At 62.2% G+C, this 57,671-nt stretch carries 46 protein-coding genes, 1 tRNA gene and 3 pseudogenes (1 of these 50 running past the window's edge); 22 read left to right on the forward strand and 28 right to left on the reverse strand.

What is annotated here, in order from left to right; genetic code table 11:
- The 5 genes from E3374_RS17215 to E3374_RS12850 all read left to right on the forward strand — a co-directional run.
- On the forward strand, positions 1-943 hold a 943-nt coding region (locus tag E3374_RS17215), incomplete at its 5' end, for a hypothetical protein (RefSeq protein ID WP_169051845.1).
- Between the two features lie 4 nt (positions 944-947).
- Positions 948-1,457: a hypothetical protein gene (locus tag E3374_RS12835; protein ID WP_136689363.1), complete on the forward strand. Its 510-nt coding sequence runs from the start codon at positions 948-950 to the stop codon at positions 1,455-1,457.
- Positions 1,454-1,675, forward strand: a complete 222-nt coding sequence (locus tag E3374_RS12840; RefSeq protein WP_136689364.1) for a hypothetical protein — start codon at positions 1,454-1,456, stop codon at positions 1,673-1,675. The genes E3374_RS12835 and E3374_RS12840 overlap by 4 nt, the downstream gene beginning before the upstream one ends.
- A 1-nt stretch (position 1,676) precedes the next feature.
- Positions 1,677-2,015, forward strand: coding sequence for a hypothetical protein (locus tag E3374_RS12845; RefSeq protein ID WP_136689365.1), 339 nt, complete (start codon positions 1,677-1,679; stop codon positions 2,013-2,015).
- Positions 2,012-2,347 (forward strand): hypothetical protein, encoded by a 336-nt coding sequence (locus E3374_RS12850; protein ID WP_136689366.1) that lies wholly within the window; start codon positions 2,012-2,014, stop codon positions 2,345-2,347. Before E3374_RS12845 ends, E3374_RS12850 begins: the two co-directional genes overlap by 4 nt.
- Before the next feature lie 40 nt (positions 2,348-2,387).
- Here E3374_RS12850 and E3374_RS12855 read toward each other — a convergent pair whose 3' ends face one another.
- From E3374_RS12855 to E3374_RS12870, 4 genes are all read right to left on the reverse strand, one after another.
- Positions 2,388-2,879, reverse strand: a complete 492-nt coding sequence (locus E3374_RS12855; protein ID WP_136689367.1) for a hypothetical protein — start codon at positions 2,877-2,879, stop codon at positions 2,388-2,390.
- Positions 2,876-3,208 (reverse strand): hypothetical protein, encoded by a 333-nt coding sequence (locus E3374_RS12860; protein ID WP_136689368.1) that lies wholly within the window; start codon positions 3,206-3,208, stop codon positions 2,876-2,878. The genes E3374_RS12855 and E3374_RS12860 overlap by 4 nt, the downstream gene beginning before the upstream one ends.
- Before the next feature lie 151 nt (positions 3,209-3,359).
- A complete protein-coding gene (locus E3374_RS12865) occupies positions 3,360-3,929 on the reverse strand; it encodes an RNA polymerase sigma factor sigma-70 region 4 domain-containing protein (RefSeq protein WP_211194971.1) in 570 nt (189 codons plus the stop codon).
- A gap of 177 nt (positions 3,930-4,106) precedes the next feature.
- A tRNA-Pro gene (locus E3374_RS12870) sits at positions 4,107-4,179 on the reverse strand.
- A 121-nt stretch (positions 4,180-4,300) separates the two neighbouring features.
- Between E3374_RS12870 and E3374_RS12875 the strand changes: the two genes are divergently transcribed.
- Positions 4,301-4,579: an amphi-Trp domain-containing protein gene (locus E3374_RS12875; protein WP_136689369.1), complete on the forward strand. Its 279-nt coding sequence runs from the start codon at positions 4,301-4,303 to the stop codon at positions 4,577-4,579.
- Positions 4,580-4,597: 18 nt separating this feature from the next.
- Here E3374_RS12875 and trmY read toward each other — a convergent pair whose 3' ends face one another.
- The 6 genes from trmY to E3374_RS12905 all read right to left on the reverse strand — a co-directional run bounded on the left by trmY (position 4,598) and on the right by E3374_RS12905 (position 9,371).
- Positions 4,598-5,194, reverse strand: a complete 597-nt coding sequence (gene trmY / locus E3374_RS12880) for a tRNA (pseudouridine(54)-N(1))-methyltransferase TrmY (RefSeq protein WP_136689370.1) — start codon at positions 5,192-5,194, stop codon at positions 4,598-4,600.
- Between the two features lie 77 nt (positions 5,195-5,271).
- Positions 5,272-5,694, reverse strand: a complete 423-nt coding sequence (locus E3374_RS12885; protein WP_136689371.1) for an SHOCT domain-containing protein — start codon at positions 5,692-5,694, stop codon at positions 5,272-5,274.
- Entirely contained in the window at positions 5,688-6,125 is a 438-nt protein-coding gene (locus E3374_RS12890) for a hypothetical protein (protein ID WP_136689372.1), read from the reverse strand. The genes E3374_RS12885 and E3374_RS12890 overlap by 7 nt, the downstream gene beginning before the upstream one ends.
- 165 nt (positions 6,126-6,290) lie before the next feature.
- On the reverse strand, positions 6,291-6,923 hold the full coding sequence (locus E3374_RS12895; protein WP_136689373.1) for a helix-turn-helix transcriptional regulator: 633 nt from the start codon (positions 6,921-6,923) through the stop codon (positions 6,291-6,293).
- A 108-nt stretch (positions 6,924-7,031) separates the two neighbouring features.
- A complete protein-coding gene (aroC, locus tag E3374_RS12900; protein ID WP_136689374.1) occupies positions 7,032-8,339 on the reverse strand; it encodes a chorismate synthase in 1,308 nt (435 codons plus the stop codon).
- Between the two features lie 108 nt (positions 8,340-8,447).
- Positions 8,448-9,371: a TIGR03560 family F420-dependent LLM class oxidoreductase gene (locus tag E3374_RS12905; RefSeq protein WP_136689375.1), complete on the reverse strand. Its 924-nt coding sequence runs from the start codon at positions 9,369-9,371 to the stop codon at positions 8,448-8,450.
- A gap of 86 nt (positions 9,372-9,457) precedes the next feature.
- On the opposite strand from E3374_RS12905, the gene nreA reads away from it, so the two are divergent.
- From nreA to E3374_RS12930, 5 genes are all read left to right on the forward strand, one after another.
- Complete coding sequence (gene nreA, locus E3374_RS12910; RefSeq protein WP_136689376.1) at positions 9,458-10,738, forward strand: DNA repair protein NreA; 1,281 nt, start codon at positions 9,458-9,460, stop codon at positions 10,736-10,738.
- A gap of 529 nt (positions 10,739-11,267) precedes the next feature.
- The gene (locus E3374_RS12915) at positions 11,268-11,864 is read left to right on the forward strand and encodes an AAA family ATPase (protein WP_136689377.1); all 597 of its coding nucleotides are present in this window, start codon (positions 11,268-11,270) and stop codon (positions 11,862-11,864) included.
- Between the two features lie 26 nt (positions 11,865-11,890).
- Positions 11,891-12,316 carry an RNA-binding domain-containing protein gene (locus E3374_RS12920; protein ID WP_136689378.1) on the forward strand — a complete coding sequence of 142 codons (426 nt, stop codon included), beginning with the start codon at positions 11,891-11,893 and terminating at the stop codon, positions 12,314-12,316.
- Positions 12,317-12,320: 4 nt separating this feature from the next.
- On the forward strand, positions 12,321-12,935 hold the full coding sequence (locus E3374_RS12925) for an HAD family hydrolase (RefSeq protein ID WP_136689379.1): 615 nt from the start codon (positions 12,321-12,323) through the stop codon (positions 12,933-12,935).
- A gap of 69 nt (positions 12,936-13,004) precedes the next feature.
- Positions 13,005-14,990 carry an alpha/beta hydrolase family protein gene (locus tag E3374_RS12930; RefSeq protein WP_136689380.1) on the forward strand — a complete coding sequence of 662 codons (1,986 nt, stop codon included), beginning with the start codon at positions 13,005-13,007 and terminating at the stop codon, positions 14,988-14,990.
- A 48-nt stretch (positions 14,991-15,038) separates the two neighbouring features.
- On the opposite strand, the pseudogene E3374_RS12935 reads toward E3374_RS12930, so the two are convergent.
- The 3 genes and pseudogenes from E3374_RS12935 to E3374_RS12945 all read right to left on the reverse strand — a co-directional run bounded on the left by E3374_RS12935 (position 15,039) and on the right by E3374_RS12945 (position 17,739).
- Positions 15,039-16,405: pseudogene (locus E3374_RS12935) on the reverse strand (RNA-guided endonuclease InsQ/TnpB family protein).
- A 195-nt stretch (positions 16,406-16,600) separates the two neighbouring features.
- Positions 16,601-17,161 (reverse strand): magnesium transporter, encoded by a 561-nt coding sequence (locus E3374_RS12940; RefSeq protein WP_136689381.1) that lies wholly within the window; start codon positions 17,159-17,161, stop codon positions 16,601-16,603.
- Between the two features lie 2 nt (positions 17,162-17,163).
- Entirely contained in the window at positions 17,164-17,739 is a 576-nt protein-coding gene (locus E3374_RS12945) for a magnesium transporter (RefSeq protein WP_136689382.1), read from the reverse strand.
- 163 nt (positions 17,740-17,902) lie between these two features.
- On the opposite strand from E3374_RS12945, the gene E3374_RS12950 reads away from it, so the two are divergent.
- From E3374_RS12950 to E3374_RS12965, 4 genes are read left to right on the forward strand one after another with little or no spacing between them, the layout of a single operon-like run.
- Positions 17,903-18,304 carry a hypothetical protein gene (locus E3374_RS12950; RefSeq protein ID WP_136689383.1) on the forward strand — a complete coding sequence of 134 codons (402 nt, stop codon included), beginning with the start codon at positions 17,903-17,905 and terminating at the stop codon, positions 18,302-18,304.
- Between the two features lie 10 nt (positions 18,305-18,314).
- Complete coding sequence (locus tag E3374_RS12955) at positions 18,315-18,554, forward strand: sulfurtransferase TusA family protein (RefSeq protein ID WP_136689384.1); 240 nt, start codon at positions 18,315-18,317, stop codon at positions 18,552-18,554.
- Positions 18,551-19,690 (forward strand): NAD(P)/FAD-dependent oxidoreductase, encoded by a 1,140-nt coding sequence (locus E3374_RS12960; RefSeq protein WP_136689385.1) that lies wholly within the window; start codon positions 18,551-18,553, stop codon positions 19,688-19,690. Before E3374_RS12955 ends, E3374_RS12960 begins: the two co-directional genes overlap by 4 nt.
- Before the next feature lie 10 nt (positions 19,691-19,700).
- Positions 19,701-20,348: a DUF1641 domain-containing protein gene (locus tag E3374_RS12965; protein WP_248299487.1), complete on the forward strand. Its 648-nt coding sequence runs from the start codon at positions 19,701-19,703 to the stop codon at positions 20,346-20,348.
- A gap of 118 nt (positions 20,349-20,466) precedes the next feature.
- Here the strand turns inward: E3374_RS12965 and E3374_RS12970 are convergent, their stop codons facing one another.
- Together E3374_RS12970 and E3374_RS12975 are read right to left on the reverse strand one after the other, a co-directional pair.
- Positions 20,467-27,492 (reverse strand): GLUG motif-containing protein, encoded by a 7,026-nt coding sequence (locus E3374_RS12970; RefSeq protein ID WP_136689387.1) that lies wholly within the window; start codon positions 27,490-27,492, stop codon positions 20,467-20,469.
- Between the two features lie 538 nt (positions 27,493-28,030).
- Positions 28,031-29,989: a response regulator gene (locus E3374_RS12975; protein ID WP_136689388.1), complete on the reverse strand. Its 1,959-nt coding sequence runs from the start codon at positions 29,987-29,989 to the stop codon at positions 28,031-28,033.
- A 224-nt stretch (positions 29,990-30,213) separates the two neighbouring features.
- Between E3374_RS12975 and E3374_RS12980 the strand changes: the two genes are divergently transcribed.
- From E3374_RS12980 to E3374_RS12995, 4 genes and pseudogenes are all read left to right on the forward strand, one after another.
- On the forward strand, positions 30,214-31,743 hold the full coding sequence (locus tag E3374_RS12980) for a PAS domain-containing sensor histidine kinase (RefSeq protein ID WP_136689389.1): 1,530 nt from the start codon (positions 30,214-30,216) through the stop codon (positions 31,741-31,743).
- A gap of 39 nt (positions 31,744-31,782) precedes the next feature.
- Positions 31,783-32,424, forward strand: a pseudogene (locus tag E3374_RS12985) (RNA-guided endonuclease TnpB family protein); the annotation flags it as partial.
- Between the two features lie 1,022 nt (positions 32,425-33,446).
- On the forward strand, positions 33,447-34,634 hold the full coding sequence (locus E3374_RS12990; RefSeq protein ID WP_136689390.1) for an AGE family epimerase/isomerase: 1,188 nt from the start codon (positions 33,447-33,449) through the stop codon (positions 34,632-34,634).
- 168 nt (positions 34,635-34,802) lie between these two features.
- Positions 34,803-35,729 (forward strand): annotated as a pseudogene (locus E3374_RS12995) (carbohydrate kinase family protein).
- Positions 35,730-35,776: 47 nt separating this feature from the next.
- On the opposite strand, the gene E3374_RS13000 reads toward E3374_RS12995, so the two are convergent.
- The 6 genes from E3374_RS13000 to E3374_RS13025 all read right to left on the reverse strand — a co-directional run bounded on the left by E3374_RS13000 (position 35,777) and on the right by E3374_RS13025 (position 44,785).
- A complete protein-coding gene (locus E3374_RS13000; protein WP_136689391.1) occupies positions 35,777-38,299 on the reverse strand; it encodes a beta-mannosidase in 2,523 nt (840 codons plus the stop codon).
- A gap of 225 nt (positions 38,300-38,524) precedes the next feature.
- A complete protein-coding gene (locus E3374_RS13005; RefSeq protein WP_136689392.1) occupies positions 38,525-39,583 on the reverse strand; it encodes an ABC transporter ATP-binding protein in 1,059 nt (352 codons plus the stop codon).
- On the reverse strand, positions 39,576-40,667 hold the full coding sequence (locus E3374_RS13010; protein ID WP_136689393.1) for an ABC transporter ATP-binding protein: 1,092 nt from the start codon (positions 40,665-40,667) through the stop codon (positions 39,576-39,578). Before E3374_RS13010 ends, E3374_RS13005 begins: the two co-directional genes overlap by 8 nt.
- On the reverse strand, positions 40,667-41,707 hold the full coding sequence (locus E3374_RS13015; RefSeq protein ID WP_136689394.1) for an ABC transporter permease subunit: 1,041 nt from the start codon (positions 41,705-41,707) through the stop codon (positions 40,667-40,669). Before E3374_RS13015 ends, E3374_RS13010 begins: the two co-directional genes overlap by 1 nt.
- Positions 41,694-42,698, reverse strand: coding sequence for an ABC transporter permease (locus E3374_RS13020; RefSeq protein ID WP_136689395.1), 1,005 nt, complete (start codon positions 42,696-42,698; stop codon positions 41,694-41,696). The genes E3374_RS13015 and E3374_RS13020 overlap by 14 nt, the downstream gene beginning before the upstream one ends.
- A gap of 233 nt (positions 42,699-42,931) precedes the next feature.
- Entirely contained in the window at positions 42,932-44,785 is a 1,854-nt protein-coding gene (locus tag E3374_RS13025) for an ABC transporter substrate-binding protein (protein ID WP_211194972.1), read from the reverse strand.
- Positions 44,786-45,014: 229 nt separating this feature from the next.
- Between E3374_RS13025 and E3374_RS13030 the strand changes: the two genes are divergently transcribed.
- The gene (locus E3374_RS13030) at positions 45,015-45,932 is read left to right on the forward strand and encodes a HEAT repeat domain-containing protein (protein WP_136689396.1); all 918 of its coding nucleotides are present in this window, start codon (positions 45,015-45,017) and stop codon (positions 45,930-45,932) included.
- Positions 45,933-46,219: 287 nt separating this feature from the next.
- Here the strand turns inward: E3374_RS13030 and E3374_RS13035 are convergent, their stop codons facing one another.
- The 4 genes from E3374_RS13035 to E3374_RS13050 form a co-directional block, all read right to left on the reverse strand.
- On the reverse strand, positions 46,220-46,465 hold the full coding sequence (locus E3374_RS13035; protein WP_136689397.1) for a hypothetical protein: 246 nt from the start codon (positions 46,463-46,465) through the stop codon (positions 46,220-46,222).
- 60 nt (positions 46,466-46,525) lie between these two features.
- Complete coding sequence (locus E3374_RS13040; protein WP_136689398.1) at positions 46,526-48,250, reverse strand: glycoside hydrolase family 97 protein; 1,725 nt, start codon at positions 48,248-48,250, stop codon at positions 46,526-46,528.
- 419 nt (positions 48,251-48,669) lie between these two features.
- Entirely contained in the window at positions 48,670-49,458 is a 789-nt protein-coding gene (locus E3374_RS13045; RefSeq protein ID WP_136689399.1) for an IclR family transcriptional regulator, read from the reverse strand.
- A 113-nt stretch (positions 49,459-49,571) separates the two neighbouring features.
- Positions 49,572-50,657: a Gfo/Idh/MocA family protein gene (locus tag E3374_RS13050; protein ID WP_136689400.1), complete on the reverse strand. Its 1,086-nt coding sequence runs from the start codon at positions 50,655-50,657 to the stop codon at positions 49,572-49,574.
- Positions 50,658-50,993: 336 nt separating this feature from the next.
- Between E3374_RS13050 and E3374_RS13055 the strand changes: the two genes are divergently transcribed.
- A complete protein-coding gene (locus E3374_RS13055; protein WP_136689401.1) occupies positions 50,994-52,940 on the forward strand; it encodes an archaea-specific SMC-related protein in 1,947 nt (648 codons plus the stop codon).
- A 310-nt stretch (positions 52,941-53,250) separates the two neighbouring features.
- Positions 53,251-53,886, forward strand: coding sequence for a rod-determining factor RdfA (gene rdfA / locus E3374_RS13060; RefSeq protein ID WP_136689402.1), 636 nt, complete (start codon positions 53,251-53,253; stop codon positions 53,884-53,886).
- Between the two features lie 193 nt (positions 53,887-54,079).
- Here rdfA and E3374_RS13065 read toward each other — a convergent pair whose 3' ends face one another.
- The 3 genes from E3374_RS13065 to E3374_RS13075 all read right to left on the reverse strand — a co-directional run.
- Positions 54,080-55,477 carry a signal recognition particle protein Srp54 gene (locus tag E3374_RS13065; RefSeq protein ID WP_136689403.1) on the reverse strand — a complete coding sequence of 466 codons (1,398 nt, stop codon included), beginning with the start codon at positions 55,475-55,477 and terminating at the stop codon, positions 54,080-54,082.
- Between the two features lie 302 nt (positions 55,478-55,779).
- On the reverse strand, positions 55,780-56,964 hold the full coding sequence (locus tag E3374_RS13070) for a trans-sulfuration enzyme family protein (protein ID WP_136689404.1): 1,185 nt from the start codon (positions 56,962-56,964) through the stop codon (positions 55,780-55,782).
- Between the two features lie 130 nt (positions 56,965-57,094).
- A protein-coding gene (locus E3374_RS13075; RefSeq protein ID WP_136689405.1) for a threonine synthase crosses the window boundary here: on the reverse strand, positions 57,095-57,671 show its 3' portion. Its footprint extends 500 nt past the window's final position; only the last 577 of its 1,077 coding nucleotides appear in the window; its start codon lies beyond the right edge, outside the window; its stop codon occupies positions 57,095-57,097.

A 57,671-nucleotide genomic window follows, 5' to 3' on the forward strand; every position in this document is an offset into this window, starting at 1 on the left:
GGATTACACCGTCGAGCCGAGCGGATCCGATGATTCCGGCGATGACGATTTCTATATCTCTCCGACCGCTGATGGCTCGGACGATGATGATTCGGACTCCTCGGGATCCGACAGCGAGCCGATCAGCATGGACACCCCGACGACCAGTTGCCCGGACGGTATGAGCTACAGCGAGCGATACGGGTGTTACGACCCCGACCTCGTGGAGAGCGGCACTCCGGGCACGGGCTCGACGGATGACTCCTCTGAGGACTCAAGCACCGACTCCGCGAACGCCGGAGGGACTGGCTCGTTCGGCGATCGCGGCGACAGCGAGAGCGACACGTCGAGCGACACCGGGAGCGACAGTACCGACTCGACAACCAGCGATAGCGACACCGACAGCAATTCAGACACAACCATGGACACGCCTGACGGAGACACAATCGAGATCATCACGTACAACGACGGGGAGGCCGTCGATACGATCGACACCGGCGTCGAGCAGCCCGATGACGCCGGAGAGGAGTACGACAACCGCTACAACGCGGACCCGGACCTCGCCGAGTCGGGCGTCCCTGGAGGGGGCGACCTCGCCGTCGAGTTCATCTCGGCGATGGCCGGAGAGCCCGGCGAGGGTGACGATGGCGACGCCGTCGAGCAGAACGATGACGGGGACTGGCAGATCGATCCGAGCGAGACCACGCAGAACGTAGAGGACGAACTCGCAGAGGTTCGGGATTTCTTCAGCGACAGCGACGGCGAGAGCGACCAGAACGACGGTCAGGAACAGTCTGACGGCCCGCTCCCCGGTGGGATGACGATGCCGGAGATTCAGCTTCCGGCGCCCATGCAGTCGGGAAGCGGCGACCAGGGGGGCGTAACCCTCAGCACGGGCGCCATGATCGCCGGGGCGCTCGGGGTCGGCGCCGCGGCGTGGGCCTACTCGCGGCAGGAGGGGTGAGCCCATGCTCGTCGCACCGAGCTTGTGGCCGGTCGATGTCGGATCCGGCGACGAGAGCGACGGCGGCGACTCGTCGGACGGGAGCGACAGCGACGGCTCGGACCCGATCCCTGGCCCGGTCGACAACTGGATCGGCGCGGGCGTCGATACCGGGATCACCGTCATCCAAGACGGCGCCCGAGCCGGCGCCGACATCACCGGCGGGACGATCGACTTTGTCGGCGGCGGGACGGCCGACCTCGTCGGGGACGTCGCCGGTGGCGCGGCCGATACGGCCGCTACGGTGACGTGGGACGTGGGGGAGTTCATCGGCGAAGGCGCGACTGGCGCCAGCGATACGGCCGAGGACGTTGCCAGCGACGCCGGGGGTGCGGTCGGCGGGTTCTGGTCCGGGGCGCTCAACGCTCAGACCGTCATGCTCGCCGGGATCGTCCTGATCGCCGTGTACGTCCTGGCGAACAGCGAGGCCGGCGAGGCGGCCGGGACAGCGGCGACGGCGGGGGTGCCGGCATGATCGAGGTGATCGAGCCTTACGCGGTGACGGCGTCGGCGGCGATCACGGCGACGGCTGCAGTCGGGGCGTTCAACTCGCTCAGAGACTTCACCGATCGGCTTGACGAGACCGAACGGCGCTCGATCGCAAACCAGCGTCGGCAGATCGGCGAGCCCGACGAGCCCGAGACGCTCGACGAACCGATTCTCGACCGGGTCCGAGACTTGGAGGGGTCGTAACATGCCCACAGAGCGAGAGTTCGTGAAGGGGCTGGTCCGCCGGCTCCGGTCGACGTTCGGTGAGCGATCAAGCATCGAGACCGAGGTGACGACCGAGCCCTCCGGCGCCCGGTGCGACATCCTCCTCGACTCGCCGTCAGGCGCTCGCTACGCGATCGAGGCGACCGACGCCTTCGAGTGGCAAGAGACGGCACAGGCCCGGTTCTACGGCGACCTCCTCGACGCCCGGCCGGTGGTCGCGGTCCCGCCGGGCGGGGTGTCGCTCGATCGAGTGCTACCGCTCGCTACGGCCGGCAACGTAGCGATCCTGCCGATCGAGACGGACGGGAGGGAAGCATGATCGGGGAGTTCGTCACGTCGATCCTGAACCGGCTCACGGCGCCGACAGAGGCCGCCACTGAGAGCAACGGGTTCCTCTCGACCCGTCCGGAGTGGCACGCGACGGTGATCGGGACGGCGGTCGGCGTCGTGGTCGCGATGACCGGCTCCTGGGAGCTGGCCGGGCTGTTCGTCTTCGCGGCGCTCGGCGCCAAGCTCGGGAGCAAGCACCTCGGCGATCTCCGACGCGAGCCCTGGTATGGACTCGGCGCGTTCCTCGCCGCCGTCACGGTGACACGGTACGGGCCGATCGTCCTCGATCTCGTCACCGACATCGTCGCGAGACTGCTGTGAAAAGAAGAGACGTCTTAGTAGGCTGTCGTCGCTCGCGAACTCACTTCTCTTCCCGATACTTCCACTGCTGAGGGTCAGCACATGCCGGTTTGACGCGCCAGTGTCGCCAGCGATCGGCTCCCTCGCCAGTCAGCCCGACCGGCATCGGTCCACGGGCGATGAACCCCTTCTTTCGGAGCGGTTCCAGTGCGTCAGTGAGGTTGTCAGCTGTCACCTGCTGGGTTTTTTGGGCGATCGCGCTGGCGTGCCGGCGCTGGTAGATCATCAGGTCCTCGTCGGCGAACTTCAGACACGCCTCGTAAAGTTCGCGTTCGTGCGAGTCGGTCGGGTAGTACTCGTCAGTTCCGACGTCCACGACGACGTCGCCGTACTCCTCGACGAACTCCGCCATGGCGTCCTCGAAGACGTCGGTCATCGTGGTGTCGGCGTTCTCGCAGGCTTCTTTGAAATCTGTCTTCAGCGTCTCGGGAACGCGGGCCGAAACCTGCGTCTTCCCGGCGTTGCTGTACCCCTGAGCGCCCATGCGGCTCATTCGCACACCCCTCCCGGTGCTGTATACACAGATCCAGGGGTGATTTGACCCGCTGTGTAGATGCCGTAATACGCAGACGTGACGGGCGTAGACAGTTTAGCTACACACCCTCCCCTAGAGCGCTCTGAGGTGGCTTCGCCGGCGGGCGCGCTCGCGCGTTGGGGCTGGCGCTGCTGGCCGTCCTCGTCGAGCAGGGGGTTCGGGTCGGGATCGGGGTGCCCTTCGGCGAGCGCGTGGTTCCGGGCGGCCTCGTCGGCCTTCGCGATCGTGACGATCGCCTGGGGGAGCGTGCCGGCGATCGCGTCGACGCGGGCAAGCAGGCTACGCATCGCTCTCCTCCTGTGGCTCCACGTAGTAGCGAGCAACTCGACAGTCGGAGTTTCGGCAACGCCATGTATGATAGTCACCCTCGCTATCGGCAACGGGTATATCTGGATACCCTCGTTGGCGACAGTTCGGGCAGTGTTCAGCTCCGCTCATCTACCGAGTCACCCCACGACCGTCGACGACCTTCTCGCGGGCTCGCCGAAGCAGGTTCCCGACCGTCCCCGGCGACCGATCCGTGTGGCGGGCGTACTCCCGCACACCGACGTCGCCGAGTTGGCAGGTGAGATAGGCGTCGAGTTCCGCGCTCGTCAGCCCGTCGCCGACGTCGGTCTCGCCGTCGCCGTCGATCCGAAGCCAGGACGGCGGGTGATCGTACGCGTGACCCGTCTCCAGGTGCGTGACGGTGATCTCGCCGAGGGTCCACTGCCACCAGAGACTCGCGACGTGAGCACACCAGCCGTCGTGATACTCGTAGCCGGTACAGTCGCACTCAGCGACGAGTGTGTCCCCTTTCAGCGTCCACGTCACCCTGTGGTGGCCCTCACCGTCGCTGAGGGCGACCATGCGCTCGGCCCGGTTGATCGGGCCACCCTGGTCGCGCTCTTGCTGGGCGCGCCTCCAGGCGGTCGAGAGCGTCCACTTCGAGGGGAACGTCAGCGTCGGCGGGCCGCCCAGCTGCTTGAGCGCCCGTGGTGGGTCGCCGGCGTCGGTCTCGATGCTCATGGCCGGCACACCCCTTCTTCGAGTGCAGGGCACCGCTGGTGCGGATCGGTAATGTACTCCCCACAGAAATCGCAGATGGGCGGATACTGACGTTCAGACGGCTCAACAGCCACGTTGACCACCTCCGAAACCGGCCGCTAAGTGTCTAGGAACCCTGGAAAAACGGTATATACGTAGTGGGCCGGCGCGAATTCGAATCGCGGTTACGGCCACCCGAAGGCCGAAGGATACCAAGCTACCCCACCGGCCCGCATCAAATAGATAACCGAGGTTCGCCTTTAACTCTTGCGAGACTCGTCCAGTCGGGTGAATTCACCGGCCCGGATTGTTATCGCTACAACACTTATCCCCGTGGCGCACCTATATGGTATATGCCCGAAGAAGTGCTCTTCGAGACGGAACGCTCGCTTACTCGCGCCGAGATCGCGTCGTACCTTCGAACCGTTGCCGACAACCTCGAATCCGGTGACCATATCTCGCTGTCTGCCGGTGACCAGTCGGTCACGATGGAGCCTCCCGAACGCCCGACATTCGAGGTGAAGGCCGAACGTGAAGGACCGACCGACGCCCCCGGCGAACTCAGCGTCGAGTTCGAACTCGAGTGGGACGAGAACGCGGGCGACGACGGTGGCGACCTCCGGATCGAGTGACAGCCCCCGTCGGACCGATCAGTATCGTTCGAACCCGTCCGTATCGAGGTAGTTCTGTACGACAGTGATCGCGTGGTCGGCGTGTAGTGCCCGTGGACCGAGACGCACCCGTCGAGCACCCAGTTCGTCGAGAAGGATCGCTTCTTCCGCGGTGAAATCTCGGTGATCCGATAGCACGAACACCGGATCGGCCGGTGGGTCGCTCTCGGCGATCGGCTCCCCGTCCTCGTGAAGTTGGACGAGCGTGCCTTCCTCGGCCGCGTCCCGGAGTGTCGGTTCGACACCCTGCCGAGTCAGATAGATTCCAGGTGAGGTCTCGACCGACTGACGGCCGATGGCCTCGTCGCTCCGTTCGAGTGCACTTCTGATCCGGGCGGCCGTACTGCGTTCGTCCGGATGGAGGCCCCGCACTTTCTCGCCTTCCATCCGCAGGGTGAACGTGTCCCCGAGCACCAGGCGGAGACGCACGTCCTCGCGGATTCCATGAGAGAGAAACAGCGCGGCGTTGACACACCGACAGAGTACGTCGAGACGCCCGGCGACGCCCGGTAGATCGTCCAGCGGGAAGTCTGGCGTCGTCGGAGCTTCGTGACCGATCACGACGAACTGGCGCATGCCTGTGCGTCATCGCCGACCGACTTACACACGTCGACTCGGATCGATCCTTCGACCGTCACCCCCGGCCGCGTCGCTTATCGCGACCGTTCGAGTTCTGCGCGGCGCCGCTCGAATTCCTCGTCTTCGAGTTCCCCGCGAGCGTACCGTTCCCGGAGTGTCTCGAGTGCTCGATCCGTCGAGGGCGAGTCGTGTTCGGGCGAATTACGCACGTGGGCGACGAGAAGGACGATTCCGAGTCCGAGCAGCACCCAGAATACGAGTCCGAGTCCAGGAAACCCGAACGCGCCGTAGCGTCCGCCGCCCATCATCCCGCCGCTCCCGTGCTGGGCGCTCGCACCTCCAGTGGCTACGAGGAGTGCGACCGCGAACAGCCCCGGTCGGGCGAGCAGCGAGACCGTTTTTCGGACTCGATCGGGGCTGTCGTCGCTCCACCGGACGTGGTCGGATCCGAGCCGGCTTGTCCAGCCGTCTTTGGTGGGATCAGACGCTCTCAGCATCCGTGCCCCCCACCGTACATTCCGCCGTGATCACGTTCACCGTCGTCGTTTCTGTGTTCGTCGTCACTCTCTTCGACGTTGTCGTGGGACGTTTCGTGTTGATTGTGGCCGTTCCGAGCGTGACCCGCGTCGTTGTGGTGCCCACGGTCGATATCGTGGTCTGGGTGATGACCGTCGGCCATGCCGGAGGGCGTCGCCATACTGGTAGCGCGCCCGTCCGTCCATTCGGTCGCGTTCACTCTCCCGTGTGCCGTCGTGTGTTCGGCCATCCAGGCGATCTGCTCGTCGATGTCCTGATACGCACCATGGGGGACTGTTCCATTGTCCAGTACCGGCCCGTTGCCGTGGGCGCTGACCGCGGGCAGTACAATTAGGAACGCGAGTACTGCGAGCCCCACAACCAGCCAGATTCGGCCGTTCGTCTCGGTCATTGAGTTTCGCCTCAGGGGGGATAGGGGAGTACAGTAGTTGTTCTCCTGGGTGTGAACGCGGACTGGAGACCGTTCGAGACCGTGTTTAAACGGATCTAATCGTTTTTCTTCGCGGAGACCGTTCGTCGCGAACGGATTCGGCTACTTCAGGCTGATCCGGGCGTGCTAGGCCGCTCCGTTCCGTTCGAGATCCTCGCTCGGATAGATCCGGTAGGTCCGTCCTTGGCGTTCCCGGTAGAGCAAGCCCCGTTCTTCGAGGTCGCTCACCGTCTGACTCACTTTGCTCTTCGAGAACTCGGCTCTGTCCCTGAGTTCGATCTGCGTGATCCCCGGGGAGTCGAGGACGGGTTCGAGGATCCGCCGCTCGTCCTCGGGAAGCAGGTCCAGGACGCGCTCGGTCGGGTTCGCCTCCGGGTTGACTGATCGTCCGTCGGCAGTGTCGGATTCGGGATCGACCGGATCTGCCCGCGCTGGGTCCCGGTTCGTCGACTCACCGTCGTTCTGAGTCGTCGGAGCTGCGTCGATCGATCCCGGTCGATCCGGTCCGCCATCGCTCGTGAGTTCCGGCCGGAGGAGGATGTAGACCCCGCCGACGACCGTAGCGATAAGCAGCGTGCCGAAGACGAACCACAGCGGGTCCGGCCCATGCATCGTCTCCATCGAGGTGTCCATCATCGATCCCATCGACTCCTCAAAGGCACGACGTTGCCGGTACGCTTGCCAGGCCAGTGCACCGCCACTCAGGATGATCGCGCCGAGGAGCAGTCCCGCCGCGGCGTCGGCTCGCCGCCGTCTCATATGCTCACCTTCGATCGATCGGCTCGTCCGCTCATATCAGCCCTTCGGTCGCCAGGAATGAACCGATTGTGATGTGTCTGTTTTCACTCTATCGCTGGCTTCGTCGCGTCACTCGTCGTCGATCGTCTCGGCCTGCGTGGCGGCGTCGTCAGGGTCGTTGACGGGACTCGACGGATGGTAGTCGGTGTCGTATTCGCCGGGTCGGTCGTCCAATCGGTCCGGGTTGATCCGCCCGCTCAGGAGCATGAAGTCCAGCACGGTACAGTACAACAGTGCCTCGACGACGGGGACGGCGCGGGGCGGCAGCACGGGGTCGTGGCGACCGACGACCTGGATCTCCTTGCGCTCGCCCGTCTCCCAGTCGACTGTCTCCTGTTTCTTGGGGATCGAAACGGGCGGATGCCAGGTGATCTCGCCGTAGATCGGGTCACCGGTCGTGATCCCGCCCTGGATGCCGCCGTGGTCGTTGCCGACCGGCGTCGGATCACCTCTGTCTCGCGGGTCGGTTTCCTCCCCGTTGTCTCGCGGCTTTGCCGCTCGACTGTCCGCGGAACTCCGTTCCGCGCTACTCGACTGTTCCGAGTCGCTCCGCGACTCGCTCTCATCAAACTCCCAGTCTTCGTTGTACTCAGTGCCGGCCATCGTTCGGGCGTCACGGCCGACCCCATACTCGAAGTCGTTGACCGCCGGAATGGAGTAGATGAGCTGGCCCAGTCGCGAGGGAACGGAATCGAACCGCGGCGCGCCGAGTCCTCGCGGGACGCCTCGACACTCGAAGTACACTGAGCCGCCGATGGAGTCGCCCTCCTGCTGGTACTGCTCGGCGAGGTCGCGCATCTCCGCGGCCGTTTCGGGGTCGGCACAACGAACGTCGTTCTCTTCGGTGTGTTCGAGCATCTCCTCGAAGGAGACCTCCGGGGCTCGGACGTCGCCGATCTGGTTGACGTGGGCCTTGATCTGGACGTCGTACTCGCTCTGTGCCAAGACTTGCTTGGCGATGGCACCCGCGGCGACCCAGTTGACCGTTTCCCGGGCCGAGGAGCGACCGCCGCCGCCCCAGTTGCGCGTGCCGAACTTCGCCGAGTAAGTGAAGTCGCCGTGGGAGGGTCGCGGGGCCGTGACGAAGGGCTCGTACTTACCCGAGCGGGAGTCCTTGTTCTGGATAACCATTCCGATCGGCGTCCCCGTCGTGTAGCCGTCCTGCAGGCCGGACTTGATCGAGACGGCGTCGGGTTCGTCCCGCGAGGTGGTGATCATCGACTGGCCGGGCTTGCGCCGGTCGAGGTCGTGCTGGATGTCCTCCTCGTCCAATTCGACGCCGGCCGGGACCCCCGAGACCGTACAGCCCATCGCCTCGCCGTGACTCTCCCCGTAGGTGGTCACCTGAAACAGGCGGCCGAAGCTGTTGCCGTTCATTGCCCCGGTGTGGGGGGCGGGCACATTTAGATGTTGAGATGGGGCGGTCGGGAGTCGCGGAACGGTCCCGTCCACTCCAGTGTAGAGTTCGAACGGGAATCCACCGCTTCAGCGGTGGGTCGCTGACAGCGTCGCGTCGGCGAGGGCTGTGAGTCGATCGAAATCCTCCATGGCGAGCCACTGGAGCATCACTCGATCGGCGCCGGCATCTTCGATCGCGTCGAGCTGTTCACGGACCTCCCCGGGCGTCCCGACGACGTGTCCTTCTGCGCGGAGTTCGTCCGGATCTCGACCGTCCAGCACCGCCTTCAGTTCGTCCTCGTCACGTCCGAAGACGACGGGAACCATCAACGACCGCCGGACGTCGTCCGGATCGCGTCCCTCCTCCCGGAGCAGGTCGTCCAGTCGGTCGTTCAGCCGGCTGTATTCCTCGGGACGGAGCATGACGCCGTTCCACTCGTCGGCGTATTCGGCGACCAGCGCCAGCGTCCGGTTGGGGCCGTTCCCGCCGACGAGCAGTCGCGTCCCGCCGGGGCGTTCGGGCCGCGGGAGCAACGTCGCGCCGTCGAGCTCGAAGTACTCTCCGTCGAAGGAGACGGGCTCGTCCGCCCGCAATAGCGACGCGACGACGTGAACGCCTTCCTCGAAGCGGTCGAAGCGCTGTTCGACGGGAAGGAGGTCGAACCCGAAGGTGTCGTGTTCGTACTCCTGCCAGCCCGCGCCCACGCCCAAGACGAGTCGACCGTCCGCGAGGTTGTCGACATCCTTGCCCATCCGGGCGGTGAAGACCGGATGGCGAAAGGAGACGGGCGTCACGAGCGGGCCGAACTCGATGTCGTCGGTGTTGTCGGCCAGCCACGTCAGGGAGGTCCAGAGTTCCAGGGAATCGTCGGTCGTCCCGTCGGCGTCCGTGAAGTGATCAGAGCGAAACAGGCCGTCGAAGCCCAGATCCTCGACCGTTCGAGCGATGCGTTGCCAGCGGTCCCAGGTGAGACCCTGCTGGCCCTCGATCATGATTGCGATATCCGGCATGTGTCCGGCTTCGGGCGACTCCCTCTTGGGTGTATGCACCGACGATCCCCGTAGATTCATACTCCCCGTCGGCCTAGGGCCGGTAGATGCGCCTCGACGAGTACATCGAGGGCTTCGAACGCGACGAAGCGGCCGAAAAGCGCCGCCTCGCAGAGGAGAAGTCCTACGCGATCACCGACCACCTCGAAGATGTCGAGCGCCAGCTGGAGGATACCCTCTCCGGAGACGCCCTCTTTGGCTCGACCGCTCCCGAGATCTTTGTCGGGCGGTCGGGTTACCCAAACGTCTCCTCGGGCGTCCTCTCGCCAGTCACCGACGATCACGATCCGACGGAGTTCGCCACCAGCGGCGAGTGGTACGCCAACGGCCTGGGGATCGAGGACGTCCTCCAGCGCCGGACGGGCCTCCTGAACTCCCAACGCTCGACGAAGGTCGACGTCAACGACGTGTGGGACGGATTCGTCGGCACCCAGCGCGAGGTCGCCATCGCCGATCGACCCGTCGACGTGGAGGTGGGGCTGGACGGGACACCCGATTTCGACCTCAGCGTCGACGACATCTCCACGCCGACGGGACCACGGGCCCGCGCAGAGTCGGCCGATCTCGCGGAGAACCCCCACGTCCCCCGCGCTGTCGAGAAGACCCTCGAAGACGACGACTGGCGGGCGGAAGGGGCGATGACCTACCTCTACCGGAAGGGTTTCGACGTCTACGACGTGAACACGATCCTCTCGGCCGGCGCGCTGGGCCAGGGGGCCAACCGCCGGCTCGTCCCGACGCGGTGGTCGATCACCGCCGTCGACGACACTGTCGGTCAGTACCTCAGAGGGCAGATCCGCAACGCGCCCACCATGGACGAGACGCAGGTCTGGTACAACGAGTACATGGGCAACCGCTACTGGATCGTCCTCACGCCGGGTGACTGGGAGTTCGAACTCGTCGAGATGAAAGCGCCCGAGAGCGTCTGGAATCCGGTGGGCGAGAGCCACTACCTCGCCAGTGCCCACGAGGGCTACGAGGGTCGGTCGAGTTACGTCGAGGAGACCGCCGGAGCCTACTACGCCTCGCGGCTGGGCGTCCTCGAACACCTCACCGACCTGGGGCGGCAGGCGAAGTGCCTCGTCCTCCGGGAAGTCACCGACGACTACTGGGCGCCGGTCGGCGTCTGGCAGGTCCGGGAAGGCGTCCGGAACGCGTTCGAGGACCCCGATGGGGTGCCCGAGGAACTGGCCGGCCGGTACGGCGTCGCCGAGACCTTCCGGGACGCCGTGACGAACGTCGCCGAGCAACTCCCGGTCTCACTGGGCGCGCTCCGCCGGAAGTCCGAGATGGTCGCCGGCCTGCAGGCGACGCTCTCTGATTTCTGAGACCGGCCTTCGGGAACGTCACCGAACGCAAACCGCCTCGCGGGCCGACTGGCCCAAGACGACGACCACGCCCGAGACGATCGTCTCTACGTCACCCGGGTTCCGCAGAATCGAAACCGCCAGCGCCCCTCAGAATACACTGAGGCCGTGGGCGTCCTGTGCGTGCTCGATGAGGTCCTCCGTCGTCTCGAAGGACTCACCACAACTGCACGTGTGATACCCCGGCTCGGGTTGCTGGCTTGTCGCCATGTTCGTACGATAGTGCTAGTCCCTAATAATCGTTTATTATGGTTTGGTAACAATGCACAAACACCCTGGTATCGTCCATAAAACCTCTTAAGCGCGATTAATTGGATTCATACGTAAAGTAATATCGAATTATTCCGGAGAAAAATTTACGATATGGGATACACGTTCGACGTCGTCGGCTGTGCGCCCGGGCTAAGCCCACGTTTGCCACAGTACGGGGACGAGCGTCCGGGAATCGGGAGTCACAGTCCTTATTGTCGCATCGGCCGACGATCCCACAATGACTGTCTACGGGATCGTGGGTCTACCCGGCAGCGGCAAGAGCGAGGCCGCGGCGGTGGCCCGCGAGCTAGATGTGCCGGTGGTCACGATGGGTGACGTGATCCGGCAGGCGTGTCGCGATCGGGGGCTCGATCCGGCGACCCACCACGGTGAAGTGGCGAAGGTACTCCGGGAGGAGAACGGCCCCGCCGCCATCGCGGAGGCCTCACTCCCCCACATTGAGGACGGACTCGAAACGAGCGAGCACGTCGTCGTCGACGGGATCCGTTCGGACGTCGAGGTCGAGCGCTTCCAGGACGCCTTCGGCGATGATTTTCTGCTCGTGAGTATCGAGGCTCCCTTCGAGACGCGAGCGGAGCGACTCGACCTCCGCGGACGGGACGCCGCCGTCGAAGACGGCGGTGAGAGCCTCGAAGATCGTGACGAACGCGAACTCGGCTTCGGCATGGGCGAGGCGATGGAGATGGCCGACGTGACGGTCGAGAACGTCGACAGCCTCGCGGCGTTTCAGGAGCGCATCGAGACGTTGCTGACCGACGGCCCGTCGGCGCTTCTCGACGACGAGTGCGTCGAACTCGCGGAGGGGACAGCATGAGCGGGGAGAACCCTGGAGGGCAACGCATGAGCGACGTCTACAGCGTCGACGTCGAGATCACGGCCCCCGTCTACGACACCGAGGTGACCGACCGGGTCGCCGACGCGATCACGAACATCTTCCCGAACGCCGACGTCGAACAGCGGCCGGGGGAACTCCACGCCGAGACACACGACCTCGAACACTGCTCGGAACTGCTCCACCGCCGGGAGATCCTCGACACGGCACGGGGTGTGTTCTTCGATAATCTGCAGGGCGATCGGTTCAGTTTCACGCTGAAGAAGCAGGCGGCTTTCGAGGGCGTCGTGACGTTCTCGGTCGGCGAACCGGACGAACTCGGCGAGATTCACGTCAGTGTCCGCGTCGAAGAACCCGACGTGGAATCGTTCATCGATCACGTCGCACCCCCGACCGAGGACGGTCGCCCGATCGATCCCGACGGGGACTCCTGACTCCATGTCGACGGCGATCTACTTCGACCTGGACGGAACCCTGCTCACGTTCGAGGAGCCATACGAGGAGATCGTCGAAGATGTCCTGGCCGGGCACGTCCCCGATCCCGCCGCCGCGAGCGAGCGCTACCTGTCGACGTTCGGCGAGCACTTCGACGCACTCGAACCTGAGCCCTACCGGGCCGGGATGGCGGCCGTCTGTGAGCACGAGGATGTCGACGCCGACCCGGACGAACTGGTTGATGCGCTACGCAGAGCCGAGTGTGAGCGAACGACGGTGAGCGAGGACGCTCGCGCGAGTCTCGATGCACTCGACGAAGAGAACGCCCTGGGCGTGCTGACCGATGGCGTCGCCGATGTCCAGCGCGCGAAACTCGAACACCACGATTTGCTCGATTACTTCGAGACCGTGATCGTCTCCTACGACGTCGGCGCGCACAAGCCCGACGCGGCGATGTTCGAACGTGCGCGCGAAGTGATCGACGCCGACGAGTACGTCATGGTCGGCGATAGCGACGCCGACATCGAAGGCGCCCGCGTAGCCGGGTTCACCCCGGTCCGCGTCGAGCGCGGCGAGGACGTGCCGAACTTCTGGAGCACGCTGCGGGCGCTGGCCTGAGCGGACGAGGTCGCCGAAAGCCACCAGCGGAGGAACGCTTTTGCCCCACCCAGCAGTGGGCACCCTCACATGGACGGGTTCGACGAGGGGTTGAACGGCACCTACGACGTCGCCGATCAGCTCTCGCGATACCTCCTCGCAAGGGCGGAAAATCGACTCAGTGCGGCAGTGTCCGACCGGGAGACTATCGATTCCCGGGCGGCGGTCGAGGCCCACCGCGAGGCCGTCTGCGAGTGGCTCAGGGCGGCCGTCGGCGGCCTGCCCGATCCCGTGTCTGAGCCACCGGTCAAGCGGACCGGCCGCATCCAGCGCGACGGGTACGCGATCGAGTTACTCACGATCAAAAGTCACTCGAACGTTCATGTGTCGGCGAACTGCTACGTACCCGAAAGCGAGGGGCCACACCCGGGCGTGCTCTTCCTCTGTGGCCACCTCGAAGACCCGAAGACCGAGCCGGACAACCAGCGGGCGTGTATCGAACTCGTGCTGAACGGGTTCGTGGTCCTCGTCGTCGACCCCATCTGTCAGGGGGAGCGCGATCAGTACCGCGATCCGGAGACCGGCGAGGCGATCGTCGAGGGAGGCGGCGGGACGTTTGCCCATGCCTACGCCGGACAGCAGTGCTACTACGCCGGCACGAACCTCGCGCGGTACATGGTCCATGACAATCGGTGCGCACTCACTACACTCGCGGGGCGACCCGACGTCGACGAGAGCCGACTCGCCGCGGTCGGAGCGTCGGGCGGCGGCACGCAGGCGATCTACCTCGGATTGCTCGACGACCGCGTCGACGCCATCGCCCCCTGCTGTGCGATCTCGACCCACCGCGAGTGGCTGCAAACTGGTCGCCGGACCCACGCCGAGCAAGCGCTCGCGGGCGCGGTCGACGCGGGGATCGACTTCCCGGACCTCCTCGCCGGGCTGGCACCCCGACCGATCTGCGTCGGTGCGGCGACGTCGGACCGATACTTCCCGATCGAAGGTGTCCACGAGACGGTCGAGCAGGTCCGACGGCTGTACGGTCACTTCGACGCCACGGACCGGGTAGACCTCGTGACCGCCGACGCGTCACACACCTCGATATACGGACTGGGCGAGGGTGTCTTCGAGTGGCTATGCGACACCCTCGGCGACGGTGCCTTCCGGCCCCACGAGGATCTGCCGACGCTCGATGCAGCCACCCTTCAGTGTACGCCCTCGGGAAGCGTCAGGGAAGCCTCCCCCGACGAACGGACGATCACCGACCTGATCCGCGCGGACGTTGCAGCGCGATTCCCCGATGTGACCTCCTCGACTGTCTCGAACGGGGGAACGGATCCACAGCGCCTCCGCCAGAAACTCCTCGAAGCATTCGACCTCGACCGAAGGGGGTGTGACCTGCACCCGCGCATCGTCGGTCAGGCCACTGTGGACGGACTCGACATCGAACACGTCTGGTTCAAGACCGAACGCCACCCCGACATCGTGGTCGCGGGAGTTCTGGTCTCGGACCCCGACACGCCGACGGGCGCTCCGGCCATGGTCTGCTACGAACAGGGAACCGAGGAACTCTCGGAGCGTCGCGACGAGGTCGCATCGCTCGCCCGGGGGCGCGGGGCCGCGTTCGTCTTCGATCCGCGCGGCGTCGGGGCCGTCCGGAACCGCCGGATCCCAGTGCCGAACTGGGTCGAAGACGACGACGGGATCTACGAGACCGAGTTCAAACTCGCCCACGACGCGCTGTTGCTCGGCAATTCGCTGCTGGGGATGCGCGTCTTCGACGTGCTCCGGGGCGTCGACTTCCTCCGCACGGAGACCGATGCCGACGCCGTCTCCTTCGTGGGTAGCGGGATCGGCGCGTACCACGCGCTGTACGCCGCGGCCGTCGCGACGGACGTCGACGGCGTCGCCGTCGGGGATGCAATTCCCAGTTTCCGCGAGCTTGCAACGGGACGGGACGTCCCTTACCACCCGCAACTCACGGTCGTCGACGTTCTGGACGGGATCGACCTCCCCCACGTGCTCGGGGCGCTCGACGAGCGAGGGGTTCCTGTCGACGGGATCGACACTGGTTGACATCCGCCTCCGCCTGAAGGCGGAGGAATCCCGACCGCAGTTGGGATATTACGGTTTGGAGTCTACCACTTGTTCCTGCGGTTGGAATCCGCCGGAGAGGTCATACAGGTAGACTCCGGGCTGTGCCAACCAGCCGGTACTCCTATCCTCACCCAGACTGGGTGCAGACTCGGAGTTACTTTCGGTGATGTTCAGACGGATGTTCTCCGCCCCGTTCACGTCCGCGTTGAACGCCGCATTACACGTCTCGCAGACGTACAATCCGCGTTCGACGCGCTGACTGTCGTCTTCCTTCCCGCAGATGCAACACGTCTTGCTCGTGTCTCGCTCGGACACTCCCACGACCTCGATCCCCTCGACCTTTGCTTTGTATTCGAGGATGTTGGTGAACCGATCGAACGCCCACCCATGTAGGTCAAGATTCCCGTGCTTGCCCCAGTTTTTCGAGTCGCCGTTCTCGTCCTTGCGCACGCCTTCCAAGTCTCCGACGTTGATGCGGCCAACGCCCTTCTCGACACACCGTTCAACGATGTGTTTCGCTAAGGCGTGGAAGAAGTGGGCACGGCGTTCCGACCACTTCTTGTGCAATCGAGTGACCCTGTCGCTACTGCTGTCGTCGCACTTGGCGATCTCTTTCGGGAAGTAGTAGCCGTCCTGTTTCAGGCGGTTGCCGGGGTACAGGTCGGCGTCTTCGGTACTGTAGGCGATAGCCGCGAAGTTGCTGATACCGAGGTCGATGCCCGCTGTCTCGTTACCGGGAGGGTCGGGCGTCTCGATCTCGTCTTTGCAGACGAGATGCAGTTCCCATCGTTCCTTCGCTTGGTCGTAGACGGCCCTGACTTGTTGCAGGTTCTCGACCGTGACGCCGGGCCGGGTTTCGTATTCGACGAGGATGTATTCCCGCGCTCGGGGGTGTTCCTTGTGGTTCGCGCCCTTGGAGAGTCGAACACGGTTGTTCTTGGTGTCGTGGCGGATGCCGTTCTGTTTCCACGTCACCGTCGAACGCGGGTGTTCTTCGTGGACGCGATTGCCGTTGTTGTCGTAGTAGTTTTGTTTGCGGTAGCCAGGCGGATTGTCCCGGTCGTCGTCGCTGGAGTACCACGAGTTGAAGGCTTCAGCGAGTTCCTCCAGAACCCGCTGTGCTCAAAAATCGGAGATTTTTGGCATCACGAAAGACTTCGTCTTTCGAACGAACTGGACTGACTGTGCAGTCCTCGGTATTTGTCGTGTTCCTTCAACTCGGTTTTCAACTCCTCGTGGTCGGGAATCTTGCCCGTCTCCTCCCAGACTTCTCGGGAGTAGTAGTTGGCGACGTTCCAGAGTTTGCTGGCACTCCACCCGTGCCGGTCAAGCGACTCCGCCACCTGCGAGTGGTTGCGGATTCGCGCCCGGTGGGTGCGGTGAACCTCCAGCATCCGTGGAACGCCACTATAATCACTTATACTTGCGTCTCATGTAAAGATTGGTGGTTGGTGACGGTGGAATATCCGGCCCTGTCGGTATCGGTGGAACGTGGCACTGAGTGACGGCGCGTATCCACGGCCTGAAGGCCGTGGTATTGCGCCTGTTCAGCGTATAATCAGGTTTCTCCGCCGAAGCGGGACTCGTCGCTACACCAGTACTTGGACGACGACGAACAGCACCACCACGCCAAGCACGTCACAGACGTTCGTGACGACGGGGATCACCACGTCGTCGGGATCGAGTTCCAGCCGGTAGGCGACGTACGTCGCTACGATTGTTACCGCGACGGCCAGAATCGACAGCAGCCCGCCGCTGGTGACGGCAACCGCAAGCACCGTGGTCACTGGCAGGGCCGGCCCGCCAGTGAGGACACCCAGTCCCCAGGCACCGACGCCGATCACCGGAAAGACCGAAAGCGCGAGTGCGACCGTGGCGATGGCATTGCCCAGCAGGCGATCGTCGTCGACGGCGAATGAGAGTGTCCCGAGATGAAACGCCGTCGAGAGCCGCGCAGCGAGAATCGATCCGAGATTGCCCGCTGTCCCGATCGTGACGGGCACGAGGATCAGAAGGGAGGGATAGGCAAGCAGCTCGGCCTCGAAGCGTTCCAGAACCAGGCCGCTGCCGATCTCGATCGTGGTCAATACGAGTAACACTGGCAACATCGCCCGCGTGATGGCTCGCACCGTCCAGTCGGTCCGGGCCACGGTTAGCCACCCCCCCAGATGACGAGCCTGGCAGCGATCAACAGGGCGGCTATCCCGAAGACGTCGCCCGCGGTCGTGACCAGCGGACCGACCAGCGTGTCGGGATTGTACCCGCGACGGAAGCCAGCGAAGACGAACAGGACGACCGTCGTCGTCAGCGCAAGTCCGGAGAGCAAGCCGGAAATGACGGCGACGGCCACGAGCATTGGCAGGCCTGCGGCGGGTCGAACCAGCCAAGCGAGTGCCGCTGTCGCCACGACCGCCGCGAACGCACTGGCGAGCAGACCGTTGGCGATCGCTGCCGCGACCGCTCGCAGCAGGCGGTCGTCGGCCTCTCTCAGGCGGGGTTCGAGCAGACCCTGATGGAGCGCGGTTGCGATCCTTGCCCCCAGCGAACCGTAGACGTTCCCCCGAGTGGCGAGCAACGCCGGGACCAACACGAGCAACCCGTCGATGGCGGTGAGTTCTGTCCGCATCCCGCCGAGGACGACGCCAGCGAGCAGGCCGCCCACGAGGCTGGCCGAAAGTGCCGGTAGCCCCTCCCTGTAGGCCCGGGCAGCCACCTCGCGGACGGTCATTGTCGGACACAGGACCGGACGTGCCAAAAAACGACCGAGTGGATCTCCTCCCGTGTTAGTATGTCTCAATGGCCACGATACTGCTAGCCACCCTTCTCACTATCTTGGAATGATTGCGAAATACTATAAAGTCTCCAGACCAAGCATCTCCTGTGAGACAGCTATGACAGGATACGCAGTCGTCCTCGCATCCGGCGAGCTGGAGCGTGTACAGGCAGTCAGCATGATCAGTTCGATCGCGGCCTCTTCGGACACGCCCGTGCAGGTGTTCGTGACGATGAACGGCCTTTCGGCCTTCGAGAAAGACCGCGTCGAGAGCGGCGACTTTCAGGTGGCCGGCCCTGCCGGCGAGGCGATGTTGCAGTCCGGCGGCGACGAGGTGCCGCTGTTCTTCGAGCAACTCCAGCGCGCGAAGGGGATCGGTCCGCTGGAGGTCTACGCCTGTGAGATGGTCATGGACATCATGGATACGGATCTCGACGATTACGTCGACGTCTTCGACGACACGCTGGGCGTCGCCGGCTTCTTGAACCGTGCCTCGGACAAACAGGTGCTGTTCGTCTAAGGTGACCGATATGAGTGACACACCATCCCCCGACGTCGAACTCGACTCGCGCGGCGCAACCTGCCCCGGTCCGTTGATGGACCTCATCGGGAAAGTCAAAGAAGTCGAAGCCGGGACCGTGATCGAACTGCTGACGAGCGACGAGGGCTCGAAGAACGATGTGCCCGAGTGGCTCGATGAGGCGGGTCACGAACTGCTCGAAATCGAAGAACACGACGACCACTGGGCCATCTACGTCGAGACTACATGACCGAAGAGATCGTCGTCGTCGGTGGCGGCACCGGCGGCACTGTCCTGGCAAACCGCCTCGCCGAGCGACTCGGGTCGGCGATCGACGCCGGCGACGCCCGCGTGACCGTGATCAACGACGGCGAGTACCAGTACTACAAACCCGCCTACCTCTACGTCCCCTTCGGGAAGAAGACCGTCGAGGCGGCCAGGCGCCCGCTTTCGGATCTCCTCGATCGCCGTGTCGACCTCCGCGTCGATCGCGCGACGGGGATCGACACCGACGGAAAGTCCGTCGCCCTCGAGGGTGGCGACTCCCTCGCCTACGACCACCTCGTGATGGCAACGGGCGCAAACCTCGACCCTGAGGAGCTCCCCGGCCTCGCCGAGGGCGGCCATCACTTCTATGGGCCCGAGGGCGCCGACTCTCTTCGGGACGAACTCGCCGACTTCGAGGAAGGTCACCTCGTGCTGTCGGTCATCGGCGTGCCCCACATGTGTCCGGCGGCCCCCCTGGAGTTCGTCTTCATGGCCGACGACTGGCTGCGCAAGCGCGGGCTCCGGGAGGACGTCGAGATCACGTATACCTACCCGATTCAGCGGGCTCACGGGCTGGAATCGGTCGCCAACTGGGCGACCCCCAAACTCGAGGAGCGGGACATCAACGTCGAGACGTTCTTCAACGCCGAGACGGTCGATCCCGACGCGCAGGTGTTGGAGACGATGGAGGGCAACGAACTCGACTACGACCTCCTCGTTGCGATCCCGCCGCATACTGCCAGCGATCTGATCAGCGAGGCCGGACTGGGCGACACCTGGATCGACGTCGATCGGGCGACACTGGAGGCCGAACACGCCGAAGACGTCTACGCGATCGGTGACGTGGCCGACGTGCCCACGAGCAAGGCCGGCAGCGTCGCTCACTACGAGGCGGGCGTCGTCGCCGATCGGATCGCCAGCCGGGTTCGCGGCCAGACGCCGACCTCGGTGTACGACGGCAAGACCGTTTGCTTCATCGAGACCGGCATGGACGAGGCGACGTTCGTCGAGTTCGGGTACGGCGACGAGCCGACGATGCGCGAACCATCCAAACCCGTCCACTGGGCGAAACTGGGCTACAACGAGTCCTACTGGCTGACCGCCAGGGGACTGCTGTGAGGTGGTTCGTGTGAGCGACTCCGAAACGGCGGCGACGGACGACGGGACCAACGTATCGGCCGATCTCGAATCGCTGGTCGAAGACAATCCCGAGGAAGTCGCGCGGCTGCTCGACCGCCTCGGGCTGGTCAACGACCTGCTGGACGCCGCGGATGTCGCCACCTCGGCGATGGACGACGAGATGGTCCAGTCGCTGGCTGGGACCGGCACCAACCTCGCGATGGCCGCCGACGGCATGGCGACTGACGAAACCGTCGAGCTTGGTGAGGCGGTCGGCGAAAACGCCGACGATCTCGCCGAGGGCGTCGAGAAGGTCGCCGAGTTGCAGCGGACGGGTACGCTGGACGATCTGCTCGAAGTGGCCGAAATCGCGTCGCTGGCAAGTGCGGCGATGGACGACGAGATGGTGATGTCGCTGGCCTCGACCGGATCCCGACTCGGCGAGGTCGCCGACACGGCGGCGGACGACGATGTCGCGCGTGGACTGGAGGACGTCCTGGCGGCGCTGGGCGAAGCAACCAGCGAGGATCCCGAGCAGATCGGTGCGATCGGGCTGTTGAAGGCCACCCGTGATCCCGACGTTCAGGCCGGGTTGGGGCTTGTGATCGCAATCGCCCGGGCGCTCGGCCAGCAGACGCGAGACAGTTCGACTGCGTGAAGGTGTCGTCTTTCGATTCACCTCCGACTGTTACTATTCAGCCCGACCACGTCATTGCGATTGGGAGTACTGACAACGTCACAAACGAATCGTCGGCAGTCCGCTGACTGTGTTGTTGTTACGCGGTTTTGCGACGTCGGACATAGGCGCCGACGAGCACGACAACCACGAGAGCCACGATCCCGATCCCGACGATCAGATGCAGGATGCCACTGCCATCGTCACTGTCGTCCGCGACTGCGTCGTCACTTTCTCCAGCCGCCGATTCGTCTTGGGCATCCAGCCACGGCAGGTCGGCACTGGAACTGGCGATCTCCGTCCCATCTTGATCGAGTTCGACCGTCCCGATAGTGAAATCGAACGTTCGGACGAATCCACCGTCTTCCGTTTCTGTCCCGACGTTAGCTGCGACCTCGTGAGTTCCCGCTGTTTCGACGATTTCGGTGTAAGTCGCGTTCAGCCGCTCTTCGGCCGGCACAGTCACTGCACGTTCTTCGGCGACTTCGCCGTCGATGACGAAGCGGACGTCGACTGTCCGGTCGATCGTTGCGGGGTTCTCGAGCGTGACGATGCTCGTCGTCTTCACGCTGTTTGCTGGCTCTGTTTCCAGGCGAACATCGACGATGTTGACTGTCTGCAGTTCGGATGGTTCGACCCACCGTTCCCCCGCAGTCGTTTCCCCACTGGGTTGCTCCTCATCAGTGGGAGTCTCGCCGTCGTCTTCTTCGGTGGTGGTGTCACCGTCATCTTCTTCGGTGGTAGTCTCGCCGTCGTCTTCTTCGGTGGTGGTGTCACCGTCGTTTTCTTCGGTGGTGGTGTCACCGTCGTTTTCTTCGGTGGTAGTGTCACCGTTATCGCCGTCATCACCATCGTCACCGTCACCACCATCGTCACCGTCGTCGGACGTATCGACCTCGACCGTGTCGGACTGGCCACTGGCACCGTCGTTACCGACGGTGTCTTCGGCGGTCTCCAGCGTGGCCGCGTAGTTGCCGTCACTACTTCCCGCGTACGTGGCTTCGTAGGTGTACGTGCCCTCGCCGTTGTCTGTCTCGGTAAAGTCACTCGTCGTGAGCGTGGCCGACTCGGTGCCGGTGAGCGCGACCTCGATGGTAGAGAGTTGCTCGTCGGCATCGAAGCTCACCTGCACGTCCTGTCCCGAGGGGTTGGTGACGCTGAACGTCGAAATGGACGGTGGGGTTGTGTCGATCGTTCCCAGCCCAGGCGTGGGCGATTGTGTGTTGTTCAGCAGGTATGGATAGGAGATCTCGGTCCCAGTTTTGATATCCCACGTGGTTCCGAAGTCGAAGGCGAGGCTGGTGTTCGCTTTGAGTTGGCTGGTCGTGAGCCCGGTCGCGTTGCCGGCCGAGGTGTCCTGGCCAGTCGTGTTCACGTCCCAGTAGGCGTCGGTCACCGTCGTACTCTCGGTGTTCCCGATCAGGCCGCCGACCGGCGTTCCGGTCGCCGATACTGTCCCGGCCGCGAACGAGTTGGCTACCTCGTTGTTCGAGCCGGTCGCGTTCCCCGCGAGACCGCCGACCATTCTGTCACCGGTGACACTCCCCGTCGCGTAGGTCTGGTTGACGGTCGTATTGAGGCTGGTCCCGACGAGGCCGCCGACATCCTCGGCCCCACTCACGTTCCCGGTCGCATACGAGACGTTGACGACCGCACTCGCGCCCGTCCCGTTGGTGTATCCGACGAGGCCGCCGACGCTGGTGGCGTCGCCAGCGATCACATCACCGGTGGCGTTCGAGGTGGTGACGGTGCCCTGGTAGTTCTGGCCGACGAGGCCGCCGAACTGCGTCGGGACTGTCGCGCTGGCCTTGGCAGTCACGGATCCGCTGGCGGTCGAGTGTTCGATCGTCCCTCCCGGGCCCAACGATTCGGCCCCGTTCGCGCCGACGAGGCCGCCGACGCTTTGATTGCCGGTGATGGGTCCGCTGGCATTCGAAGCCCGGATCGATCCGCCCAGCTGCGCACCGACGAGGCCACCGACCGATCGGGTGCCAGTCACGGCCCCCGTCGCGTTGGATCCCAGTAGCGTACCAGTACTGCCCCCGACGATGCCACCGACCCGCCTCTCACCGGTGACGTTCCCGATCGCAGCGGACCGGTTTACGATGCCGAGGTTGACCCCGACGAGTCCCCCTGCATTGATGGTGCCCGTAACGTCCCCGGCCGCGACGGACGCGGATATCGTCCCCCCATTCTGCCCGACGAGGCCCCCGGTGTTATAATCGGAGCCGGTGACGGTGCCGGTCGCCGTGGAGTCCGCGAGGACTGCACCCGAGTGGAGCCTGCCAATCAGGCCACCGATTTCTTCGCCAGTTCCGCTGACGGACCCGCTTGCCGTCGCGTTGCTGACGGATCCCTCGCTGTAGCCGGCGAGACCGCCCACTGTGTTGCTGGAAGTCCCATTACCCGTGACGTCACCACTCGCGGAGACGTTGCGAAGGGGCCCCAGAGTGGATCCGACGAGTCCGCCGACGTAGTCTTCGGTACTGGTAACGTTGCCCGTGGCGGTCGAATCGAGCACACTCCCCTCGTTCCGGCCGAGGAGACCACCGGTCTGGTCTCCGCCGGATACTGTGCCGCTCGCGTGGGAATTTTCGACGACGTGACTCCCGTTGAGTTCCCCAGCGAGACCCCCAACATACGTACCGTCGCCGGTCACGGCACCAGTGGCGGTCGATTCAGTCACGTTACTGGAGAGCCACCCGACGAGACCACCCACGTGTGCAGTGCCATTGACGTCACCACTCGCAGTTGCGTTCTCGACAGACCCTGGACTGGACCCGACGAGTCCGCCGACGTAGTCACCTGTCCCGTTGACCTGGCCGCTCGCGTTCGAATCGATAACCGACCCCTCATTCCGGCCGAGAAGCCCGCCAACCTGGTTTCTGCCGGACACTGCACCGCTCGCGTAGGAGTCTTCGACCACTCCTCCACCGAGCAATTCCCCGACGAGACCACCGACCCAGTCTCCCGATCCGGTGACATCCCCGATCGCGTGTGAAGAACGGATTTCACCGGCTGACCCGTCAGATAAGCCCACGAGGCCGCCGAGGTTCTCGGTGCCGGTGACGGTCACGTTTGCGCTCGCGTTCGTCACCGTTCCGTTCCAGCTGTACCCGACCAGTCCGCCGACGTTGTGGACTCCCGACACTGTCCCGGACACTATGCTCTCCGTCACGCTCCCGCGGAGGTCACCGACGAGCACACTGGTCTCCCAGTTCCCGGAGATGGAAGCGTTCTCGACGGTGACGTCCGTCAGTGTTCCGCTGGCGCCAACGTATCTGAATAGCGCTGTTTCGTTTTCGGCGGGACGATCGATGGTCAGGTCTGCCATAGTGGAGCCGTTGCCGTCGAACGTCCCGGTGAATCCTGTACTGTAGCCACCGATCGGGTCGAAGCCCTTCTGGGCGTCGTGGACTGCGTCGTACCCCGCCGTGTTCTCGTCGAGGTCGGCGACGAGCGTGAAGCTGGCATCGAGATTCTGGCGTGTATTGTTGAGGTGATTCCAGTTCTCGATCTGGTAGGGATCGCTGTCGGTACCCGACCCTCCGGCGTAGAGATCCCCGGTCCCGGAGTCGGCTGTTGCCAGCCCCGGCGCGGGCTGTTGGGTGTTTTGCAGCAGATACGGGTACGAGACGTGGCTAGAGTTGTCCAGGACATCCCACGTGTTCTGGAAGTCGAAGTTCGTGTTCGTCTTTGCGGGGTCGCCTTTCAGTTCCGCCGTCGAGAGGCCAGTCACGTTCGTCGTGGAACCGCCATTAAATCCAATGCCAGCCGACCGTCCGGTCGTGTTCTCGTCCCAATACACGTCAGCCACTGTGCCCAGATTCTGGCCGACAAGGCCACCCACATATTGGGAACCAGTCACGTTCCCCGAGACATATGACCTGTTCAGAGTGTCGTGGTTTTGCCCGACGAGCCCACCGACATACTCGGAGCCGGTCACGTTCCCTGTCGTATATGACCTGGTTAGCGTGCCCCGATTTACCCCAACGAGACCACCCACGTACTTGGAGCCAGTTACGGTCCCTGTCACATAGGAGTGTTTCACCAGGCCGTAGTTCAGCCCGATGAGGCTCCCGACACGACTCGAACCGTCGATAACACTCGCATCGAGACTGGTGTTCGCAACTTTTCCGTTGCTTTCGACGGCTCCGAACAGACCGACGTAATCCTCAGTCGACCGGCCGATCGTCAGGTTCTCGATGATGTGACCGGTCCCATCGAAGGTTCCTGTGAACTCGGTGTCCTTCGAGAGATCAAATGTCCCGATCGGGTCGAAGCCAGCCCCGCCATTGGCCGAGGGACTTGCCACCGAATCGTAGCCCGCAGTCGTGGCATTCAGGTCGGCGACGAGCGTAAAGTTCGCACCGAGGTTCTGGCGCACGTTGTCGAGATGTGTCCAGTTCGCGATTTCGTATGGGTCGCTGTCGGTACCCGACCCTCCGGCGTAGAGATCTCCGGTCCCGGACCCGGCAGTTGCCAGTCCCGGCGCGGGCGACTGGGCGTTGTTCAGTAGATACGGGTACGAGATGTGAGTAGCGTTGTCCACGACGCCCCACGTGTTCGTGAAGTCGAACGCGAGGCTGGTGTTTGCCTTCAGTTGGCTGGTCGTGAGCCCGGTGCCACCGGCCGAGGTGGGCTGACCGGTCGTGTTCGCGTCCCAATACGAGTCGGTTACCGAACCGGAGTTGACCCCGGTAAGGCCGCCGACATCACCAGCGCCGGTGGAAACGCCGCCCGTCGCGTAGGACCGAGCAACTGTGCCCTTGTTTTGCCCGACCAGCCCACCAGCCCCCGAGTCCGTGTACGAAGCCGGACCAGTAACGGTGCTATTCGCGTAGGAGTCCTCGATCGTGCCATTGTTCCAGCCGGCGAGGCCTCCGACGTCTTGGGTATCCACAGTAGCTGACCCTGTCGCGTAGGTTTCAGTCACTGTTCCGTAATTGGTGCCGACGACGACGCCGACCCAATCGGATCCATCAACAGTTCCCTCCACCGACGAGCGACTCACCACTCCGTTACTTCTGCCAGCGAGGCCCCCGGTTTCTTGGCCACCAGTGACAGCGACGGCTTCCAGACTGACGTTCTCGATCGTTCCGGTAGTGCTAACGTTCCCGAAAAGACCGACGAAATCCTCACCCGGTCGGTCGATCGTCAGGTTCGCGATAGTGAAGTCGTTGCCGTCGAAGGTTCCAGTGAAGGGTGTGCTGGAGTCGCCGATCGGGTCGAAGCCAGCGCCCCCGTTGGCGGAACCACTGGCTACCGAGCTATACCCGGCACTGTTCTTGTCCAGATTCGAAGCCAGCACGTAATCGCCGTCGAGATCATTGCGAACGTTGTTGAGGTCGTTCCAGTCCGTGATCTGGGTGATACTGATGCTGGCGTTGTCGGATTCGCCACTCGCGCCGTCTCTGCCGTCCGGTCCGATTGCCGTGTCGACCGTCGCAGTGTAGTCACCGTTCGTCGACCCGCTGTAGGAGGCGGTGTAGGTGAACGGCCCGCTACCGCTCTCGGTGAAGTCACTCTCGGTCAGCGTCGCGGACTCGGCACCGCTGATCGACACCGAAATCGTCGAGAGTTGGAGCGACGAGTCGAAACTAATCTCCAGGTTCTGAGCCGAGGGATTGGTAACGGTGACGTTCGTAATCGACGGCGCTGGTTCCGCGAGCGCGTAGAAGGCACTGCCCGACCCGTAATACAAGGTGTCGTTCCAGACGAGTGGCGTGGCGTAGAGATTGCCCGTCGGTGAATCGTAGGCCCAGAGTTCTGTGCCGTCGGTCGCGTTGAAGGCATGGACCGACGCATTGCCGAAGTCCATGACGTAGACGACGTCGTCTACCACGATTGGCGCACCTCGGAAGTCTCTTCCCGTGTACTCCCATTTGAGGGTTCCATCAGAGGCGTTCAGCGCGGTGAGGTTGCCCCCGCGACTGGACGCATAGAGTGTGCCGTCGGCGTAGACCTGTCCGCTGTCGACTTCACCTGACAGGGTGTAGTCCCAGCGTTTTGTTCCGTCGGTCGCGTTCAGGGCGTAGACGTTTCCGTTGTCGTCACCGATGAACACCGTGTCGTTGACCACTGTCGCGTCAGACTGGATGCCGATGGGCACCGAGTACTTCCAGACCAGATCCCCGGTCGTCGCGTTGAGCGCGGTCACATTACCGCCGTAACCGTAACCGCCACCCGAATTCCCACTTCCGAAGTAGACCACGCCGTCGACCACTGCCGGATTCGATTCGACGAGGACGGGATCGTACAGGGTATGGTGCCACAGTTCCTCGCCGGTGGTGGCGTTCACTGCCGTCATGTTGCGATTGTTCGACCCGAAGTAGACCACGCCGTCCACGACCGCTGGGGCCGACCGAACGTTCGTTTGTGTCTGGTAGTTCCAGAGTTCGTTTCCGTTTTCGGCGTCGATTGCGTGGAGTTTGTAGTCGTTACTGCCGATGTAGAGGACACCGTTCGCGTAGGCGGGTGTCGTCCACGTCGAACCAGAAGTCCCGCCAGGTGTGGCGCTCCACTTCACTGCTCCCGTCTCGGGGTCGAGTGCGTAGAGTTGGCCGCCATCGTGGAACGCGGTGTAGAGCGTCCCGTTCACGATAGTCGATTGCATCACGTGCGGCGTCCCGTCCGAGATGTTCCACTGCTCGACGGGTTCCCTGGTCGGTCCTATCTGATTCGGGTAGTGTCCGAGGTTCCGTGGCCCGCCGTGGTATTTGGGATTGGCTGCCTCGATTGTCACCGTCTCGCTCGCGCTCGTGGACCCGCCCGCTACCGTGACGGTGTGGTCGCCAACGTCCCAGAGCGTCTCCTGAATCCAGATATTCGTGTTCGAGTTCGCCGCGACCGTCCCGTTTTTCCACTGTTCGACGGTCCCGTCGACGCTCACGGAGACGTTGTACGTCTGCTGGCTGCTGTCGGAGTTACTGACGGTGATGTTAGCGTCGACAGCGCTTCCCTTCGGAAGTGTCGTCGGCGAGATTGACGCCGACGAGTAACTGACGGCCGTGTTTCCTGCACCGCCACCCGTGTTTGCGGCGGCTACGCCCGTTCCGAACGAGACGCCGACAGCAAGCACCGACATGACCATCAGTGTCGAAAGCGCGAGCGCGCGGAGTTTCATCGACTCACCTTCCGTGATCGATCGCTGGCAGGCCCTGGACAGTCACGACGCCATGTCGCGGCGGCTGTACTCGACCCATACTCGTCTGGAGGGAGGACCTCCCATCGCCGTTTCCCATCGCCTGAGTTATCAGTGTTGAAAGTTAGGAGAATCGCACTTCGTGTCCGCGCAGGTCCGAACATACCATGGATATTCGTTTGTATACACAAAAGTAGAATATCTTCGTGTGACGGTATGTTGGCCGTGATCTGCCCACGAGCCGTTCGATGTACTCGCAAAAAACCCGGAAGCAAGGCTGTCTGCGATAGCGCGCCACTCCGAAACCAGCAATATACTCCTGTAGAGGCGATCGCTGCCCAGGCTTCTCTATCACTCCAAATACCTTCATATGAAGGTATCTCGTCGGCCCGGTACCGACGGTCTTTTCGACATGAGCTGTGGTATCTTGCCTCGCTCTGGCGCGACAGTAAAGAATCATATTTGAGAATAGGGCTGGGGTTCTCGACCGTAGAGCGTGACCCATGGCGCCGGCGGAGTTTCACTCGAAGCGAGTCTCGAAGACCTTCTGCTGGGCGCGGTGGAGGTGCTGGAGGAACGTCGAGTGCGCAACGCCCAGTGTCTCCGCGATTTCCGCCGCGGTGGCCCCGCGGGGCTGTTCGAAGTACCCGTGGTGGTACGCCGCACGGAGGGCCTGGCGTTGCTTGTCGGTGAGTCGGGCCGCTCGCAGCTCGCTGCCGGGATCACTCGCTTCCTCGTCGCCGATCGCAAGGAGTGAGACGTCCTCGAACGCCGCCTGCAATCGCTCGAGTGTCGGTGTGACGGTCTCCCGGGATTGGAGCTGTGCCTCGACGACGGCACCGTTGCTGTCGAGGGTCGTGGTATCGACGACGACGCCCCGCGACGCGAGATGGGCTTCCGGACTGGGGCACGTGACCGTCACCTGGAGTCTGCGTGGCTCGACGTCGATTTCGTGGACTGACCGCACGTCCGGGTGAGCAGCCAGTACGTCCTGAATCGCGTCCGTCGCGCCCTCGATACGGAGATACTGGACGATTCCGTCCTCGTCGTCCGGGACAGTTCCCTGGACGGTGACCCGCTTGCAGTCCCGAAAGGCCCCGTCCATCGCGAGGTCTGCGAGGTAATACCCGTCGTCGTCGACGCGAAACCGGGCCGTGACAGTCCGGTCTGCAGCGAGGGTATTCTCCGTCGCGAGGCTGTGAATCCCGAACGCGACGGTATCCCCGAGGTCGGTGAGCAACCGGCGTTCGGTCTCGCCGAAATGGTCCTCCTTGTCGTGATAGACCGCCAACACGCCATAGGGAACGTCGTTGTGTTCGAGCGGGACCGCCCCGCCGGACCGGAACCCGTGGTCTGTGACGACTTCTCGCCACGCCGAGGGAAACAACTCGGCGATGTCCTGGACGAACTGTGGCTCTCCCGACTGGGCAGCCCACGTAGCGGGTTCGCCCTGCACCTCGTCGGTTTCGGCGGCTGAGGAGATCGCATCGACAAACTCGCGATCCCCACCAACAGCCCGCGGGGACAGTCCATCGGTCGCCCGCTCGGCAACCCACACGACCGGATACCCATACTCGTATAAATGGGTGACGACGTCTGCTTCCAGTGTGTCTCGCGTCCGAGATTCGACCAGTGCTTCCTGAACCGTTCGATTGAGGTCTCGCTCCCACCGTAGCTCACGCTCGCGGCGTCGTCGTTCGCTCACGTCACGGATCGAAACGAGCAGTGTCGGCTTGCCGTCGTCGGTGATCCGTCGACCAGTGAACTCACACACCCGAAGCGTCCCGTCGGAACGGCGAAGGCGCGCCTCCTGTAATTCCGGCTCGGAACTCCCGTCGTCCCAGTTCGCGAACGCCTCACGAACCGCTTTGCGGTCGTCCGGGTGAATCGCGTCTTCGACGAGATCCTCGCCGATCCAGGACACACAGTCTTTGCCCGTGAGGTCAGCAAAGCGCTGGTTGCAAAACTGTACACGATCGTCTCTGAGCAGACAGATCGCGTCACGACTCTCCTCGACGACAGACCGATAGCGCTGTTCGCTTTCCTCGAGTTGGGATTGTAAGCGACGCTGGCGCACAACTGACTCGATTTTCTCGGCAAAGAGTGGGGATTGATCGATCGACGGATCTTTGACGACGTAATCGGTCACGCCGGCGTCGATCGCCTGGGCAGCGACGTCCTCGTTTCCCTCACTGGTGATGAGGATGAACGGAATGTCCGGGCGGTCCTCGCGAATGCGTTCGAGCAATTCCAGGCCGGTAATGCCCGGCATCATGTAGTCCACGATCAGACAGTCGACCCGGTCGGACTCCGCGAGCTGGACGAGCGCCTCGTTGGCATCGTTCGCGACCGAGACAGTGATCTCCTCCGTCTCGGTTTCGATCCGCTTCGCAGCGACTGAGGCCCATCGTTCGCTGTCGTCGACTAACAGCGTGTGGATGTCTTGTTCGCTCTCTTCGGTCGAGTCATTCCCTGTCATTGTGTACTCGCCGCTGCTGTGGCACTCCCTGCTGGGCACTGTCGCTCCCCACCGGCGGCCCAGTCTCTTGTCGAGGAATTCATCCGCCTACCTTCGTATGAAGGTATTAGGTTGTATATGTATCGGTCAACTCAGATCGTGAGACGTACCAACCCCTGTTACGGGGCCAATGTGGGGCACATTCTTGTATCAGGCTGTTCCAGAGTTCTTCACGGTGAGGATTCGTGAGTGACCCTTCCACACAGTCGCCACAGCCATCGGGTGTCGACCAGTCATTCCTCCCGTATCCGTATCAACGACTCACTCGGAGCGGGCAAATCAGTGCAGTCAACGAGGCCTGGGTCAGTGTCTTGGGGTACGAGGCAGACGACGTCTGTGGCGAGACGTTTCGCGAGTACGTCCATTCGGCTGACCGGGAAGATTTCCGGTCGGCGTTCGATCGATTTATCACCGGGGAGCGATCGAGTCCGATCGAATTGGATATCCGGCACGCGGATGGCCATCCCGTGACTGTCACGCTCGATATCTGCATCGAACGTAACGATGGGGGGGTATTCGAGAACGCACACTGTCAGTTCACGGAAATCGACCCAGCCAGCCGTTTTGGATCCCTCTCGACCACTGGTGGGGACACTGACGAAGGGTTCAGTGCCACGGAAGAACGACTGAAATTGGCCATCGAAGGGGCAAAACTCGGCATCTGGGACTGGGACATGGAGGCTGACGAGGTGTTGCGCGACGAACTGCTGGCGAACATGCTTGGCTATTCGCCCGAAGAGATGGGTGATCAGTTAGACGACTGGGAACGATTGGTCCATTCCGACGGCAAGCAGCGCCACGACGAGGCGCTCGCAGAACACGTCTCGAAGGGGACCGATTTCTATCAGTGTGACTACCGGATGAAGACAAAATCCGGCGACTACAAGTGGGTCCGAACGATGGGAACGGTTGTCGAGTGGGACGACGAGGGGGAGCCACAACGAGCGGTAGGCATTCATCTGGATATCGATGACCAGAAGCGAAATCAGTTGAAACTTGCTCGTCGGACGGATCAACTCGAAGCCCTCAACCGGGTCGTAAGACACGACATCCGCAACGACATGAACGTCCTCCACATGTGGGCACAAGAACTCGACGACCACATCGAGGAGTCCGGTGAGCAGGCACTCGAACAGATCCTCGCTTCGGCAGGTCACATCCTGGAACTGACCGACGTGGCCCGCGAGTTCGTCGAATCGCTGGGTATCGACGAGGGCGTGGATCTCAAGCCCGTGGATCTGAAAGCCCATCTCGAGAAAGAACTCGCCAAACAACGCGAGACGTATCCGCATGCCGATTTCGAGATCGGCGGTTCTCTCCCGGACGTGACTGTCCGGGCAAACGAAATGATCTCTTCCGTCTTCCGGAACCTGCTTGTCAACGCCGTCGAACACAATGACTCGTCGTCGCCAACCGTCGCGGTCGAGGCGACCGTCCGGGAGGATACCGTTGCAGTCGTCGTCGCGGACGACGGCCCCGGGATCGCGCCTCCGCTCAGAGCGGAAATCTTCGGAAGGGGAGCCAAAAGCGTCACTGGTGGCACTGGTATCGGGTTGTATCTGGTCGAAACACTCGTCGAAAATTACGGGGGGACAATCCGCGTGACGGGCCGCAACGAGTGGGAAGACTCGCACGGTCAGCTGTTGCCCCGCGGAGCAGATACAACCGGGGCGGTGTTCGTGGTCGAACTGCCACTGGCGGACGCCGTGCGGTGACTGTGTGGTCATCGGGCCGCTGGATGTGGCATCTACAGGCGGAAGCGGGTGCAGAACGCCGAAAAACCGAGTATGCACGATACGCTCGAAGGTCGGGAAGAACGGTTCGTCCGTGACCGACTCCACAAGGTGAGCCGTCACATCGTGGAGTGGAGCCACCAGTTCGAGAACCCATGCATCGTCTTTGAAGACCTCAAAGAGATGCGCGACAGTATCGACTACGGCACGCGGATGAACCGACGCTTGCACCACCTGCCGTTCCGTGCGCTCCAATACTACACCTCGTACAAAGCCGCCTTCGAAGGCGTGCCAACAGCGTGGATTGACCCTGAATACACGAGTCAACAGTGTCCGATGTGTGGACATACGGAACGGGCGAACCGCAACAAAAAGCGGTTCAAGTGCTGCTCGTGCCAGCATCAGGACCACGCCGACCGAAGTGCGAGCGTCAACATCGCTGTGAAAGGTATCGGGAAGCATCAAGACTGGAATGTGCCTGCTCTCAACAGCCTTCCCCAAGTACGGAAGATATCGACCGAGAGACGGAGTCTCTCGTGATCCCGAAAATCTCTGATTTTCGGGCGACGACGGCAGGTATCGGGGGCCGTGGACGCCCCGACCGTGACCTCGGATACCGCGAGAGGGCACCATCCCGATGGTATCCGAGGCGTGTCCGACTAATCCACGGGAAGCCTCGGGGTCGTACGGAAGACGAAGTCTTCCGTGATGGGCGTGGGACGAAGTCCCACGAACCTGCGAACGGTGCAAGCGCCGTGAGCAGATGACGAGACGCCTTCGGCGTCTCGAACCACTTGACCCCGAGGCGGTTCACGGTCGGTATCGTCTTTGCATTGGACCGGTTCCGTGCTACGGGATAACCGGATCCGGACGATGTGTCTCTGTACATCCCGGCGTAGAAAATAACAGAAAATATAGTGATTGGGGTAATAATAAGAAAATTTATTATTTTTGGTCTGGGGCCACCGCACTGAACTTATCGGACATCTAATCGGAGTCGTCGCACTATTTCCGTGCAATTCTATTTTATTACACTTACTTTGGATTGTTATTTATATTTTTGGAAGAAAAACATCGTAAAATAAGTAGTTCGGAAAAATATTGAAATCAGATTTGTCGTCTTTGCCTGGGTTAACTTCCATCGTGTGATCACGCTGAGCGAACGTTATTCGCCCAAGATCGGGCTAAACTCGGGTTCGCAGTATACTCCGCCGAACCCTTTGGATATCTGCTTTCGACATATGTTCCGATAGCGGTCTGTCTGTCCCCGAACTATCGATCAGCGTGTGAATATACATAATTTATTTTATATAGAAGGATATTTTACTAAATTGCCTCAAAAATCGACCTGGCTGACAGCAGTGAGTGGTTCCTCACCGGAACAGCGGCAAATGGTTCCTCAGCGAAAAAATAACGCACGTACTTGTGTTATTAATCTTGCCCATCCGAGAACGACAGATTTCGGTCGAGCCGACCGTCTGGCGTTTGATATAATCAAACACGTTCGTGGCCTGGGTCCGCAGTTCCGGTCCGTATCCTGCCGATCAGTCGTCGGTACGTACGGAGCCATCCACATCTCGGGACGCCATTGCTGTTCTGACAGAGTTCGGGGGCTGAATCCGTGGATCCGGGGAGCGATTGATCTGATCCAAAACTATTTCTCCCGGCGCGATGATCCCCCGGATATGGTTTCCGAGTCGTTTCAGGATCGCGATTGGTTACGGGATCGGTTGGCGTCCGTCCTCGAGTTCTACTACCCCCGGGGTGTGGATGATCGACATGGCGGCTATCTCGCCAATCTCGACGAGCGGACGGGCGAGGTATACGATCCCCACACCAAACATCTGGTGGCGAGTTGCCGGTACGTCGTGAACTTCTGCGTCGGTGATCGTCTCGATGGTCCCAACTGGTGCCGGACGGCCGCGGCCCGGGGTGTGGACTTCTTGCAGGCCGGCCACCGTGACCCTGAGACCGGTGGTTATGACTGGCTTCTCGACGGAACGAAACCGGTCGATCGAAAGCGGGTGTGCTACGGTCACGCTTTCGTCTTGCTGGCGTACGCTCGCGCCGTCGAGGCCGACATCCCGGGTGCAGCGGACTCCCTGGATGCTGTCTACGAGCTGCTGATGGAGCACTTCTGGGAACCCGAGTACGACCTCTGCCGGAGCGAGTACGACGGCGACTTCGAGACGACAGCCGAGTATCGTGGGCAGAACGCCAACATGCACACCTGCGAGGCAATGTTGGCCGCTTACGAGGCGACTGACGAACAACGGTACCTCGATCGCGCCAGTGAGATCGCCCACGCGCTGACGGTCGAACTCGCCGCCGAACACGACGGTCTGCTGTGGGAACATTACACCGACGAGTGGGATCACGACATGGCCTACAACCGTGACAAGCCGGCTGATCTCTTCCGGCCATGGGGCTACCAGCCGGGCCATCACATCGAGTGGGCAAAACTACTGGCCGTCCTCGACCGGTATACGGGGACGGATTGGGCGCTAGACCGGGCAGAAGAACTGTTCACTGCTGCAGTCGATCACGGCTGGGACGACGCGTACGGCGGGTTCGTCTATACGTTCGACCCGGACGGCGAGTCGATCGTCGACGACAAGTACGGGTGGCCCGTCGCCGAGGGGATCGGCGCGGCCGCTGCGCTGTACGAACGGACCGGCGAGGACGGCTATCTCGAGTGGTACGAGCGTCTCTGGGCGTACGCCCAGGAACACCTGACCGCGCCGGGCGGCAACTTCCACACGAAACTCACCCGGGAAAACGATCCGTACGAGACCGACGAGAGTCCCGCAGTCGAACCCGGGTATCACCCGATCGGTGCCTGTTTCGAGGCGATCCGATCGTTCGACGACTGAATTTCGACTCAGTCCGTTCGTTCGATCCGGAACGTGCAGGACAGTCTTCCAGTGAGGTCGACCGTCTGCTGGACGTGATCGATACTGTCCCCTGGCGTCACCAAACTCATTATGGACAAAATACAACCGACTGACATGACGCACTCACAAACGCTTATCGCGGGGGAAATGCTCGTCGACATGTTTCCGGCTGCACCGGGCTCACTGTCCGAGGCCGAGTCCTTTGAACGGCGGGCGGGTGGGGCGCCGGCGAACGTCGCCGTTGCCATGGCTCGCCTGGGGCGACCGGCCTCCCTCTGGTCGCGCCTCGGTACGGACCCGTTCGGCACGTATCTGGAGGGGGTCCTGGCCGACAACGACGTCCCGTCTCGCTTCCTGGAACGGGACGCCGAGCACAAGACGGCGCATACGCTCGTCGGAACCGATCCGGACGCCGACCAATCGTTCGTCTTCTACAAGGAGGGGACGGCGACGATGGCCTTCGAGCCGGAGTGGATCGACGATTCTGTACTTGATGACCTCGAATGAGTCCACTTCGGCGGCGTCCTCCTCTGTGAGGAACCGTCCCGGAGCGCGATGTTGGACCTCGCGGAGCGTGCTGGCAACCGGGATTGTACGGTCTCGTTCGATCCGGACACGCGGGCTGATCTCTGGCCCGACCGGAGCGATCTCGAGCCGACAGTACGAACGGCGTTTGGTCACGCGGACGTGGTCAAGTCCGATCGCGAGGACCTGTCGATCCTCCTCGAGGGAGAGTCCGAACCGCGGGCGGTTGCCGAACCCATCACGGAGTACGGCCCACATACCGTCTTTCTCACGCGTGGGTCGGCAGGGACCTTCGGATTCGCCACGGAAGCGGCCCCCTGGGGGCCGGGGACCGTCGATGAACCGAGCGTGGATGTCGAGGCTGTCGACACGACCGGTGCCGGCGACGCCTTTACTGCGGGCGTCATCACCGCGCTGGTCGAGGGAACGTCGTTCCGCGAGGCGGTCCGTTTCGGTAACGCTGTCGGCGCGCTCGCGACGACCGATGTCGGCGCGATGTCGTCACTCCCGGACAGAGGATCCGTCGAGGAATTCCGCCGCGACGACTGAAATGCGTTCCTCAGTAGGTCTCCCGGAGGTGTCTCACCGAAAGGTCCTCAGTAGGTCTCCCGGAGGTGTCTCACAGAGAGGTCCTCCTGCAGACGCGCTTCGATCAGGCCGTCGCGGTTGTCGTCAGTCGGTTCGAAGGTCACAGTCCGCGTTTCGCCGGGCCGCAGGTGGAAATAATTGTCCGAGAACGCCCCGATCAGTGAGCCGGGATCGAGTTCGACGAACAGTGCGGTCCTCTCGCTTTCGACGGTCACGTCGGCCCCGTCGATCTCGATGTCTAGTTCCGTCCGGGGCAATTCGAGCGCCTTGTAGCCCTCGAAAAAGGCGACGTTGGGGTAGGATTCACCAGGACCCTCGTACTCGGCACGGAGCATGACTGCCGACGTGTCGACGCCGTCGGGCAACTCCTCGCGGTCGACGGTCAACAGTGGCGTGCTTTCGCCAGCGTCGACATCGACGTCGACTGTCCGTTCGTCGAGGACATCGCCTGACGTCACGTCGACGATCTCTACCATTACGTCCCCTGAGACCGGCTCGGGTCGATCGCTGGTGAGCCAGAGTGTCTGGGCGGTGACCTCGCCCCACTCCCGCTGGCCGTCATCGGCCTGGGCGTTCTCGGGGCCGTCGTCGCCGTCGAACGTCGGGTGGAACGAGACCAGGACGGGAGCGTACTGACGGCGGGCCATGTACTGTTGGGCTTTCCACTTGCCGTCGTACTCGATAGAGGCCCAGGAGGCTACCGGCCAGAGATCGTTGAGTTGCCAGTATAGCGTCCCCATCGTCGTGGGCTTGCGCCGCCGCCAGTGCTCGATGGCAGTCTTCATCGCGAGACCGTGCTGGACCTGTGAGAGGTAGACGAAGTCCTCGAAGTCAAAGGGGAACCGGAAGTACGAGGCCAGGCGAGAGAGGATGGTGGCGTTCCCACCGGGATTGCGCTGGTGATGTTCCATTAGCGGCGCGGTCGGATTGAAGTCCTCCGCTTCGAGGACCGTCCGCAGGGAGTCTAACGAAGGGAACGACTGGTAACCGAACTCGGAGACGAACCGCGGCTCGGTCGTGAGGTAGTTCTCGAAGGGTTGGCCCTCGTGCCAGACGTTCCAGTAGTGGATGTCGCCTGCTTGGAAGCTGTATGGATTGTCCTCGTCGGGCCCGCTGGAGGGAGAACCCGGCCAGAACGTCCGGGAGGGGTCTTCCTCGCGACAGGTCGCCCCGACCGTCTCTTCGTAGAGCGCCTCGTAATCGTCGACGTGTCGGTCGTGGGCGTCGTGATCGCCGAACCAGTTGTGAAGTGCTTCCTCGTTTTCGTTGTTCCCACACCACAGGGCGATCGATGGGTGGTTGGCGAGTCGGCGGACCTGGTAGCGGACCTCGTCTTCGACCGATTCGAGGAACTCTTCGTCCGCCGGATAGAGTGAACAGGAGAACATGAAGTCCTGCCAGACGAGGAGTCCGTACTCGTCACAGAGATCGTAGAACGTCTCGTTCTCGTAGTAGCCACCGCCCCAGACCCGCAGCATGTTCATGTTTGCCTCAGCGGCTGAGCGGATCACATGTTCGTACCGATCGTCGGTGACGTCGCCGTACATCGGGGCGACGGGGATCGTGTTCGCCCCTTTCGCGAACACCGGGGTGCCGTTGATCTCGAAATAAAAAGACGTGCCGTCCGCGTCGGGTTCGACCACCAGTTCCACCTCGCGGAAGCCGATCGACTCGGTCGTTACGTCCTGGTCGTGTTCACCCTGGACGCGGACTTCCAGTTGTGACAACGGCTGATCGCCGTAGCCGTTGGGCCACCACAGGTCGGGATCTTGTACTGTCATCGTCATTTCGACCGCCTGGCGACCGGGTTCGAGCGTGACCGTTTCGGCGGTCGACGCGTCGTCGACGGCCGCCGAGAGGTCGTATTCGCCGGAGCGGGGAACGTCCAGGCCGACTCGAACGTCGAGGTCGACCGCCCCCTCGCGGTGGTTCTGTTCGGTCGTCGTATACGTGATCCGGGGATCCGTGTACCCGACCAGCGCTATGTCCCGATAGATACCCATCGTCGGCAGACAGGGCCCCCAGTCCCACCCGTAGTGACACTGGGCCTTGCGGACGAACGGCCGACCGGGTTGTTCGATGGGATAGTGAGTGTATGGCACCTCGTGAGGATACTCTTCCATCCGCCCGGTACCGTACTCCACTGGTGAGCGGAATTCGACTGTGATTCCGTTCTCGCCGGCTTCGAGTGCCTCGCGGACGTCGAACTCGTTGCCGACGTGCATGTTTTCGGACTCACCCACGATCGTGCCGTTCACCGAGACCGTCGCGACGGTGTCGAGTCCCTCGCACGTCAGCAGGACGCGTTCGTGATCGAGGAACGCGGCGTCGACAGTGAACGTCCGTCTGTACGTCCAATCTGTCTTTCCGACCCATTGGACGTCGAGCTCGGTGTCCCCGCGGAGCGGGTCCTCGATCTCCCCGGCGTTCACGAGATCCGTGTAGACGCCACCGGGAACGCTGGCGTCGAGCCACGTCCGATCGTCGCGTTCGGAAAACTCCCACCGGCCGTTCAATGACTTGCGCCGCATGGCTATCCATGAGTGGATCCACGTGTATAATATTATCGGAAGATATTGGGGAAATTAAGGGTGGACAGGGTTCTATCGGTGGGATCGCTCCTTTCTCCGGTCGTTCCCGGAGGGCCGGATAACCGATCCCGAAGCTGGCATCGTCGACAGGTAACGTCCGTCAGAGTCGGTGTGAACGAGCGGTCCGTAGCTCACGCCCGATCAGTCCGTCAGCTTGGGGCTCTGTCAGTCCGTCAGCTTGGGGCTTTCCCAGTAGTCGTGGTCCTCGTTCTCGCGGAAGCATGCGACGTGGTGGCGGTCGTCGCTGTACGTTGGTGGATGTTCCGTCTGGCAGGCTTCTCGGGCCTCCGGACAGCGTGTGTGGAACCGACAGCCCGACGGTGGATCCACCGGGTCCGGGACGTCGATCTTTCGCATCGGGATCTCGCCCGTTTGCTGGAGTGAGAGGTCAGGCGTCGCCCACCGGAGGACGTTCGTGTAGGGATGTTTCGGACTGTTGACGATCTCCTCGGCGGGACCGATCTCGGCGAGTTCGCCGAGGTACATCACGCCGATCTGTCCGTCGGCATGGGCGGTGAAGTACCGCGCGTTCGAGAGGTCGTGGGAGATGAAGATGAACGACGTGTCGAACTCCGCCTGGAGTTCGAGCATCAGGTCCATCATCTCGACCCGTAGAGAGACGTCGACCGCGCTGATTGCCTCGTCGGCAAGGATGACGTCGGGATTCATCAACAGTGCCCGACTGAGTGCGACGCGCTGCTGTTCGCCCCCCGAGAGCTGGTGTGGGTATCGATCGGCGAAGTCCGGGGCAGGGTTCATCCCGACGCGTTCGAGCAGCGAGAGGATCCGCTCGCGCTTCTCCGTGCGACCGAGATCAGGTCGGACCTGTTTGAGTGGTTCCGCGAGGATCGTCTGGATACGGCGATTGGGATTGAGCGAACTTCCGGGGTCCTGGTGGATGATCTGGAGGGACGTCCGAACGTCCCGCCAGGTGATGTCGGCGTCGCTGTTGCCGTCCCTGATGTCCCAGATATCGTGACCCCGGTACTTGACGCTCCCGCCGGTCGGCCGCTGGAGGCCGATCGCCGTCTTGCCCAGTGTCGTCTTGCCACAGCCGGATTCGCCGACCAGCGTCACGACATCGTTCTCCATGACATCGATAGACACGCCGTCGACGGCCCTGACGACTTCCGTCTCGTCGCCGAACTCCAGCAAGCCGGGTTTGTCCTCGAAGTGGACCTCGACGTCCTCCAGCGAGAGGACCGGCGTCCCGTCGTCACTCATCGGCGTCACCTCCGCTCGTACCGCGGTCTTCGAGCATATCTTCGTAGTTCAACAGGATCTGGGCCTGTGCGGCTTCCCAGCGGAAGCACCGCGCACCCTGTCGATCGGAGACGTCGTGGTAGTCCGGTTCGGATTGCATACACTGCTCCTCGGCGAGTGGACATCGGGGATGGAACGCACACCCCGACGGAAGATTGATCGGGGCCGGACTCTGGCCCTCGATGGGTTTCATCTCCGCGAGTGGCGCGTCGAGGTTCGGCGTCGAGTTCAACAGCATGCGCGTGTAGGGGTGTGCCGCGTTTGCGACGAGATCCTGCGTCGGAGCGACCTCGACGAACCGGAAGGCGTACATGATCGCCATCCGGTCGGCCAGTGCCGCGATCAGCGGCAGGTCGTGGGTGATGAATACCAGTGAGATGTCGTATTTCGCCTGTAGATCCTCGAGGAGTTGCAGAATCGACCGTTGCATCAGCAGGTCTAGTGCGGCGGTCGGCTCGTCCATCACGAGTACTTCCGGGTTCAGAACCATCGACAGCGCGATCAACGCGCGCTGGGTCATCCCACCGGAGAGTTCGTGTGGATAGGCGTCGAGCACCCGGTCGGGATCCAGATAGAGGTCACTGAGCAACTCCCGGGCGAAGTCCATCCCCTCCGCGACGTTGGCGTCGTGGGCCTCCAACGTCTCCTCGAAATGTGTCCTGACTTTCAACACGGGGTTGAACGAACTCATCGCGCCCTGGAAGACCATCGAGATCTCTTCCCAGCGTAGTTCGCGGAGCTCCTCTTTCGACAGGTCGAGTACCTCGATCGGCTCGCCGTCGCGTGGATGATAGGTAATTCGGCCGGTCAATACGCCCGGATCCGGAACCGAGTCCAGCAGCGACGAGGCGAACATCGACTTCCCGGAACCGCTCTCGCCGACGACGCCGAGTACCTCGTTGCGGTCGAGGTCGATACTGACGTCATCGAGGACGTAGGATTCACCCTCGTCGTAGGTGACCTTCGCGTTGCGAATCTCGATGGCCGGGTCGACGATCGACCGCTCGTCGAGTTCACTGCCAGCGTCGACCTCTTCGATCGCCATCAGGTCATCACCCCCGCTGGGGCGTCTGCGTCCTCTTCTTCTTCGATCGTTTCGGATTCACCGGCGAGACGAGTTCTGACACGTGGATTGAAGATCCGGTCGGCCCCCTGTGCGAGGAGGATCATCGATAGCGCAAGCCCCATGATCATGATCATCGGGAACAGGAGCTGGTAGAGGGCGGCGATACCGACGAGGGAGCCTTGTGAGTACGCACGATCGAGTTGGATGCCCCAGTTGGCGACGCCGGCTGGGAGGATGCCGAGGTAGTACAGCCCGACCGACGAGAAGATGACGAACCGTGCGGCGTTGGCGAAGTTCACGAGTACATATGGCATGATATTCGGGATGACGTCCTTGAACAGGATTCGCGGCGTACTCACTCCCATCGTTCGAGAAGCCTCGACGAAGGATTCCTGCCTGATCGAGAGGACCTCCGAACGGATCGCCCGCCCCAGACCGGCCCAGTAGTTGACCATGAGGACGATCCCCAGAACCAGCGGGTTAGTCGGCCGTAGCACGACAGCGAGAACCATTACCAGGGGCAGCCCGGGGATCGACATCGCGAAGTCGGTAAACGACGTCAGTACGGTGTCGACGGTCCCGCCTTTGTACCCGGCGACGGTCCCGATCAGTACGGCGACGACGGTCGCGAACACGCCGCCCGAGAGGACCATCAGGAGCATGTTCGGCGTCGCGTGGATGATCTGGGCGAGGATGTCCTTTCCGGACTGCTGTGTCGAACCCAGGATCGCGCTCAGGTCGGTGAACGGGGGGACACCCCGTCCACCAGGATAGCCGGGTACGTCGACCTGATTGGTCTGTGGGGCCCGATAAAACCACACGCCGACCGTTCCCATGAGGACGTACACGAACAGGATCGCGCTCCCGATCCGCGTCCGCCGGTCGTTCCAGGCGACCATCCCCGGTTTGCGGATGAACTCCTCGTAGAAGTCCTGCAACCGCTCGCGGCGGGTCAATTCGATCTCCGATTCGCCGTAGTCAAACGAGAACTGCTCGTCGCTGGATTCAGAATGACTCACTTTGATCACCCGTTTGGATCCGTGGATCGACCAACCCGTAGGTCAGATCCGCCACGAACACCCCGATGACGAGTGTACTCGTCAGGATGAGGAAGATGCCCATCATCAGCGGATAGTCCCGGGATTCTAAGCCTTCGTACATGTAGTAGCCGATACCTCGATACGTGAAGATCTCCTCGACGATGACGGTCCCGCCGAGGTACCACCCGACCGACAACAGCATGCTCGTGTACATCGGGAGGATCGCGTTCCGGGCGACGTACGTGATCGAGATCCGTCGATCCGACAGTCCGCGGAGCCGAGCGACGGTCACGAAGTCCTTCCCGAGGACCGAGATGCTGTTGCCACGCATCGCCAGCACCTGTAGCCCGGCGCCGGTCAATACCATCGACGCGATCGGCAGGACCGAATGATACAACGCGCTCCCGACGAACGCGACCGAGAACACGGGCGCCTCCAGGTTGGGGTCGATGCGGAATCGCGTCGGGAACCAGCCGAACTCGTAGCCGACGATGATGATGAGCAACATTGCGAGTACGTAGAATGGCATCGAGGCAGCCAGGATCGAGGCGCTGCTGGAGGCGAGGTCGAAGTTCGACCCCTCGAAGTACGCCATGATGGCTCCCCAGACGATCGCGAGCGCGAACACGAGGATTGTGGTCGCGATGGCGATCCAGAGTGTCCAGGGCAGGGCCCCACCGACGACTTCTCCGACGGATCGGCCGGTCGAGATCGACTCGCCCAAGTCTCCTTGGACTAGCGAGGTGATGTAATCGAAGTACTGGACGTATATCGGCGCGTCCGGCTGGATTTTCGTATACGATTGAATCAGTGTCTCGACTCGCTCCGGACTGGCCCCACTCCGGATGAGTTGGGCCCTGAGCTGGACGAGCGGGCCGCCCGGCAGCAGGCGGATCAATGCGAACGTGAACGTGGCGACCGCCCAGATCGTCACGATCACCCGAAGGAACCGTCGTAAGTAGTAGTTCATCGTTGCGTATAGTCGTTGGTCATCGTTGCGTATTTTCGTATGATTCGGTTCGATACGTGTTGGTTGATACCATTGACTCGCTCGTGTGTTTCATCGATTGGGTTCCGATGTGATCAGGATTGCCGGTGATATGGCATTAGTCGTTTCGATGTTTCGCGTCGTGGGGACCCGTCATATCCCCCCACTGGCGACCCGAAAGAAGCCAGGCAGTGGGTGACGGTCACTCGCGTCGGTCAGTCACCGCTATAGTTCATCATCCCCTGGCGCGGGAGCCACGCGTTCGGCCAGTGGACCTGTGCTTGTTCGGTCTCACCGACGTTTTCGGGGACGTCCCACTCGTCGCTCGTGAGCCAGCTCTGTTCTTGCTTCTCGGCGACAGGAATCATCGGGAGGTCGACGTTGGTGACCCAGGCCTGTTCGAGGACGATGTCTCCAGCCGTGCTCTCGTCGGTTGTCCGGGCGAGTTCGGACAGTCGGTCGCTCGGATTGACCGTCATGGCATTTTCACCGGTCAGATCCCCCATTTCGGGCACGCTGACGTCCGCGTTCGAACCGCCGCGACTCTCGTTTGCGGCCGGATAATTGTAGCTGTGCCCGCGGAAGTTCTCGATAAGCTGGTGGCGAAGGCTGAAGTACGACAGTGCGCCAGTGGGAGCGCCGGCGTTCCAGCCGCCGGAAGCGAGCGTGAAGTTCCCTTGTGGCCAGACAGTGTCCAACAGGTTGCTGAAAGACCGGCCGTCGAGTTCGGCGTCGAAGCCGAATCGGTTGAGGTGATCGACGCAGGTCTCGGCCGCCGTGACCCAGTCGCTCCAGCCCGAGGGGACCTGAACGGGGAGACTCACCGCATTGCCGTTATCATCCTTCCAGGTGCCGCCATCCTTGGAATAGCCGGCCTCCTCCAGCACCTCGGCCGCGCGGTCGGTCAGCTGCTCGCTTTTGCCGTAGGTCTCGAAATCCCCGGCACTGTCACCCAGTACTCGCTCCTGGCTCGAGTTGCCGATGCCGACCAGCCAGTCGGGGGCCTCCTTCGAGCGTGGCCCCGCGTTCTGGACGACCTGCTCACGGTCGATGGCGAAAGCGATCGCCTGCCGAACCGCGCGGTTTCCGGTGTGCTTGCCCTCGTGGTTCGGCACGAGTCCGTAGCCCCACAGCGAGGGTGTGGCGACCTCCTCGACGGTGTTGGGGTACTGTTCGACGATCCGCGGCGGCGTGAAGATGGTGAACGCCGAGTCGATGTCGAGGTTCTGCAACGCCTGGTAGACCGCCTGGTTCTCGCCCATGAACTGGAAGGCGTAGTTTCCGAAGTTGATGTTTCTCGCGTCCGGATGGTTCTCGCGACGAGTCGTGTTCAGCTGATCCCCTCCTTTTTCGTCTAGTTCGAAGGGGCCGCTCGCGATCGCGTCCGTCCAGGCGAAGTCGTTCTGCAGTTCGGTCAGTGAATTCCGATATTCCCCGAAGACGCTCTCGGGGACCTGTAGCCACTCGTTGGGCAGGATACTGAACGTGAGGATGTCCGGATTCGTCTGTTCGGTCAGGTTGAGCAGGACCGTCCGGTTCCCGTCGGTCTCGACCGACTCGACGTAGTCCGCGTACGCGCTGCCGATCACGATGCCCAGTTCCAGCTGGAGCTTGACGTCCGAGGCGGTGACGTCCTCGCCGTTCGACCACATCAGGCCCTCCCGGATATCGAGCCGGTAGGTCGTCTCGTCGACCAGTTCCCAGTTCTGGATCCCAAGGGGCATGAACTCCCCGCGTTCGTAATTGTAGTACGCGAACTTGTCGAAGAGGATTTCGTGTGAGACCTGTGCGAATCCCGCCGGATTGTACGGGTTCCACTGGACGTCTGCTGTCGATAGTCCCGTCTGACTGACGTGCTGGACGTCAGCGTAGACATCTTCGCCAGCTCCATCGTCATTCCCGTTATCGGTCCCGCTGCTCTCGTCACTGTTCCCGTCGTTATCCCCGCCGTCGGTCGGTTCGTCGCCGTTTCCACACCCGGCCAGTGCGGCAGTTCCTGCGACGCCGACCAGTTCCATGAACCGACGACGGTCGATTACCTCTCGATAGTCCGCAGGCTTCTCCACCATAGTACATTGGGGATAACGACAGCTCTGGGTAATAAAGATTTGGTACGAATCCCACGAACGGACGATTTCTTTACGGATCGAACACACGAAAGTGGCTCCGCACTCGACGTGTCGGTCGGGCTCTTTAGATCCGACTACGATCGCGAACGTGCTCGCAGGGCATGCCGGTGGTGGTCGGACGTGGGGATCGTCCGGTAGCTATAACCGGGTGGATCGGCGAGACGTGGACATGGCTGACCGATCGACTGGCGACTTACGGGCCCTCGACCCCGGCGAGGTCACCGCGGCGGCGGTCCCGACCGACCTGCTCCTCGAAGACCTCCGGAGCGAGGAAAACATCGTTCGAACCCACGCGGCAAACCTTCTCGGTGTGGTCGCCGCCGAAGATCCGTCGGCACTCCGGACGGAAGTGGGATTGCTGGTCGAACTACTGAACGACGAACGGCGGGTCGTCGTTCGAGAATCGCTCGGGGCACTGGGCGACATCGCGGAGGCGTATCCCGCGGCCGTGGCTCGACACCTCGATGCGCTCGTCGAAACGCTGTCCCACGACGTCGATCTCTTTCGGTTGCTTGCTGCCAGGACGATTACGTCACTGCTGGACGAACGCCCCGAGTGGTTCCAGGAGTACGTGCCGAAACTGGTCGACGCTCTCACCGTCGAGATCACGAACCCGGTTGCAGGAAGTGACTTCGCGCCGGCGGAGAACAGGGCGCTGTTCGGACGGGAGTCGGCCATCAGGCGACGATCCGAGGAACGACAGCTCACCGCGCGGCTGGCAGCCGGTCGGGCGCTCGTCGAACTCGCCGAGTCCGACGACGTCTCGCTGTCGGCCCACGCGGACCAGTTACTGGAACTGCTCGACAACCCGGACCGCCACGTTCGGACTGTCGGCGTGGTCGCGGCCGCGGCTATCGCCGAAGACGATCCGTCGTCGGTGACAGGCGCAGTCGAGCCACTGTGTGCTGCCCTCGAAGATCCGGACGAGACGACAGCTGCACGGGCCGTCGTGGCACTCGGATTCGTCGCCGACCCGGCGGCGATCGATCCGCTCCGGTCGCTCGCCGAGGACCGGGACCGTCCGGAAGACCTGCGCGATCTCGCCGCCGAAACCGCGGACTGGATCGAACGGACTGACGACGCTTGATCCCCCTGCCTGTCGATCAGTTTGTCGCGGATCTTCGGCTGCAGTTGATCAGTCCGTCGTAGGTTCTCGACTGCAGTCGGTCAGCTGTCGCAGCTCGTCGGTTGCCGTCGATCAGTCGATACCGCCCGGCTCGTCAATCCGGGCCCCGTTCGCGTACGTGGGTGGTACTGCTCGCGTCGGGACGCGTCACTGCCGGAGACACGTTTCGTCGTCGAGATGTCCGTGCGTCACTGCCGGAGACACGTTTCGTCGTCGAGATGTCCGTGCGTCACTGCCGGAGACGTGTTTCAGTTGTCGGGTCGCTTGTTGTCGTGTCGCCATCGCGCGTAAGAGAAGACTATCCCGATGGCACCGGCTGTCCCGAGAACGAGTACCGTGTTCAGGTACGCGAGTTCGCGTGATCGGGATCCGGGCTCGCTCAACAGGATCGAGATGGCCGTCACGACCGTCAGGAACAACGTGAATCGGAACAGCACTCCGAGATACTGGCGGATGTCATACAGCGCCTCCCAGAACGCGTCCCGTTTGGTCATAAAGGAACAGCTACGCGATCACTGAAGAAGCTTCTGCCCGCCATCGAAGGGTCTATCCTGTCACAGTGACAGGACGAAGCCCCCGTTCGCCGGGACATCGACCGACAGCGGGGTTTCGGGACCCAGGTGAGCCGTCGTCCGCTCGAGCGACCCGTTCTCGCCGTCCCGGAGCAATACCCCCTCCCGAGCGTCGTCGAGGAACGTCGCCGCGAGGTCGATCGTCCGTCCGACCCCGGCGACGATACAGCCGACGAACCACGCTTGGCCACGCCGACGTGCGAGTGTTGCCTCCGAGCCCGGTCGCCCACGGAGGAAACGCGTCTCGTCCCACGCAGCGGGGACGCGTTCGAGGAACCACTCGGCGTGTGGACGGGCGGCGTATTCGTCGATGTTGTCAGCGAAATGCTGGAGGCCGGACTCGAAGACGACCGACAGCGCGAGTTCGTGGCCGGCCGTCGTGTGACGGCTGTCGGCCGAGAACGTTACGGGGGTGTAGTCCATCGGCCCGACGACGTTGCGCGTGTACGGGAGCGCGACGTTGTGTTCCGGTGTCAACGTCGCCCATTTGAGGTGTTCGGCACCCTGGACGCCTTCGTAGGTCATGACGTTCGGCCACTTGCGTCGCAAGCCGAGCGGAACGGTCGATCCGTGGAAGTTCACCAGCAGTTCCCGCTCGGCCGCGTCGGCCAGGACCGCCTCGTAGAACTGTAGCATTCCCTGCTCGTCGCTGTCCATAAAGTCGATCTTGACACCGTCGATGCCCCACTCGCACCAGCGATCCAACAGTTCGCGGCGCTCGTCAGCACCGTGGAGGTCCGTCCAGTGTGCCCACAGGAACACCCCGACGTCACGTTCGGCGGCGTCTTCGACGAGGTCCGGAATCCATGCTTCGTCCCAGCCCTCGTCGACGAGGACGTACTCCCAGCCGCGCTCGGCGGCATAGGTGACGTACTCCCGCTGGCGGTCGACGTCGGTCGGACTCGCCGACTCGGACCACCACGACCACGCGACGCGACCCGGCTCGATCCAGTCGGTGTCCCCGATAGCCGGACCGTCCGACAGCGCCGGCACGAGGTCAGACTCGACGATGGTCCCGAGGTCGCCGACGATCGCCACCCGCCAGGGTGTTTCGAAGGTCCCCGTCACCCTGACGGGTCTGTCACCCGGTTCGGGACCTGGATGGACGAACGAGACGGCTGGATCCTCGGGCTGACTGTGGAGACGGGCCGCGTGATAATTAGCGTCGACGCCTGCTTCCGCCAGCAGGACCCAATCGTCATCGCGGATCTCGAACAGCCCCGGCGTACAGAACTCGCCATCGGCCATCGACAGGGGGACTCGCCGGACAGTAGCCTCGTGGTTGACCGCATAGGGAGTCAACCAGCCCGTCGCTCGTGTCGGAAGTTCGAACCCCCCGCGTTCGGCCCGGAGAAGGACAGAGCCGATTTCGGGCACTCGCCGACGGTAGGCGACGCCGTCGTCGCTGACGTAGACGTCGAGTTCGGCCTCGGTCCCGTCCGCGAACGTAGACGCGAAGGTCGTAGCCTCAGCTTCGTAGGTATGTTCGCGACGCTTGCCGTATGGCGTCTCGAAGGACTCCGCGACGTGCCGTTCATCTTGGGTGACGTCGACGACTTCTCCCGCCCCGTGGAGTGGTGCGTCCAGCCCGATCGGTGACGGGTGAACCACGGGTCGTCCCTCGCGCTCGATGGCGAGGTGCTGACTGTCATCACACAGATCTACGACGGCAGTGACGGACCCGGACGGACTCGACAACCGGTACATACAGACGCCCTCCCAGCGCTGAGAGATAAGCGTATCGCCCGTTGTGGACTCCCCTCTGTTTGCATATATCAAACGACTCGACTTTGATGACAGTGGATAGGGGTATTGTGGGACGACGAAATAGAATAACAAAGGTACTCGTGTTTTTATTGCTCCTCCGGACGTGGTCTTCGACCGTGGAAGGCGTCACTTCTCGCCGAGAGTGTACGCATCGAGGGAAATTGTCGATATGGAACTGCCGGGGATAGCAACCCTCGCCGGTTTCTGGAGGGTTCGAGGACGCCGAGGGAGCGACAAAGAGTATCGGCTCTCCCGCATCAGGTTCGTTCGAGTCGCCCCACTGTGTCGGACGAATATTGGTCGTCCGTCCAGTGTATTTTGTCAGCTAGGGTCGTCTAGATCGTCGACTTGACGAACTATTATTGTTCGTCTGTCCAGGTGGAGTACTTCGACGTGATCTCGACGGCACCGGCGATATTCTGGACGGTCCGTGGCAGTTCCTCTTCGAAGCGTTGGTCAGTGAGACGTTCCGTCGGGCCGGAAACGCTTATAGCCCCGATCAGGTCCCCCGAGACGGTGTTCACCGTCGTCGCCACACACCGGATTCCGTCGAACCGCTCTTCGTCGTCGAAAGCGACTCCCCGGGATCGGATCGATTGCAGTTCCGTCCGTAACGTCTGGAGTTCCGTGATCGTGTTCTCGGTATAGGTGGTCATGCCGGTCGCCTCGACGATTCGTTCGGCTTCCCCGGTCGGCAGTTCCGCGAGGAACGCCTTGCCGGCGGCCGTACAGTGCAGCGGTTCCCGCCCTCCAAGCGGAACGTGTGGCTCGGCCGCCTCGTCACCCATGACCTGATACAGTACGATCCCGCTGTTGTCGTGTTCGGCGATGAGCCGTGCCACCTCGCCGGTCTCGTTGGCCAGTCGATAGACGTCCCCGCGTGCCCGTCTGTAGATCTCCTCGCGTTCCCGAACTGCCCCGCCTAGCGTGAGAAGCGCGAGATCGAGTCGGTATTCACCTCCTTCCTTGCTCACGTACCCTTCGGATTCCATGGTCGAGAGGTAGTGGTGGGCCGTACTCTTCGACTCCCCGAGTTCCACACTGAGGTCAGTGACGGACATGCCGTCGTGTTCCCGAAGTAACTCCAGAATACGGAACGCCTTCCTGACCGATTTGATCGACCTGCCCTGGGTGTCTGACCCGCCCATATTGTGTCATATGAGCGTGGACGTAAATATCGTTCTCCGCAGGGATCGAGTCGTCTATTTGGGGGACAGAAAGATGAATCGGATCCCGTGACGTGCTGGTACGGCGGGAGTGTTCAGACCCGATCGCCGCACTCTTCGTAGATCTCGGATAGGAGCCCCTGGACTTCCAGTGCGCGGTGGACGTTACACCGTTCGGGCCGGGTACCGCTCCGGACGGCTTCGAGGAACGTCTCCAGTTCGGTACGAAAGGGGTTGTTCTGTTCCGTCATAATCTCGCTGTCGACGAAGTGGTCCGTGCCGACCGAACGCACCTCGTAGATCGTGAGATCGTTTCGCTGGTCGGGAACCGGTTCGACGGCGTTCAGCGTGTTCGTGATGTCGATCTCCGCTCCGGCTTTCTTGCCGAGGATCCGATAGGAATGGGTCGAACGCGTGTTCTCAGCCCAGGCGATCTCTAAGTTCGCCGTGCTCCCGTCCTCGAAGACGAGGAACGCGTTGATCGCGTCTTCGACGTTGTAGATCGTGCCCTTCTCGTCCTCACCCCACATGTTCAGATACGCGTAATCGTCGTTGTGACCGAAGTCCGACCGGACTGTCCCACTCACGTCCTCGATAGCAGCCCATTCGAGAAAGTCCAGAACGTTGTATAGGACGTGTGACCCGATGTCGATCAGTGCGCCGCCGCCGGCGATCTCCGCGGACGTATACCACGTTCCCCGACCGGGGACCCCACGACGCCTGACGAACTTCCCTTCTATATGCGTGACGTCACCGAAGTATCCTTGCTCGACGTAGCGCTTAGCGATCTCGACCACGTTCCGATACCGGTGGTGGAATCCCACCATACAGATAGCCTCCGCCCGTTCGGCTGCCTCCTCGATTCTCCGAGCGCTATCGAGCGTGTGTGCGAGGGGTTTCTCCAGCAACACGTCCAGGCCATGTTCGAACGCCTTTGTCGCGATCGCTTCGTGGAACTTGTTCGGCGTGGCGATGACGATCGCGTCGATGTCGGACTGCATCAGCGCTTCGGGCGTGTCGTAGGTCTCCGCATCGTACTCCTCGGCGAACGCTGTCCGTAACTCGGGATCGGCGTCGGCACCGCTGAACTCGTAGGGGAGTTCCGATAACGCTGTCGCGATGTTCTGACCGAGAGCACCCAGCCCGAGAATACCGATCCGCAGTCCTTTATCGTCGGCCATTGTGAACTTGTATCATATCCCGTGGAATAAGACTACTGATTCGTTGGCCTGCGCGGCGTTCCCTGACCCACCTGGAATATTCACCGTGGTACGATTGTATGTATTATTATATGTATTCAATTCTCTCGGATATTATACCCTATCGTCATCGCCACAATCATCGCTATCTGTGGGAGCGTACGTTCCCCAATCACGATCTTCTGGATGGGCGATGACGGCCGGATCGTGAGGGTCTTCAAACTGTTTATACGCGCCGTCACTCAGTGATTGGCGCCGTCGTCCACTCGATCGGAAATGCACCCAGGCGTTAAGTATTCACCTGCCCGATCCGGTCGTATGGATCAGGAGGGGTTCGCGAGCCGGGCGACACTGACCGTCGAGAACATCGGCGGCATCGACGAGACGGAGATTGAACTCGTCGAAGGGGTGAACGTGTTGTCGGGCGAGAACGCGACCAACCGGACGTCGTTGCTACAGGCATTGATGTGTGTGCTGGGCAGCGACGAGTTCTCGCTGAAAGGACATGCCGATCGCGGGCGCGTCGAACTGGCTCTCGACGGGGAGCGATACACGCGGGATATCTCGCGAGAGGGCGATCGGGTCGTGACGAGTGGATCCCCGTACGTCGCAGACTCGGAACTCGCTGATCTCTTCGCGTTCTTCCTCCGGTCGAACCCGGCACGGACGACGATCCGTACGAACGGTGATCTCCGGGAACTTGTCATGGAGCCAGTCGATACCGAGGCGATAGAGGCACAGATCGAGCAGTTGATGGCCGAGAAGGAATCGTTGGACGAGGAACTGTCCGAGCTGAATCAGCTGAAGCAGACACTCCCCAGCCTGGAACAACGTCGGGCACAACTCCAAAACGAGATCGATACCAAGCGAGAGCGATACGCGGAACTCTCCGACCGGATCGACCAACTGGATGCCGATGCCGAGGAGACACGAGCGAAGGAGAACGAACTCGACGGAAAACTGTCGACCCTCCGGGAGACTCGATCGGAACTCGCGACGGTACGCCAGGAGATCGAGACACAGCGGGAGAGTCTCGACTCGTTACGGCGTACCCGCTCGGACATAACTTCGGAATTGTCGGAGACGGAGACCGTCGCGGAGGAGCGATTGTCGACGATCGACGGGGAGATCGACCGGTTGCGATCGAAGAAGCAACGGCTCGAATCGGCCGTCAATGACGTTCAGAGCATCGTTCAGTTCAACGAGGAGCAACTCCGAACGGCGACAGCTGTCGATGGACTCGGGGAGGAAGACCGGCGAAGAGAGGATGACATCACGGAGGAACTTCTCGGGGAGTCCGAAGACGTCGTCTGTTGGACGTGTGGTTCGGAGGTCACCCGTGACGACATCGAGGCGACCCTCTTGCGGTTACGGGATCTCGTGAGCGACCGGATGGCCGAGATCGAACGTCTCGACGACCGCATCGCAGAACTCGCCGACGAGCGGCGTGAGATATCGGAGCGGATCGACCGACACGCCGAACTCGAGGAACGCAAGTCCAGGATCGCCGCGGAGATCGAACGACGCGAGGCGACGCTGGCGGATCTCACCGACAAACGCGACGGACTCAGCGAGCGGATTCAGTCGTTGGAAACGGCCGTCCAGGAACTCGAAGACCGGGACTTCGAGGAGATACTGGACCTGCACAGGGAGGCCAACGAGACGGAGTTCGAGATCGACTCGCTCGAATCTGAACGCGACGAACTCGAAGACGAGATCGCGACCATCGAGGATCGTCTGGACCGGGAACCCGAACTTGAATCAGAACGGGAGAAGGTCAACGAGGCGTTGACGGAGTACCGCACGAGGATCGACCGGATCGAACAACAGGTCATCGACAATTTCAATTCTCACATGGGCGAGATACTGTCGATCCTCGAATACGAGAACGTCGAGCGAATCTGGATCGAACGGGTCGAGGAGACGATACGAGACACTCCCGATGACCGGTCGGACCACCGCTTCTCGTTGCATATCGTCCGCCGGTCTGACAGCGGGACGACCTACGAGGACACGATCGACAATCTCAGTGAGAGCGAGCGGGAAGTCACGGGATTGGTCTTCGGACTGGCCGGATATCTCGTCCACAAGGTACACGAGACCGTCCCGTTCCTGCTGGTAGACTCCCTCGAGGCGATCGACTCGAACCGGATCAGCGAGCTCGTTGCGTACTTCGCCGAGTACGCCGAGTATCTCGTCGTCGCACTGCTCGAAGCGGACGCACGAGCGCTCGAGGACTCCTATACGTACATCACTTCGGTGTAATTCGAGATACCGTATCGAGAACGTCTACGACCAGTGGATCACGGAAAACGACTCCGACGTGACTACTGTCTTGTCGAAATCGAACTGTCGCCATTTCACCGTGGTCGCCCCGTGGACGACGGAACTCGTTCAGTCGACCAGCCCGCCGCATTCGGACTCGACGACTATATATTAAAGATTGATTATAGGTGGTAGAAAAAGTAAAAATACCATAATAATGCTCCCACTGGATTCGATCGAACGACACCAGTAGTCACCGGATGGGCCGGGTCAAAGTCTCAAGTACGTCCCCGGAGTATGTCGACTATCGATGGCCGACACGGACTCGAACACGGGCGGACGGCCGAACAAGGTGCGGCAGTTGATTGACCGGCACGAGTTGGCGGACATCGGCGACGAACTGGTGGCGGGGTGGACAGCCGAGGGCGACGATCACCGGAGCCTCCGGGACCTGGCGGACGCCTTCAACAGAGCCCTACTGGAACATCGACTCTCGGAAGCCGATCCAGTCTTGACGCGGATCGACGTCGAGAACGCGTATCGGCTCCTGACGAGTGCGGACGCCAGTCCGGGAGAACGAACTGAACTCCGGAGCACGTTGGAGAACAACGGTGTCGACGTCGCATCGTTGCGTGGAGACTTCGTCACCTATCAGTCGGTCCGGAACTACCTGCAAGACGTCCGTGGCGTCGAATACGACGACCACCGGGAGAGTGACCCGGCGTCGAGCCTCGAACACATCCGGAAACTACAGACACGACTGACCACTGTCACGGAGTCGAAAGTAGAAAACCTCCGGCAGAACGGCTCTCTCGAAGGGGGAGACCTCCGCGTCACGAACGATATCCGGGTGTACTGTCACGACTGTCGCAACCAGTACACGATAGACGAGTTCTTCGAGAACGAGGGCTGTGAATGCGCCGATACGGCAGAAGTACCAGAATAGATTATATAGAATAAATTTTAGTATTATGTCCTTCAGTCATTTGTTGTCGATACGGTGACGACCGAGAAACCGGTAACCGTGGAACCCTTTCGCCCGGAGTTCGTCGGTGAAAAGTCGGTATTCGACCAGAGACCGTCTGGTCCGTCCGAAACGATTGGCAGGCTAAGTCGTTCACGTTCGGCGAAGTCGATCGTCACCCGAACGGGTTGCCGCCCATACCACCCATGCCACCGGGGCCACCCCCCATATCGCCCTGGTCCATCTGTTTCATCATGCGTTCCATGTCGGCGTCACCCATGCCCTGGAACTGCTTCAGCGTTCGTTCCATCATCTTGTGTTGTTCGAGCAGTTCCCGGATGCGATCCTCTGGTTTGCCCGAGCCGCGGGCGATGCGCTCGGTCCGGCTGCGACCGATCTGGCGTGGGTTCTCGAGTTCCTCGACGGTCATCGAGTCCATGATCACCTCGAAGTCACGCATGCGCTCCTCGGTAACGTCCATAGCGTCGTCGGGGAGTTGATCCATCATGCCGCCGCCCAGTCCGGGGATCATGTCCATAACCTGATCGAGGGGTCCCATCTTGTTCATCGCCTCCATCTGCTTGCGCATGTCCTTGAGGGTGAACTCCCCTTTCATCAGGTCCTCGGGTTCCCAGTCTTCCTCTTCCTGGGTCTCCTCCATCGCACGTTCGACCCGTTCGGTGAGTTGCTGGAGATCGCCCATTCCGAGCAGCCGCGAGATGAATCCCGAAGGCTCGAAGCGCTCGACGTCCTTGACGGTCTCGCCGGTCCCGAGGAACGCGATCGTCGAGTCCGTCTCGTTGACGGCGACGAGGGCCCCGCCACCTTTGGCCGTCCCGTCGAGTTTGGTGATCACGACGCCGTCGATGCCGACCGCGTCCTCGAAGCGCCGGGCCTGCTCTTTGGCTTCCTGGCCGATTGCGGCGTCCAGAACCAGGAGGTTCCGGTCCGGATCGACGACCGACTCGATCTCCTCTAACTCGTCGATCAGTTCGTCTTCCAGGGCGTGGCGACCGGCCGTGTCGACGATCCGGACGTCGGCGTCTTCCGTGGCTTCCAGGCCATCACGAGCGATCTGGACCGCGTCGTCACTGTCCGGATCGCCGTAGAAGTCCACCTCGGCGCGTTCGGCCATCTGCTCGGCCTGTTCGTACGCCCCGGGTCGCCAGGTGTCGGTCTGGATGACAGCCGGACGGAGCCCTTTCTTCGAGAACCACCAGGCGATCTTCGCCGCGGTGGTGGTCTTCCCGGCTCCCTGGAGGCCCGCCAGGACGATCGTCTGGGGTTCGAGGGGAATCTCGGTCGAATCGCCGACCAGTTCGACCAGTTCCTCGTAGACGATGCGCAACACCCAGTCCCGGGCAGAGGTACCGGCGGGCGGTTCCTCCTCTACGGCCCGGGATTCGATGTTGTCAGAAAGCTCCATCACGAGATCGACGTCGGCGTCGGCCTGCAGGAGCGATCGCTGGATCTCCTTGACGACCGCCTGGACGTCTTCCTCGCTGATACGGGACTTCCCCCGGAGACCGTCGAGCGCCCCCCGTAGGGAGGATCCAAGATCGTCGAGTACCATTTGCCCGCGGCTACGCTGTGGCCGCGGTAAAGGCTTTCCGTCGGGGGTTGATCGGCGAGTAAAGTGATCTGTACGGTGTAGCGATACAGAGACTCACCGAACTGATCGTCCATCATCGGTACCGGCGTGAAACAGTCAATGTGAACCGCCTCGGAGTCAAGTGGTTCGAGACGCGAAGCCTCTGGTCATCTGCTCCCGACGCTCGCGCCGTTCACTGGTTCATGGGACAAAGTCCCACGCCCATCACGGACATCAAAGATTTCCGAACGACCCCGAGGCACTCGGCCTGTTCCGCCCGTAGATTACGGGAGGGCCGTCCGAAGATCCTCACAGAGGTCATCGGCGTTTTCGAGGCCGACGGATACTCGAACCAACGTCTCGGGAATCTCCGCCGAATCCTCACTACGACTGAACTCGTCGGGGATCATCAGTGACGGTACCTCAATAAGGCTCTCGACCCCACCGAGGCTCGCTCCCGGCGTGAAAACCGAAAGTCCCTCGATGAACGCCTCAAGTTCGACGAGAGTGCCATCGAACTCGAAGGACACCATCCCACTGTATCCCGACATCTGCTCGCTCGCAAGATCGTGTTGTGGGTGGCTTTCGAGGCCCGGATAGTAAACACGAGCGACCCGATCGTGACTTTCGAGGAACCGGGCAACTGTCATCGCATTCTTCTCGTGCTGTTCCATCCGCGCCGGCAGTGTCTTGATGCCTCGCGCAACGAGGTAGCAGTCAAACGGCGACAGCATGTTCCCAAACCCAACTCGCTGCGCGAACCCCAATTTTTGGAACACCTCACTGTCGTCGGTGATGACGACACCGCCGATCGAGTCGGAGTGTCCGTTGAGATACTTGGTGGTGCTGTGGACGACGATGTCAGCACCCAGTTCGAGTGGGGCTTGATAGTACGGACTCCCAAAGGTGCTGTCTACGGCGAACAGCGTCCCATTGTCCTCGGCGATGTCGGCTATCGTTTGGATATCGCACAACCTGATCAGGGGGTTCGACGGTGTTTCTGCCCAGATCAGGTCAGTGTCCACGTTGACTGCATCGGCGACGTTGTCGGGGTCACGCGCGTCAACCAAGTCGATGTCAACGTCGAGATGTCCGGCCATGTGTTCGACGAGCAGTTTTTCGGTCCCGCTATAGATGGTGTCCGAGGAGACTACGTGGCCTCCCGGAGGGACCAGCGACAGCATCGTCGTCGAGGTGGCGGCCATGCCGGAGGCGAACGCCAGTGCATGTTCACCGCCTTCCAGACGAGCCAACTGCTCTTCGAGGGCTGCCCGCGTCGGATTACTCTCCCGTGAATAGTCGTGTTCATTAGCGTCTTCCCCACTGGCCCACTCGAACGTACTCGAAAGGTGGATCGGCGGGATGACGTCGTTCGTTCCATCTCTGTGCGGGTGCGTCTCGGTTTCAGGTTCGCCGACTGCGATGGTTGCGAACCGACTCCTGTCGGACTGACTCTTGTATCGTGTCATGGGATACTCACCCGTTACAATTGGTAGAACGCTATGGGTAGATCAGAATATAGCGTTCACGGCTGATTCGCCGACATCGAAGTACAAGACAGTACCGGATCCTTCTCCGACGTGTCCCTGATCCCCCTCCTCAGCGGATTCGGGTCCCATTCCGCCCCGTCAGCGGCACCACGACCTCGTCACTATCGTCGATCACGTCCCACTCACGCAGCCGCTGTAACCCAGCCACCGCCGTCGCACTCGTCGGTTCGACGGCCAGCCCGACACCCGAGAGACGGTCGTGAGCCCGTTCGGTCTCCTCAGCTGTAACGGCAACCGCGTCGCCGTCAGTCGCGTCGATGGCCTCCAGAATCCCATCCCGACGCACTGGCTCGGCGATCTGGATGCCGTCGGCGAGGTCGTTGCGGGCCGCGTCACAGTCGTTCCCGCGGGCCGCGGCGATCGGCGCGACGCCGCTCGCCTGGACGCCGAACAGCCGAGGGATCTCGTCGATCCACCCGGCACGGGATAGTCGCTCGAACCCCTGATAGGCTCCGAGGAACAGCGTCCCGTGACCCAGTGGCGTCACCATCGCCTCGGGCACTTGCCAGTCGCGCTGAGCGGCGACCTCCAGGGCGAAGGTCGCTGTGCCCGACAGAAACAGCGGTTCCCAGGCGTGGCTGGCGTAGTACCCCTCACCGTCCTCGACGGCCGCGATGCACGCCTCG

The organism is Halorhabdus amylolytica, from assembly GCF_004944975.1.
In the GTDB taxonomy this organism is placed as follows: Archaea; Halobacteriota; Halobacteria; order Halobacteriales; family Haloarculaceae; genus Halorhabdus; species Halorhabdus amylolytica.

What these genes read in the sequence shown, in the direction of transcription:
- E3374_RS12835 (WP_136689363.1), top strand. Translation starts at nt 948, where the DNA reads ATGCTCGTCGCACCGAGCTTGTGGCCGGTCGATGTCGGATCCGGCGAC.
- E3374_RS12840 (WP_136689364.1), top strand. Translation starts at nt 1,454, where the DNA reads ATGATCGAGGTGATCGAGCCTTACGCGGTGACGGCGTCGGCGGCGATC.
- E3374_RS12845 (WP_136689365.1), top strand. Translation starts at nt 1,677, where the DNA reads ATGCCCACAGAGCGAGAGTTCGTGAAGGGGCTGGTCCGCCGGCTCCGG.
- E3374_RS12850 (WP_136689366.1), top strand. Translation starts at nt 2,012, where the DNA reads ATGATCGGGGAGTTCGTCACGTCGATCCTGAACCGGCTCACGGCGCCG.
- E3374_RS12855 (WP_136689367.1), bottom strand. Translation starts at nt 2,879, where the DNA reads ATGAGCCGCATGGGCGCTCAGGGGTACAGCAACGCCGGGAAGACGCAG.
- E3374_RS12860 (WP_136689368.1), bottom strand. Translation starts at nt 3,208, where the DNA reads ATGCGTAGCCTGCTTGCCCGCGTCGACGCGATCGCCGGCACGCTCCCC.
- E3374_RS12865 (WP_211194971.1), bottom strand. Translation starts at nt 3,929, where the DNA reads ATGAGCATCGAGACCGACGCCGGCGACCCACCACGGGCGCTCAAGCAG.
- E3374_RS12875 (WP_136689369.1), top strand. Translation starts at nt 4,301, where the DNA reads ATGCCCGAAGAAGTGCTCTTCGAGACGGAACGCTCGCTTACTCGCGCC.
- trmY (WP_136689370.1), bottom strand. Translation starts at nt 5,194, where the DNA reads ATGCGCCAGTTCGTCGTGATCGGTCACGAAGCTCCGACGACGCCAGAC.
- E3374_RS12885 (WP_136689371.1), bottom strand. Translation starts at nt 5,694, where the DNA reads ATGCTGAGAGCGTCTGATCCCACCAAAGACGGCTGGACAAGCCGGCTC.
- E3374_RS12890 (WP_136689372.1), bottom strand. Translation starts at nt 6,125, where the DNA reads ATGACCGAGACGAACGGCCGAATCTGGCTGGTTGTGGGGCTCGCAGTA.
- E3374_RS12895 (WP_136689373.1), bottom strand. Translation starts at nt 6,923, where the DNA reads ATGAGACGGCGGCGAGCCGACGCCGCGGCGGGACTGCTCCTCGGCGCG.
- aroC (WP_136689374.1), bottom strand. Translation starts at nt 8,339, where the DNA reads ATGAACGGCAACAGCTTCGGCCGCCTGTTTCAGGTGACCACCTACGGG.
- E3374_RS12905 (WP_136689375.1), bottom strand. Translation starts at nt 9,371, where the DNA reads ATGCCGGATATCGCAATCATGATCGAGGGCCAGCAGGGTCTCACCTGG.
- nreA (WP_136689376.1), top strand. Translation starts at nt 9,458, where the DNA reads ATGCGCCTCGACGAGTACATCGAGGGCTTCGAACGCGACGAAGCGGCC.
- E3374_RS12915 (WP_136689377.1), top strand. Translation starts at nt 11,268, where the DNA reads ATGACTGTCTACGGGATCGTGGGTCTACCCGGCAGCGGCAAGAGCGAG.
- E3374_RS12920 (WP_136689378.1), top strand. Translation starts at nt 11,891, where the DNA reads ATGAGCGACGTCTACAGCGTCGACGTCGAGATCACGGCCCCCGTCTAC.
- E3374_RS12925 (WP_136689379.1), top strand. Translation starts at nt 12,321, where the DNA reads ATGTCGACGGCGATCTACTTCGACCTGGACGGAACCCTGCTCACGTTC.
- E3374_RS12930 (WP_136689380.1), top strand. Translation starts at nt 13,005, where the DNA reads ATGGACGGGTTCGACGAGGGGTTGAACGGCACCTACGACGTCGCCGAT.
- E3374_RS12945 (WP_136689382.1), bottom strand. Translation starts at nt 17,739, where the DNA reads ATGACCGTCCGCGAGGTGGCTGCCCGGGCCTACAGGGAGGGGCTACCG.
- E3374_RS12950 (WP_136689383.1), top strand. Translation starts at nt 17,903, where the DNA reads ATGACAGGATACGCAGTCGTCCTCGCATCCGGCGAGCTGGAGCGTGTA.
- E3374_RS12955 (WP_136689384.1), top strand. Translation starts at nt 18,315, where the DNA reads ATGAGTGACACACCATCCCCCGACGTCGAACTCGACTCGCGCGGCGCA.
- E3374_RS12960 (WP_136689385.1), top strand. Translation starts at nt 18,551, where the DNA reads ATGACCGAAGAGATCGTCGTCGTCGGTGGCGGCACCGGCGGCACTGTC.
- E3374_RS12970 (WP_136689387.1), bottom strand. Translation starts at nt 27,492, where the DNA reads ATGAAACTCCGCGCGCTCGCGCTTTCGACACTGATGGTCATGTCGGTG.
- E3374_RS12975 (WP_136689388.1), bottom strand. Translation starts at nt 29,989, where the DNA reads ATGACAGGGAATGACTCGACCGAAGAGAGCGAACAAGACATCCACACG.
- E3374_RS12990 (WP_136689390.1), top strand. Translation starts at nt 33,447, where the DNA reads ATGGTTTCCGAGTCGTTTCAGGATCGCGATTGGTTACGGGATCGGTTG.
- E3374_RS13000 (WP_136689391.1), bottom strand. Translation starts at nt 38,299, where the DNA reads ATGCGGCGCAAGTCATTGAACGGCCGGTGGGAGTTTTCCGAACGCGAC.
- E3374_RS13005 (WP_136689392.1), bottom strand. Translation starts at nt 39,583, where the DNA reads ATGAGTGACGACGGGACGCCGGTCCTCTCGCTGGAGGACGTCGAGGTC.
- E3374_RS13010 (WP_136689393.1), bottom strand. Translation starts at nt 40,667, where the DNA reads ATGGCGATCGAAGAGGTCGACGCTGGCAGTGAACTCGACGAGCGGTCG.
- E3374_RS13020 (WP_136689395.1), bottom strand. Translation starts at nt 42,698, where the DNA reads ATGAACTACTACTTACGACGGTTCCTTCGGGTGATCGTGACGATCTGG.
- E3374_RS13025 (WP_211194972.1), bottom strand. Translation starts at nt 44,785, where the DNA reads ATGGTGGAGAAGCCTGCGGACTATCGAGAGGTAATCGACCGTCGTCGG.
- E3374_RS13030 (WP_136689396.1), top strand. Translation starts at nt 45,015, where the DNA reads ATGGCTGACCGATCGACTGGCGACTTACGGGCCCTCGACCCCGGCGAG.
- E3374_RS13035 (WP_136689397.1), bottom strand. Translation starts at nt 46,465, where the DNA reads ATGACCAAACGGGACGCGTTCTGGGAGGCGCTGTATGACATCCGCCAG.
- E3374_RS13040 (WP_136689398.1), bottom strand. Translation starts at nt 48,250, where the DNA reads ATGTACCGGTTGTCGAGTCCGTCCGGGTCCGTCACTGCCGTCGTAGAT.
- E3374_RS13045 (WP_136689399.1), bottom strand. Translation starts at nt 49,458, where the DNA reads ATGGGCGGGTCAGACACCCAGGGCAGGTCGATCAAATCGGTCAGGAAG.
- E3374_RS13050 (WP_136689400.1), bottom strand. Translation starts at nt 50,657, where the DNA reads ATGGCCGACGATAAAGGACTGCGGATCGGTATTCTCGGGCTGGGTGCT.
- E3374_RS13055 (WP_136689401.1), top strand. Translation starts at nt 50,994, where the DNA reads ATGGATCAGGAGGGGTTCGCGAGCCGGGCGACACTGACCGTCGAGAAC.
- rdfA (WP_136689402.1), top strand. Translation starts at nt 53,251, where the DNA reads ATGGCCGACACGGACTCGAACACGGGCGGACGGCCGAACAAGGTGCGG.
- E3374_RS13065 (WP_136689403.1), bottom strand. Translation starts at nt 55,477, where the DNA reads ATGGTACTCGACGATCTTGGATCCTCCCTACGGGGGGCGCTCGACGGT.
- E3374_RS13070 (WP_136689404.1), bottom strand. Translation starts at nt 56,964, where the DNA reads ATGACACGATACAAGAGTCAGTCCGACAGGAGTCGGTTCGCAACCATC.